The following is a 57,671-nucleotide window of genomic DNA, read 5'->3' as shown; positions in this document are numbered from 1 at the left end:
TATCGCCTCAACCTGCCGGCTCGTAAGCGCCAGAGGAACGGACTCGCCGTCGGCCAGCCAAAACTTAGGCTCCCGCAGGCCGGCCAGCCACATCGTTAAACGCTCCTCCGTCACCTCCAGAGCCGCGGCAAGCCGCCCAAGCTCCTCCCGGGAGCCCCGTGCCTGCTGATCGATCGGAAACGCCGCTAGCGCTTGATAGGTTGTTCCTGTCAACGGCCTTCCGTAGCGGTCTGCAAAATCGCCGCGTCCGGTATCAAGCACCAGCGTCTGCTCGCGTTGAAGCACCGCTTTTTGCTGCCAATTTGCCTGTTTTCCCGATGCCGCTGTCGCCGCAAACCATTGCACCCAGCCCAAACGGAGCAGCAAAAAAGCAAGCAGCACACTCGCTCCCGCCAGTATTGCAGCTATTCGCCGGTCCATACGCGTCCGCTGCTCTTTCCTGTTCACTGTGGCGTCCTCCTCATGCAAGCTAATTGCTTCCATTATCGCCAGAAAACCGGTTATTCATGCGATCAAGAAGAAACGGCTGACGCCGTGCTTGAGGCGCTGCAAGTTTCTTCCCTTAAGAAATATAAGCCAAGTATACGAGAAAACTTATACTTTCTTATATTTGAACAAAAAAGCCGGTATTTATCCGCCAATGCGGATTTACCGGCTTCTTTTGCGGACGCTCCGTTCTATTTCACCATTGTACAGCCAAAAAATTCAAGCAAAAATCGTTGAAATACTTTGGCTACCAGCGGAAGCTTCTCATTCGGACGATAAATCAAGCCAATCGTTCTCGTCACGCGGGGAGAGTTGACGCGCACTTTTGCCGGCTGCAGCGGGCCGCTAGGATAGAGCGCCATCTCGGGCAGCAGGCTTACCCCCATACCGGCGGCAACCAGGCCGCGAATCGTCTCCGTCTCCTCTCCCTCGAACCCAATCGTGGGCGTGAACCCCGCCTCCCGGCATGCATCCCATACAATAGGGCGCAAGGAATAGCCCGGGCTGAATAATACAAAGGTCTCTTCCTTCAGCTGTGCCAGGTTAATCGATTCTTCCTTGGCAAGCGGATGATTTTGCGGCAATATCGCAAATAGCTCTTCCGTCAGCACAGTATGTCCAGTGACATGCTCATGCTCTTCGGGACAAGGAGAAACAAATGCCAGATCGACCTCCCCCTTCATCACATCGCGGATTAGGGACGGATACATTCCTTGCTTAAAGCGAAACTGAACATTCGGATGCTTCTTGCGGAAAGCTGATACGACTTCAGGGATTAATGAAATGCCCAAACTATGCGGAAATCCTAACCGAATTTCTCCCTTCTCTGGATCAAGAAATTCATGAACCTCCATGACTGCCCGTTCCAGATCAGCCAATATGACTTCCGCCCGTTTCAAAAATAGCTGCCCTACAGGCGTTAGCTGCAAATTTCTGCCCTTTTGCAAAAAAAGTTTTGCCCCTAACTCCTCTTCCAGCTGATGTATTTGCCGGCTGACTGCAGATTGCGCCACATGCAGCTCCTCTGCCGCCTGCGTTACATGTTCCTTCTTTGCTACTTTTACAAAATAATACAACTGTCGAAGCTCCATGAAGTCCCTCTTCTCCTCTTTCACCCTTGACGGTCGCGATATTGCCTTAATTTCTTTATTACGATCTCCGGCGCTTGGCAATCAATATCTGGTCATACAAATAAGCCATGGCAAATCCAGCCAGCGCGCCGCCGATATGGGCCCATAGATTGATGCCTTCTGCAATCAAGGAATAAATGACCCCAAAGACTAAAATAACGTAAACCGTCTTGCGCGAGCCCTCGTCTAAAGATTTTTTCATTACAGCCAAGTACAGGTATGCGCCATAAATGCCGTAAATCGCCCCTGAAGCCCCGACGCTTATCGTCGGATGCGTTACAATGACTGCGCTGACAGCGTTCGCGATAAGGCCGCTCAGCAGGTAGAACACGGCATAACGGCCTGACCCCAGCATGTTTTCCAATGGCGGTGCAAAAACCAACAGCGCGAACATATTATAAAACAGATGCGCAAAATCCCGGTGGAGAAACATTGAGGTGATGTAGCGCCAAGGTTCCTGCAATCCGAAAGGATCTTGGGGGATATCAATAAACGCCCCCCTGATTATCAGCTCATGGTCGAAGATGGCATCTCCGCAAAAGATCAGCAAGTTCAGTGCGATTAAAACTGATGTGACCGGGTACATTTTCAAATATCCGCGAAAGCTTTCATAGCGTAAAAAAATCATCGCATTTCTCCTCTTTCTCAGAAGTTGGACAAGCCTGTTTCATTGCGCTTATAATAAGCGTAGGTTTTACCTACCAAATGAAGGAGGCTGTTTATCTATTATGACACAAGAACGTACAGGCGTTGCAACACTCAAAGGAAATCCGATTACCCTTATCGGTCCTGCCCTGAAAAAAGGCGATCAAGCGCCGGATTTTCAACTTAGCAAATCGCTTGTTGAATCGGCATCGCTTAAAGATTTTGCCGGCAAGGTTAAGCTAATCAGCGTTGTACCTTCTATCGATACAGGCGTATGCGATGCGCAAACCCGCCGTTTTAACGAAGAAGCCGGCAAGCTCGGCGACAATGTCGTCATAATTACGGTCAGTGCCGACCTGCCATTCGCACAAGCCCGCTGGTGCGGCGCTGCTGGCGTAGATAAAGTGGTTATGCTGTCCGACTACAAAGACAACAACTTTGGCAAATCCTATGGCGTACTCATTAAAGAGCTTGCGCTCGATATGCGCGCAATTTTTGTCGTTGATGCCAATGATACGATTCAATATGTGGAAGTGCTTGGCGAAATGACCGAGCATCCTAATTACGAGCAGGCTCTTGCTGCTGCGCAAGCACTTGTATAACTAATACTTATACATACGCAGCAGTATAGAGATGGTCGCAAAGAAAAAGCGAGTGAGGGTAGCCCTCCTCGCTTTTTCATATTAAGCGCCGCTTGTTTTGTAAGTCGCGAGCTTTTTATCAAGCGTGCGGTACAAATCAAGTATTACACGGTAATTGGAACCCAAGTCCCCTAATGATCCACGCGAGGCAGAATAAATATCTACCGCCGACGTTACAGGATTTACCGATATAACAGATACGGTAATATCCATCGTCCGTCCTGTCATCGTACGCTTTTCCAGCACGATCTCGCCAACCGTTTGCACTTCATGCAGAACCTTATAGCCCGGAATTTTCTTCAGGGTAGAGACGACTTCTTCCCATGCCCTATCTTTGGACAATTTGTAGTAATGGGATTTCAACAACGGATCTTTCGCTTTATCGCCAGTCATCTCATGACTGCGCAGCAACCCGATCAGGGTGCGCTTCAACAAAGGTGATCTCCCCCTCCGACAACTATGTATACTAGCACTTATAATAACATAGATCACTTCATATGAGAAGAAATGGTTATCGTTTCTCTAAATTTAAAAAAAGGGGGCTAGCCCCCTTGAATTAACAATTGAAACCCGCCTATGCCGTCCGACTGCGTTGTTTCTGAACCCGCTCTCGCAGGTGGGTGACCTCAGAAGCGTTTTTGAAATCCCTCGCTTGAAGGGCGTGTCAGCCGCGCTTACGATGTTGATCTCCCGTGAAACAGCCATTGGTTCAAAACAGCGTATGAGCCGTAACGAACATCGCAGGAATAATGTTATTATAGACCGTTATCTCATAAATGTAAATGCAAGAAGAAACGGCTGACGCCGTCCTTGGCGCGAAGCAAGTTTCTTCCCTTAGAAATATAAGCTGTGTATACAGTGAAACTTATACTTTCTTATATTTTAAAGTAAAGTCAACAAGCCCTATATACTGGTTATTATTTACGGACATTGCCTTCTTTATCCGCTTCGAGCTTTTCAATGCCTACAGCATCCTCCAGCTCCTGACGGGCAGCCTCTTCCGCCTCTTCAGCCGCTTTGGCAGCCTGCATCTGCAGCTTGGTGTAGATCTGATAGAAGTTCCAGAAAGCAATAACCGCCACGATGCTGCCTGTAAAAAATGGTACAAGGAACATCAGCTTTGGACTGCTGAAGCTGATATACAGCACGAAGCCGCACATAATAGCTGTAGAAAGCGACCGGAATGGACGGCCGATCGTCAGCAGCACCGAGTTTTTAAGCAATTGAAATGTCTTCATGTGATAGTGAACAACCATCGAAAAGAAATTGAACAAGGAAACGCCCAAAAGGACGATCAATGCAATAAACAAATACGATACGATCTTGAATGTCGTCAGTTCACGGAGATAGACTTGGAAATCAACGATCATGATGGCAAAAAGGAGTACATATACAATTCCGCCAATCATGCTTTGCAGGTAACTTTCCTTGTAATTGCGGAAGAAGGTGCGCAACAGCGGCACGTCCACTTCTCCCATTACCCATTTGCGCGCAACACCAAACATCGCAGATGTAGCAGGGAACAGTGTAAACGGCGCTACGATACTTGATAAAATAACACCGCTTAAAAACTCATCTGTCGTTTGCGACAACAATGTTGGCAATAACAAAAAGATGTATGGAATCGAACAGATAATCCATAGCACATTCGTTACTGAGAGCCGCATGATCCACTCGGATATTTTGTACAGCCCGCCCATTAATCCTCTCATTTCCATAATTGCCTAATCCTCCTAAGCATAGACTCCACCCGTTTGCACGCAAACGATTACATCTTTTTCTCTACTATAATATAGGTTGTGCAGTAATGCCAGTATCCATTTGCTGCATTGCTTGAGAAACACCGTGCCGATAGAAAAAACCGGAGCTGCTTCAGGCCGATCACTCGGCCGTAAGGTTAGCCCCGGGTCTCCTACGCTATCGCATGCGCGATTTCACTACCTTTATTCCTCAGACGGCGATGAAGGGCGCGGACGGCGGTATTCGCTGCGGCCTTCTCCGCCACTTCTTCTGTTGTTGTCGCGATCGCGGTCGCGGTTATATCCGCTGCGTCCGCCATTGTAGCTGCCGCCGCGGTTGTCTGAACGGCCGCGCGAGTTGCCGCCGTAGCCGCCCCGACCGCCGCCGAACGATGAGCCCGAAAAACGGCGTCCGTTCGTACGCACATCTGGTCTGCGTTTCTTGGCGCGAATCGGATCTTCCGGCGTCAGCTCAACATTGACGTCCTTTTTCTCGCCGGTAATAATTTTGATCGCAGAGGCAAGCAGGTTGACGGAATCGTATTGCTCCAGCAATTGAATCGCAATTCCTTTATATTCGTTGATCACATCTTCTTGAACGTATTCAAGAATGCGCTCCGCTGTTACACGCTGCTTGCCTTCAATCGCCTCTGCGATGCTTGGCAGAGGCTTTTTCGGAATCCGATGGCGCGTAACACGCTCGATAAAGTGCAGGTGATCGATTTCACGCGGCGTTACAAACGACCACGCAGTTCCTTCCTTGCCGGCACGGCCGGTACGGCCGATCCGGTGAACGTAGCTTTCCGGATCTTGTGGCAGGTCAAAGTTAATAACATGCGATACGCCCGATACGTCAAGTCCGCGGGCCGCAACATCAGTAGCCACCAATACATCGATACTGCCGTCGCGGAATTTGCGCATTACGGCATCGCGTTGATTTTGCGACAGGTCGCCATGCAAGCCGTCAGCGGTATAACCGCGCTTCTGCAGCGCTTCACTCAATTCATCGACACGGCGCTTCGTCCGTCCGAAAATGATAGCCAATTCCGGCGATTCCATATCGAGCAGGCGGCTAAGTGCCTCAAATTTCTGCCGTTCATGCACTTCGATGTATGCCTGGTCGATCAATGGCGCGCTGACTTGCTTAGGAATTACGGAGACGTGTTCAGGGTTCTTTAAGAATTGTTGTGCTAATCGTTGAATGTTTGGAGGCATTGTCGCTGAGAACAACATCGTTTGACGCTCATCCGGTACAAGCGACAAAATGGCAGTAATGTCTTCCATGAAGCCCATATCCAGCATTTCGTCCGCTTCATCAAGGATAACAGTCTGTACGTCATCCAAGCGAATTGTTTTACGGTTAATATGATCCAGCAAACGGCCCGGCGTTCCGATAATAATTTGCGGTCTTTTTTTCAAGGCGCGAATTTGGCGGCCGATTTCTTGTCCGCCGTAGATCGGTAAAGAGCGGAGACCTTTGTAGCGGGTCAATTTCCCGATTTCTTCCGATACCTGAATAGCAAGTTCGCGGGTTGGTGTCATAATTAATGCAACAATCCGGTCTTCGCTAGTCGGGATTTTGTTAATTAACGGTATGCCAAATGCAGCCGTTTTGCCTGTTCCCGTCTGAGCTTGACCGATTAAATCGCTACCGGTGAGCGCAATAGGAATAGACTTTGATTGAATCGGAGTCGCTTCTTCGAATCCGAGTTCGGTGATGGCCTGCAACACTTTGGGTTCCAGACCGAAATCAGTAAATGTTTTCAAACTTCTTCAAACTCCTTCTATCTGCATCCTACAGAAAATATACAGTTCATTATAACACAGTTGCCTTAGCGAATACCAGTGAGCTGTAAACAGGCATACTATTGGCGAACAAGCTTAATTAGCAGCTGCTGCTGATCTTGGAGGAAATATGCATGCAAAAGATTATACGTCCTGCTGCCGCAATGACGATCGGCGCCCTGCTAATCGCTTTCGGCTTCAACCAATTTATTATCCCGAATTACATCATAACTGGCGGACTGGCCGGCGTAGCCATGATCATTGGCTATGCCACACACATTAGTATTGCCTTGATGTACTTCGTATTAAACATCCCGATTGCCGTCTGGGGCTGGCGGTCGCTCGGCAGAAGATTTATATGCTGGAGCATCTACTCCATTATCATTACCACGCTTGCCTTACGTTTAATTCCTGTTACTCCTATCGTAGGCGACGCCTTGCTGGGCGCTGTATTCGGCGGGGTTATCGTCGGGTTTGGCAACGGTCTTACGTTGCGTGAGGGAGGGTCGACAGGAGGTGTCGATATTGTAGCCTCGATTTTGACGCAAAAACGCGACCTTTCCGTGGGCATGCTGATTTTTTTGCTCAATTCCTGCATTGTGATGGCGCTAGGCATCATTTCCCGCAATCTGGACATCGCGCTTATGTCGCTTGTCTCCATTTTTACTACAGCCAAAGTTATTGATGTCATCCATGTTCGTCACATCAAAATTACTGCTTTCATCATTACTTGCAAGTCGGAAGCTTTGCTTGCAGCATTGCTGCCGCGTCAGCGCGGAATCACGATCGTGCAAAGCCGCGGTGCATATTTACAAACGAATCAGGAAATGCTCATGACAGTAACGACACGTTATGAACTGGCTGAACTGAAGCATATCATTTCTAAAACAGATCCTCAAGCTTTTGTTAATCTGGTCGAAACGGTTGGCGTGATTGGCGACTTCAGACGGCGAGAGTTTTAAGCTGTATTCAGCAATATTGGCATTCATGGAATTTTAAGTCCAGCCCTAGGTTTTTCTTTTTGCTCCTGATATAATAATACTATCCCGTAGTTCAAGTTTCATGCCAGACGTTTTTGCCCTACTAATCTCAGGTGAAAGGGTGATGCTTCATGGATATGGAAACCGTAAAACTGTCGCGGATTGTTGAAAAACTTGCACCGGAGCTAGTACCTTTCCTTACGGCGCGGGAACTGGATCTGAATATCGTGCTACGTGAAGGGCTGGCAATACTGGAGCCGGAAGACGCGATGGAGATTGTGCAGCACAGTATATGCGAGCATCAGAGCAAAGCGTTATTGCAATGAGAAATATTTTCAGGCGCTGCTTATCAGACAGCGCACAACCAAGACGGGACGCTTCGGCGCTCCCGTCCTTTTAATTTTCCGCAACGAATTATACAAATTTATACAATGAATTCATGTCCGCAGAGGTTTGTGTAAACAAGCGCACGATCTTCTCATCAAAATAAGTCCCGCTTTGCAGCATAAGTTCGGCCATCGCCAACTCTACCGTGTACGGAGTTTTGCCCGCTTTGCTGGTCATTTTGTCATCGAACGCATCCAAAACGGCACAAATCCGAGCAAAATACGGAATTTCCTCCCCCTTTAAACCTTCCGGATACCCGCTCCCGTCCCAGCGCTCATGATGGTGCTGAATCATTCGCAGAACAATTGGATTTTCTAATGCGTGATTTTCAACCAGCTCGGCGCCAAGCACCGGATGAAGCTTCATAATTGTCCACTGCTGGCTTGTCAGACATGGTTTATTTTCCAATATAGAGAGCGGTATCATCGTTTTGCCAATATCGTGCAGGAAGCATCCGCGTCGCAGTAACGCCTTCTCCCTCTCGTCAAGACCGAGCACCTCCGACAATTTTTCCGAAAGCAGTGCTACCCGTACACTATGCTGATAAGTTTCTGTACTTTTTTGCTTTAAGAAAACCATCCACTTCGCCACATCCATCCTCTGGGACAAATAAGCAGGTGTCACGACTGTTCCGATATCGATGATGCTCACCCCAAATCTGTCCTCCTTCCAGCCACAATTTCACTTCTACAATGCAGAGAATATGGCGTCAAACCATTTTCGACTCTATTTTTTTAACATTTTATGTAGAGAGCGGAATAAAGAAATGTAATTTGTATATATGCGTGCAGTGAATGTCGTACAATAATAGTTGTCCGACATTTTTGCGGACAAAACGACATTTTTTTCTTGCGATCCCCTTTTACTATAGGTTATTAATCCTAATATTTCAAGGTTGAACGATTTGCGGAAGTTATTAGGATACAACTTTATGACTATTGACTATTCTCATCAAAGAAGTTTTTTAGGCTATCCTCTACATAATCAGTTGCCGCTTTCTTCAATTGCTCTACAGTGTGCAAGTACCGTTGGGTTGTATTAATATGCGAATGCCCCAATGTTTCCTGGACTTGCTGCAATGAGGCGCCATGGAGCAAAGCAAGCGTTGCATTTGTATGACGGAGCCAGTGCGGGGTCAGCGGCTTTTCAATGCCGGCGTCTATACCAGCCTTGCGGATAATACGCTCGATTTGACGCGGAGAAATAGAAAATATACAGCCGGCAGCATTCTTCTTCTGCTGCTGCAAAACGCCCTCCAATTCTGCTGTCGGCTCTTCCTCTTGTGCCGGTATCCGAAGGAACTCCGTATATAGATCCCACAGCTGGGCAGGGACTTTAATTTCCCGGTCTTTTCCGCCTTTGCCGCTTTTCACGGTAAGCCATCTCGTCGTTCCCAGTGCATCTGTATAAAAATGCTCCGGCTTGATTGCACACAGTTCTGATACGCGCAGGCCGAGCATTACAAGCGATAAACCAATTAAATAGTTGCGTTTGCTCTGTTTGCGTAAACTGTGCAGCAGCGCTTCGACTTCCCCCTTTGTCAAATAATTCCGCTTGCTTGTTATAGGTGTTGGCGGCAGGCGGATTGATGTTGTCGGGTTATGCTGAAGCAAGCCGATGTTCGGATCGCTTCCCCATTTATAGAAAGACTTGAGCGGTGCGATTAACGCCGCAATACTTGCAGGCGCCAGAGGTTTATTCGACAAGCTGATCCCGCCCTGAGCCAAAGCCATTTTATATGCTTGAACCTCTTTCCACGTCACCTCTTTTAGGGAACGGTAAGATAGAAAAAAGCGAAAATGTTCAATTGCGCGCCAATAATTTCTTGCAGTATTTTCCGAACGGCTGCAAACAGCTAAAAACATTCGAATCATTTGTTCGTCACTATATTCGCCGGAAGATGCTGTTTTTAGTATGGTCCATTGCGAAGTTTCAAACGTTCCTTCTTGTTGTCTCATGGCTGCCTCCTTCTGCAGAATGTCGGACAACTATTATTGTACGACATTCACTCCCACCTCATAGATCGACTGTTTTACGCCATTTTTTGAGTCGTAAAAATAGTAACGCCTTGAATCAATCCCTGCGCATCAATTGATTCAAGGCGTTTTTTGGCACTAATGGACATCGCTGTCCTTTGATCGACCTCCAATGTTGCAGATCGTGCAACAAAACAAGGGGTGATAACTGGTCATGGGCTAAATTGTTGCACGAAATGCAAGATAAAGCTAGTCTTACCTGCTGAATTGCACTGAAATGTTGCACAACGTAATTTTGCCCATAAACCACCATCACGCCTTCAAAATATTGCATTTTGTACATCTGCCATGCCTCGATTGATGCCACTGATTTTTTGCCGAAGGTGGATGCATAGACTGCCAACTTGAAGGTATGCGGCAACCGTTATTTCCATATTTTCTTTCCTTGAATAGCTGATTCGGCGAAAATAACGGCTCTGCTCTCAGGTCCGTTTAGAATCAAAACACACCCCGTGATTACCGCTCCCCGGCGAATCAGCAGCAAGCATCAAGAACAAAGACGAAACGCCGCGAATCCCGTTGTGGGCGCGGCGCTTGTTTTCGCAAATAATCATTGGCGTTCGTAACTCTTCCGTAATCATTGCCTCAGGCCAGGAAAAGCACTCAGATCACATTATTGTTCCGGACCACTTTGCTCGCAATAGCGGAAACATCGCTGTAAGCGGTTCCCAAAATGTCGATTCCTTCATTATCGACCATGATCAGCTTGCCCGTGTTTGCCGTGTTCACGGCAACTACCTGTACGCACGATGCAGCATACGTTCCAGATACCCTAACCCCCATGGCAGAACCGTACTGGCCGACTCTTACCGCTGTTTGGCAATCATGAGCTTCCGTGCCATCGCAGGTCAAGTAGGTACCCCTGGCAGCATCGATGACGATATCGAAGCCTTCACCCGCATTACCGTTAGCCGACATCCGGTTCCCCATGACTACCGCTGCTACCGCTCCTCGAACGCCGTCCTTCTTGTAGCAAACGAATTTATTATAACTGACCGAGCCGCTTGAGCAATTGGCAGAAGTCCGCCGGATGACCTGAACCGGATTGCCCCAATAATCTTTGCCGTTAGCGTAATAAAACTTGTTACGGTCTACATCGATATGGCGAGTGCCGGACTGGGCCGTAATATATACGGCGTTGTTAGTCAGATTGTAATGCTCGTTATCGCAGTAAGCCACATCGAAGCTGTCGAGCGCCCGGAACACATAGCCGAACACTCCGTCGATTAGATTGCCGAAAATTTTCACTTTGTTGGGACCGAGGGTATAGTCCGTCACTTTCCCGCCTGAATCCTGATTTTTGTAATGGACAACGCTAAATAACGATTCCCCGCTCGCATAGGGATTATCTACGTTCTTGATGATATTCCCCGTGGCGATAACGGCCTCTTCCCTTCTTCCCGGGTTGATGGAGGTTCCTTTGACTGGGTCATCCCGATAGATACACTTGATATCGAGTATGTTCCAATGATGGTTCTTGATCACGTTATGGCTGAAAATCGTCCGCGAGCCGTCGGTGAACATATCCACGCAATCGCGGTACACATCTTCGAATATATTGTCCGTAATGATGTTGTCGTGACGTCCAAGCGCATTCTCGTTGGCCAAATCGTTCGTATCACTGGACAGCTTGATCGCATCCCCCCACGGGACCGTTGTGGCGACCGTCTTGTCCGCGTTCAGAACCGCCTTTGAATTCCCGCCAGTAAAATAATTGCCGGAAATATGCGTCCCCCGGCCCGACGTGGCCAAAATCATGTAGCTCGCATCCCGCAGCTTGGAATGGCATACGGACACGTTGAAGCCTGTAATTTCCAGGCAACATTCCTGATGGCCGTTTCCCCGGAATTCGGCAAAAACGACTTGTACGTGGTCGGCCTCAACCAGCATTGCTCTCCGATTGTCCGTTCTGAGCGAATCGTCTAGGACTGGGGAATGGACGACGCAGCCTGCGCTGGCAACCCGGATACAGCCTGTGATGCCCTTGAAAACAGCTTTGCGGCAATCCAGCGTATGCGCTTCCTTAATGATCACATCACCGTCGTAGACGTAAGTCATCTTGGGCGTAGCGCTTACTGCATACTCCGTTACTTGGAATGCGGCAGCCATTCGGTTGGCATTATGAACTGCGGCCGAGACATTATCGCCGCTTATTACCCCAAAATCCTCCAAAGCAAGCTGGCTGCCAAGTCTTTTCCAAAACCATCCGGGTTTTCCCGACTGAAATACGGACCCGCCATTATCCACAAATTCACCCTCTACCGAGACAAGTATCCCGCCTCCCGCCCCAGGTGAGTTAGCGTAATAACCTGCCAAGTAAATTTGCTGCCCTTCATATTCAGGCAGCACGGTTCTAAGCTCGTCCACACTCGCTGCATATCTATCTGCTTCGAACGTTTCTTTTTTCTTTTTCCCATATACGTTTTCTATAACCGAGCTCCCGTTCGCCACGGACGCGCCCAAACTCAAGGCTGCTCCGGCCATGCCAAGCATCGCCAACATTTTTCTCCGGCTTATTGCCGGCTTGTGATCGTGATCCTGTTCCGTCATTTTCCCAGTCTCCCTTCTTAAGGTGGAAACGTTGCCAGCAGACGAATCCTGCCGAAATAAGCCTCCTCCATCATCGATCCTTTACGACTTCAACGACAACACGCTTTCGTTTTCCGCCGGCTCTTAGCAGAATTTAATTACGTGCAGCTGTACCGATCCGTATCGGATGAGTGTGGCGTATACCTCCCTCTCATGACCACTTCCTTTCCCAAGAAAATTGGCAGATCATCGTACCCATTCGAAACGTAACATGAGCGTTTGCCATCCGAAACCTTCATTTTTTGCTCGGTCATCCTTTTTTTGCGCAGAACAAAAATAGCCTTTCCCCGCAAAAGAAAATGCTTGCAATTCACTATGATTTCCTTCAGACACGTAGGTCGTTAAATACGTCCCAAAATGAGTACCATCGGAGGGTTCGCGGACATCTCAGTTCATTTCTTTCTATAACAGACTCGGTCCGCTTGAGTCCGCTTCGCCCGCGATTACCAAAGGATAGCAGCAGATGTCCAGCATAAGAGCGGCAGGCCGCGGCATCAATTTCCTTTCAACAAAAAAAAGCTCTATTCCATCTCGCCAGCGATCTGGAATAGAGCTTGTCCTTTACTTTATTGTGACAAACGGCTAGCCAAATTGTACATTTCCATGTTAAATGGCTTTTTAGAGCTAATAATTTTATCCAGATCCGTTACGGTCAGCTCGCCATTAACGATGCCGCAGCCTTTGGCAGTTTCGCCCTCCATAAGCTTGCGAACGGCGAAATCGCCCAGCCGGCTAGCGAGAATACGGTCATTATGAGTCGGACAGCCGCCGCGCTGAATATGGCCCAGCACAGTAACGCGCGCATCGATTCCGTTGCGCTTGGCAATTCCTTCCGCGATTTCATTCACGTTTCCGGCGCCCTCAGCGACAACAACGATACTATGGCGCTTGCCGGATTGGAAATTTTCGTACATCCGGCCGGAAATCGCATCCAGATCAATCGGCACTTCTGGAACGAGTATCGTCTCCGCTCCGCTCGCCAGTCCGGCATATAGAGCAATATCGCCACAATGGCGGCCCATTACTTCTACGATAGAGGAGCGCTCATGTGAAGTCATCGTATCGCGCAATTTATTGATCGCATCGACTACGATGCTGACTGCTGTATCAAAACCGATTGTAAAATCGGTAAATGGAATATCGTTATCTATCGTTCCAGGCAGACCCATCGTCTTGATGCCAAGCTTGCTAAGCTTGTTAGCGCCGTGATAGGAGCCATCTCCGCCGATGACTACCAAACCGTCGATTCCGCGCTCCCGCAGTACGTCAGCCGCCTTCTGCTGGCCCTCAGGCGTCATAAATTCCTTGCAGCGGGCAGTCTGCAAAATCGTGCCCCCGCGCTGAATGATGTCGCCTACACTGCGAAGGTCCATCGGGCGGATATCATTATTGAGCAGCCCTTGATAGCCGCGTTGTACGCCGAATACTTCTAATCCGTGAAACAGTCCGCTCCTTACTACAGCGCGTACCGCTGCATTCATGCCTTGCGAGTCGCCGCCACTTGTAAGTACGGCAATCGATTTAATTGCTGACATGTCTTCTCACTCCCCAACCATTGATTCATGTTGCATTTACCTGTAATGCTGCAAATCGCTATAATAAATCTCCCAATCGCAGTAACAGTTGCCGCTCTCTCTGGTCAGTTGGCAGCTTGCTGCACTTTGCTCGGCAGATGCGACTCTCGACTCGGATTAATCGTGACGCCGCACGCCAATTTCCTGATTGAGGCGGTACCAGATATGCAAATCATTAATTCTGCTGGCCAGTTCCGCTATATCAGAATTTAAGGCGCATGAGCGTTCGAAATTTTCCTCCTCGTACAATAAAGACTGCTTATGATTGATCAACTTCTCAAACCCGAAAATCCGATCCGGTATCGAGCCGCGGATCAGTTCCCATTGTTCAACAATATTTGCGCGCTCAGTTTCACTATAGCCCTCCCACTCGCGCTCCAATGCGGGAAGCTCAATACCGAGCCGCTCATTGAGTACAAAATAATTCACTGGATTAAAAACCTCCACCAATTAATGTACCATTTCAGATCGTACAAATCTAGCTTGAAAATTAATGATGACGCTTTCTTGCATTCATTGTCAGTAACTTGCACTGTAAATCTCTATTTCCACCAATAAAACAAAAGATATTCCCACATACCCTCCCTTTATTCTCCAACAATTCATGATATACTGAATAACAATCTCTATTTATACTATTCTGATACAATCGCTGCTTCTGCGGCGATCATTTATTTCATTGGAGTGATCGAAACATCATGAGATCAACCGCATCAGACTGCAAAGCTTCTATAAGCAAGACGGCCAAAAAGGAAACCAATATTTTGCGGCTATTTACGTTCAGCTCCTATATGACTGTAGCGCTGGTCGTTTCTTACTTCCCTCTCTATTTTATGGACCGCGGCTACAGCGAGGCCCAGATCGGTATCCTGTACGCTACTGGCCCCTTTATTTCTCTGTTCGCGAATTTGATTTTAGGCATCGCCAGCGATAAATACCGGACGATTAAAAAAATACTTACCTTAATACTATTCGGACAGTTAGTGATGGTGTCAATGCTGCTTACGACAGATTCCTTTATCGTTGTCTGCATCATTATGACGGCCTTCTATTTCTTCCAAACGCCGATGAATCCATTGAATGACAGCCTGATCTTATTGTCCAGCCAATATACAGGAACCCCTTATGCGCTAGTTCGCATTTTCGGCTCGCTGGGCTTTGCCTTGTCGGCCTTCTTTTTCGGGCAATTGTTGAAATATACCGGCACCTCTGCCGCACTCTGGCTGAGTATGCTTACGATCGGGTGCGCTTTGGCCATTTCCTTTTTGCTGAAGGACTATCAAGGCTCTCTTAAAAAAATGGAATTTGGCGGCTTTTTCAAGCTCATTCGCAAGCCTGAAGTCGTCAGTTTTTTTGCGCTTATATTAATCATTTCAATTTCGCATCGCATGTATGAAGGCTTTCTAGCCGTTACCCTGCGGCAAATGGGCGCAAGCGACTCCCTTGTCGGCGTTGCCTGGCTCACCTCGGCCGCGAGCGAAATACCGATATTCTTTTTACTCGGCAAGTACGGGCATAAATTCAAGGAGCTGCCGCTGCTCGCGATCGCCAGCCTCATGTATGCGCTGCGTTTCTGGCTGATCACTCAAATTTCGTCTCCGGTATGGGTCATTCCGGTTCAGGGTATGCACAGCGTAACCTTCGGCATCTATTTTGCCACCGCCCTCCGTTACCTGTCATCAATCATTCCCGATGAATATCGCGCCTCCGGACAGGCTGTCTATGCTGTTGTATGGAGCGGCTTTGCCGGTATTATCGGAGGTACGCTGGGCGGGTATATTTATGAGCATGGGGGAAGAAGCTCTTTTTTCCAGTTTGGCATGGTTCTCGCGCTTCTGGCAAGCGCCGGATTTCTGTTCAAACATCTGCACAATCGTGCAAAGTAGGGGCGCCGATGTCCTACCTAAAAAATGCCGTCTCCTACAAGGAAACGGCATTTCTTTGTTTATTGGCCCTTGTCTTTTTGCTGCAGTTCGATCAACCGATCGAGCCGCTCGATAATGAGTTGATCATTTTTCAGCTTTTTGCGACCGTTAATCTCTATGCCGACTAAGGTCAGAATAATAATGATCAGCAATACAATTCCCATTCGTCCAACTTCCTCTCCATAAATAATGAGAAGGTGTCCAACTGGCTGTATGCTAACTCATGATGTCGCGGACACTTAGGCTGCGCGATAACGACTGTGAGTACATCTCATATTAAAAAATCCCCGACATTGCTGTCGAGGATTGTGATATACGCAACTACACTTGATTATAAGAAGTTTCGGTATGAAACGTAGTCTTACAATTTTGTGACGTTTGCTGCTTGCGGTCCACGGTTACCGTCAGTGATGTCGAACTCAACCTGTTGGCCTTCGTCCAAACTTTTGAAGCCATCGCCTTGGATTGCAGAGAAGTGTACGAATACATCGTCGCCGTCCTCTACTTGAATGAAACCGTAACCTTTTTCTGCGTTAAACCACTTAACTGTTCCTTTCAATTGAACAACCTCCTAAAATAACTGCCGTTTTAAACGGCAAGTACGTTCATTATACACATACTGGTGATAAATTGCAATTAACAGACAACTTCATGAGAAAAACTTCTATTGAAGTCCTTCGAGGATGAGCGACCACGTTTAAAGGTAGTTTTTATCGCCAATAAGAATTTTTTTTCCGCACAGCTTGGAAACTTATAAATTCTTATGTGGTTACAAAAGCTTTATCTTCAAGCCATATTCCGAACCTGGAATAAATGGCAGTGTGCTCTTGAACAATTCCGACTTGCCGCCAAAACGGCGTACCTCCTCCATCACCTGCTCCAAATGCGGATATTGCTCCATCTGCAAGGTCTGAACCGGGTAAATGAGAACCTCTTGCCTGCTGACACGCATCATCTCGGCAATCGACTGCAGATGAAATTGAACATCGAACTGGGCAGCATACAAAAACAGAAAATGACTGCACAGCACCCGGTCAAAGCTGTCATCTACAAAGGGCAGATCCGGCAAACTGCCGCTCACATAACAATTTCGCCCCTGCTCCCCTGTACAATGCGCAGCAAACTTTTCTATCGAAGCGAGCCGGCACTCCCGATGGCGCTCAAGATCGCCATAGTACGTCCAATCGAATTGATCCTTGAGAGCCGCCAGCTTGCCGGTCGAGGTCTCGATCTCGGCTCTTGCCTCGGCAATCCACGCCGCGCGCTCCTTCCCATATCGCGGATCTACCGCTGTAGCGCTGCAGCCGCGCGCCGCCGCTTCTGCTGTAAAAGAGGCACCTCCGGCGGCAATATCTAATGTCGATCCTTGCAGCAGCTGCTCCTCCGTTAAATCAAACATGCATAAATACTCGTCAAATCCCCGGCATGTCATAGCGACACCCGCTTGCTCATAAGCCTTCATCATCGCTTGCTCTCCTCCGCTCCGCTCATCTCAGACTAAACTGCTCAGCTCTTTTCTATACTCTGAAGAGTATAGTTGCCACATTCTAGCATAATTTAAAGTTGCTTTCTACCCCTTTTTATCGCTATGATGATGAGGAACGATGGATTATTATTGGAGGATTCGAACATGTTCAAAAAACATCAGATTTATAAAACCGACAAATACAATATGCTCACCGTTGAGGTGCAGGGCAAAACGATCATTGTACGGGAAATTTCGGATCAATGGGGAGAAGAATGCCATACCTTCCTGAGCAGGCCGGAAATGCTGCACTGGGCGGAGAACCGCTTCCGCCAGGAAGATTTTGTTGGCAATGAGGAGCAGCTGCAAGCTATTATGGACGGTTTTCGCGCCGTTTAGCGTCAGACAAGCAGGATAAAACATAACAGCAGCGAACATATCAAAGGTACAGCCTGCATACGTTGCGAAGGAGAGTAATTGCCAGGTGGATACAACCGCTACGATTATTTTTATTATTGTCTCATTTTCATTGGGGCTGATCGTCATTATGCAGCGCGATCGGGTTCCCGCACAACTGCGTCGCTTCGTTGCGATTTCATCCATTTTCTTTATTGCGTTTGCTTTTTTTCTTATCGTTTACAGCCTTGCGACGATGAATGGATAATACGCAGTCATAATGATGCCGCAACCGGGTCACACTAGGTGCATTCTAACAACAATGGGAGTGTGATCCGACAGTTGCGCTGGCTACCGCTTGTATTATCTTTGTCACTTCTGCCGGGCTCTTTTTTGCCGCCGGCTGCCAAGACTACGGCCCTTGCTGCAAACGAGCCGCTAGCTACCACTAAACCAGGGAGGATTCCAATGAACCAAGTACCGAAAAGATCCGATATCGACGTCCAGCACCGCTGGAAGCTGGAAGATTTGTTCGCTACCCAGGCTGAATGGGATAAAGAATATGCCGAAGCAAAAGAGCAAATGAAGCGAATTGCCGCTTATCACGGCAAATTGTCCGATGCCAAGCAATTAAAAGCCTGCTTCGAGCTGGAAGACCGTCTTTCCCTCCATGTGGAGCGTCTTTATGTCTACGCCAATATGAAGCATCATGAAGATACAGCCGAGCCTACCTACCAGGCATTGTCCGACAAGTCTAAAAAGCTGTCTGTAGAGACTGGCGAAGCACTTTCCTTCATTACTCCGGAAGTTCTCAGCCTGTCCGATGCCGAACTGGATGCTCTTATCGCTAATGCCGAATTAGCTAAATACCGTCATACGCTGGAAGAAATGCGCCGGCAGAAAGCGCATATTTTATCCAAGACAGAAGAAGCGCTGCTTGCTCAGGTCGGCAATATCAGCCAGGCTTCAAGCACAATCTACAGCATGCTGAATAATGCCGACATGAAGTTCCCTAAAGTGAAGGATGAGCAGGGCAACGAGGTTGAACTGACTCACGGGCGCTACATACAATTTCTTGAAAGCAAAGATCGCAATGTGCGCAGTGCTGCGTTCAAAGCGATGTACGAGACGTATGGCAAATTAAAAAATACCATCGCCTCTACTTTAAATGCCAACGTGACGAAAAATGTATTTTATTCACGGGCACGCAAATATCCTTCAGCATTGGAGATGTCGCTCTACGGCGATAATATTCCGAAGAGTGTATACACGAACCTGATCGATACAATTCATAAATATATGCCGCTTATGCATCGCTATATGGAGCTGCGCAAAAAGTTGCTTAGAGTGGATGAGCTGCATATGTACGACCTGTTCGCTCCACTTGTAGAAGAGTACGACATGAAAATTACATATGACGAAGCTAAAGCGACTGTGGCCGACAGCTTGCATCCGCTCGGCTCCGATTACTTGACTGCGCTGCAAAAAGGCTTCAACGAAGGCTGGATCGACATTTACGAGAATGAAGGAAAACGGAGCGGCGCATATAGCTGGGGCGCTTACGGCACTCATCCGTATGTCTTGCTCAACCATAAAGACAACTTAAACAGCATGTTCACCCTAACGCACGAAATGGGCCATGCTCTTCACTCCTACTATTCCGACGGCAATCAGGATTATCGCAACGCACAGTATACGATCTTCCTGGCAGAGGTAGCCTCAACCTTGAACGAGGCGCTGCTGATGGACTATATGTTGAAGAAATCGACCGATCCGAAGGAAAAAATGTACCTGCTCACTTACTACGCGGACCAATTCCGGACGACGGTCTTCCGGCAAACGATGTTCGCCGAATTCGAGAAAATCATTCACGAGAAGGCTGAGCAAGGCGAGTCGCTGACACCGCAAGATTTAAGCAAAATCTACTATGATCTGAACGTGCAATATTACGGGCCTGGCATGGTCGTCGACCAGGATATTGAAATGGAATGGGCACGTATCCCGCATTTCTATACGAGCTTCTATGTTTACAAATATGCAACAGGCTTTTCCGCGGCAACAAGCTTTGCCAAGCAAATTCTCGATGAGGGCGAGCCGGCAGTCGAGCGTTACCTTGGCTTCCTGAAGAGCGGCGGCAGCGACTTCTCGATCAATATTTTGAAAAAGGCTGGCGTCGATATGTCTACGCCTGAGCCGATTGAGCAAGCGATGAGCGTATTTGAGGACTTGATTAACCAAATGGAGCAGTTAACAAAATAAACCGACAAAAACCCGCCGTGAGGGCAATCTTGCTCCGCAGCGGGTTTTTGTCGGCAACAGACAGGCTCAACTAAATTCAATACAGATGGCAACGACAGCGAAAGGCGGCACCGGAAAGGCAACACGGGTCCCTTCTACTTTAACGGTGTTCTCTCTAGCCAATCGCTGCTCCAGCGAATCCACAGCATAAGCCGTCTTAACAGGACGAAATAATTCCACAACAACCGTAGACCCCCGTCCCTCCGTATCGTAAGCTCTAACAATCCACTGCTTGCCTGCAGCAGCTTCCGGCATCTTGAGTGCCGAAATAGCCGCTTCACCTGCAACTAGCTCCATAAAGCTTCCTGCAAGCGGCATCGTTCCGGTATGCAAGGTGCCGGATAATACGTTGAACGGATGGTTCACACGATACGCCGTTTCAATCAGCTCGCTGACCGCAGCGCCTCCATCCACAACACAGACCGACATGGAAAAACGATGATGATCGCCTAGCTCCGGATAAGGATCCGGATCGAATGAGCTGCGAATAAGGGAGACATTTAACGATTGCTCACAGCCGCGGAAGCCATGCTTGCTGTCGGTCACAATCATAATCGCCGGCTTATCCTTTTCACGCCGCATGCCATATATCCAGCTGTTCCCCGGTACATCCATATTGCTGGATGAACGGACAATCGTCCCGAACGGCACATCATAGCGGTAGCCTTCCTCCTGATATGCCAGCGGCCAATGAAAATTCAATTGCGGAATACTTTGCTGCTCGCTCCCGATCTCCTGCCAGTCGCATTCAGCATGAAAGTCGAGCTTCGAGCTGTGACAATCAAGCGATACCGTCACGGACAATGCCGAACGCCCAAACTTCATAACATATTGGAAAGCTTGCCGCGCATCTCCCCAAGCGGCACGCTTCAATTTCACCCCTTCATGCAAATGCTTCATATCCATATAACGCCCAACCCACCAGGCCGTCATTCCTTTAGCCGGATCCTCCTGAATAAGCCGGAATATGCCGGCAGGACGTTCAGGGTGGATAAGCTGCTCTCCGCTAGGCTTATGCAGCAATGAAATAATTGAAGCTTCACCGGGATGAAGAGCAACCCGAAGCAGATCATTTTCCAGAATGAACGGCTCCTCGCGGTCCACCCGCGGATCGGTTGGCATAAATGGCTTAACACTGCCCGCTCCTTCCGACACGGTATATGTACTATAGCCGCATGCTGGTGCTTTCGCCCATATAAGAAGACGAATATAGTGATGGCTCCAATATGTATGAAAACCCTGATCCAACACTTGATGCACTACCGCCTGGCCGGCGCTGTCTCTCACGGATACAGCATCATTCGGACAATGCCAATCCCAAAGAATGATCTCGGCAACCTCTTCCCGCTCATAAGCCGAAGCATTAAAGATATGGACAATCCGGGTATTGCCGAAGCCGCGCTCGACTTGGGAAATTTTAAACCGCTCTGCTCCAAAGCCAACGCCCGCTCCCTCTGAATAAGTCCACTTATCATCTGGAAGGGCAGGCTTGCATAGATGCGATGTATCAATCATAGCTGCAATTTGCTCCAGCGCCAGCTTGCGATTCGTGTTGGCCAGCGCCAACGTTTGCTGAAAGAGACCGAGAGCATGCTCTCTCGTAGCAATCACACCCGAGCCTGGTAAAATATCGTGAAATTGATTGAACAATACATTTCTCCATGCTTCTTCATAAGCAACTTGCGGATACCGCATATCGGCAGCCGCAGCGGCTGCAGCACTGAATAACTCCGCCTCATTCAAGGCTGCTTCGCCAATCCGGTTCGCTAGCTTTATCCGGCTCTGCGACGTATAGCAGCCTGCGAATACGCCATTCAGTTCCCCCGTAACGACAGGCAAATCCGCTCTTATCTCCTCAGCCTCACGGAAATAATCGGCGAAGGTGCCAAACCGGATTTTCGGATAGACCGGCCAGCTCTGCATATCGCGAAACCGCTCCAAATCTCTGCGTGTCGGTCCGCCGCCATGATCACCCACACCATATACGTTCAAATAGGTTTTTAATCCTGTCCGGCGGCAAACATCCGGTATATAGGAAGCCAGCATAGGCTGCGCGCTGTCGTTATACCAGGTTGGCTCACGATAGACGATGACAGAATTGCCGGAAGGAGACTGCCAACGATACAAAATATGCTCATCATGGCCGCGGCAATGATAATAATAGCGCACACCGCCAGCGGTCAATATTTCGGGAACATGCAAGCTGTGTCCAAATGTGTCCGGCTCGAAATCAATTGTCAGGCTATTAGGGTCAAGCTCCAGCATCTGGGACAAATAGTTTTTCGCGTAAAGCAGATGTCTGGCCATGCTTTCGCCATTCGGCATATTTTTATCCGCTTCGACCCAATGTGTCGCCGTTACCTCCCAGCGCCCTTCTTTAATTCTCTGCTTAATCTCGTGCAGCATATCAGGCGCAAATTGCTCAACAATGCGATAGATGGCAGCCTGTGATTGCGAATAAATAAACTCCGGATATTCCTTCATCAAATTTAACATCGTACAGAGCGTATCGAGGACCACCGCTACCGTCTCATCCCAAGACCACATCCAGTTCATATCGATATGCGCGTGAGCGGCACAATGGATCGTGTAGCTTCTAGCTTCAGCTGCTAGCGGGCTGAGCAGCTGCTCTACTTGATGTGCAGCCTGCTCTGTAATAACAGCTTCTGCAGCCGCACGCGCTTCAAGAGAAGCAAGCGCCGTCTCGATAATTGGCTCATACTGCCCGTTATTCACTTTGGACATCTCCTGGGCGAACACCAATTGAGCCAGCGCACGTTCTCCCCAATAACCCGGCTTGGCAGCGATTTTTTCGTCCCAGTAGCTTTGCGGAGCCCGTCCCAGCAAGCGCCGCAATCTCGATTCGATCGAATTCATACTGTGTACCCTCCCTCTCCGATATCTGTCACACCCACCCATAGCGTGTCCTGCTCATCCGCATATGTGAATACAAGCTTTTGGCTGTCCGGACTGAAGGACGGGTGAGGATGCCCTGGATGTATACCGCGGCAAGGCAGCTCGCAAAGCAGCTTCGACTGTCGCGTAGCGAGATCAATCAGCACAATTTTCGATTTCCCCGCTTCTTGCGTATCTGCTGCTGCATAGCGGCCATCAGGACTCACGCTTACATGCCAATATAAATAATCGCCGTTAATGAATGTCTGACTCTTTCCGTTCCGATCTGCATAATAAACTCCGGCAGGCTTGTGCGGGCTGTGCGCATACTTGACAAAGTATAGCCCGCTTCCATCGCTTGCCCACATTTCGTGACCGACATATTCCACATGCTTGCCGTTCTCGTCCCGTTTCTGGGCAAAAACATTATACTTGCTTCCTGTAGCAGTACTCGCTACCCATAACCGGTCGGCAATATGCTCGGTAGCCCCTTCATGACTGTAGAAAATACAGGAGGAATCTACGGGATTAATCATCGCGTGATTCGCTACCGGGAAAGGCTCGACAAAGCCAGGCCGGGCAGCCTCCGCCACTTGACCGCTTCTTGCATCGACCGTTGCGATAACCCACTCCTGATCGCCCTCCAGCCAGTAGACCCCCAGCGTCTGGCTATCATTCGTAATGGATAAGGGGCCATGAAGTATACAATTATCATCCAGCCTGCATATCGTCCGCCTCTCTCCACTCCAGGCATGAAGGCTATACAGCTCTTGCCCTTCAAATAAATACAATTGATCGTCGCCACCAACGACGCCGCGCGGCCAGACCCCGTTATCCATCAAAATTTGCGATTGTCCTGTCAACGTATCATGTCGAACAATTTTGCCGGCCTTCGTCTCCCGGTCAAGATCGGTCAGAACAATTAAGTGACGGCTATCTGTAAGCCAACTCATCGCTGTCGTATAATGATGAGCGGTATCACGTCCTTCATTTCCGATTGCCAGAATCGTATTCCCTGTCGTTCGATCGGTAATTTTGTGCTGAGACAGCATTGCTATCCCCTTCTTTCCATCGTCATATATGATCCCGTTCTAATTCTCGTTCCCTATATTCACCAGGCGTTAACCCGGTGCTTTTCTTAAATATGCGAGCAAAGCTGTTTACATTCGTATAGCCAACTGCTGCTGCTACATCACGAACGAGCATATCGGTGCACTCCAGCAGTTCCTTTGCTTTACGCATGCGGATCTCCATCAAGTAATCAATAAAGTTCTTTTCTGTGTGCTCCTTGAACATGCGGCTTACATGCGACATACTGAGCTTGAATTCACTCGCCAAATAATTTAGCGACAAATCGCTATGCATATAGTTTTCATCGATGAACAAGGCGATTCGATCAATGACATCATTTTTTTCCCGATTGCTGCGCTTCTCCTCCAGCAGTGTTGAATAGAGCCCCAACTGCCCGATCACATAGTCAGATAATTGCTGTATATTTTCATATTGGCTAAGCAGATCGAAGCGCTGGTGAGTTGGTACGGCATCAAGCAATAAGGGGTCAATCTCGCCTACTGCTTTCACAACCTTCATCATAAATTGCACGACCAGTTGACGGATCATATCTGCTGCAGCTCCTACACTGGCCATCTCCTCGAACCAGCGCTCGGTCTGCCGCTTCATCTTGTCGCGATCCGTCAGACGCAGCATCTCGACAATGCCATCCGTCATCGCTAGGAGCCGCAAAAACTCGCCGCTGGCAGGCTCCCGAATTTCCTCACTGGAAATAACCGCATTTCCGCCAAGAATCATTTTATAAGACAGGGCAGATAAAGCTTCGTGATACGAACGCTGCAATTGCTCCAACCCTTCCGCAATTCCCCCAACGCCAATCGAGATCGTACGCTTGAATTGCTCCTCTACATAGCTTTTAATTAACTCCGCCACAGCCAGCGTACGCAATATATTAGCTTCGCTGTCCGCTTCGGCAAAGCTGATCATGATCACAACCAGCCCTTCTCTCGCCTCAATCGCAACACCCAAGCATTCGGAGTTGATCATCTCCTCTGCTACATTGCAGAGCGCATAGCAGTAAAGCTGCAAGTCGTTAGCATTTCTTATTTCAGAACGCCGGTCAAGCTCAACTGCCAACACAATAAATTGACAAGCATGCATCGGATAGCCAATCGCTTCTAGGCTGGGCAAAAGCTCATCAGCCTTCGTTCGTACGCCGATTAATGCATCCATCACAAGCCGCCACTTAATAACAGGCGTTGATTCACGCATTTGCCGGTGCATGCGGCTGCTATCCTCCAAAATAAACGAAAGCGAAGTTTCGATATTGCCCGCCTCAATAGCGGCCATCTGCTCAGGCTCGCGCTCGTAAGCGCGGTAGGACTTTAACTGCTTGGCCACATTAGTCAGCATCCGGTTGACCGGTCTGAACATCCAGCTGTTAACCGTGACCGACATAATAGCAGCTAATACTAGCAATGCCCCGGCAATAATCAATAGCATATTGCGCACTTTGACCAGCGGCTTGCTTAAACCTGCATCGGCAACTACACTAATGATTTTCCACCCTGTATAAGGACTTTTCATATGAAACACCGTGCTGTCCGTTCCGCCGATGTTTTGGCTGAAATGCCCCTCATCGCTCGCTTGCAGCTCTGCCGCCGAAAAGCGATCATTAACATTCGTCCCAATTAGCCTCTTATCAGCATGACTAATAATGACGCCCTCGCTATCTGCAATAAACATATAGCCAATGGCCGGGTCTATCGCATGTTTAATTAAGCTATAAATGGACAGCTCATCGATGTTGAACGCTACTGCTCCCTTACGGTATCCGTCTGCATGGGTAAGCGGGTAGGAGCGGATCAGCGTCATCACATTGTGAAATACCGTATTTGAGTCATCGATGGATAGCTTTCTTGTGCCTATTAGCTGATAAAACCCTTTATACTGTGCAAAAGCATTGATCCAGTCATAATCGACATCCGGCTCCTGCTGCTGGAACGGATTCGTATGCGACCATTTTTTCTTGGCATAGGAGTACAAATCAATCGAAAAAATCATATTGTTGCTCAGCAATAAATCGCCAATACGCGTATTAATTGCAATGATATCCGCTTGCTCGGCCGCTTCGTCCTCCATAAAGGTCCACATATTGCGGCTGCGCAAAAACTGGATTGCTTCCGCATCAATCGATTTCAACACGACCAAAAGCTTGCCATTCACCTCTCGCAGCAAGGACATATTCGCTTGCTCGACTTCTGCACGCAGCTGATTCGTCGTAATAAAATAAGAAAGGCCAACCGTTATTACAATACAAAGGCTGGAAAAAAGTAAAATCACGATCTTGGCCAATTTCGAATAGCTTTGCTTCGGTCGCTGCAGCATCGCCTTGCCCCCTATAGTGTAATGACAAGGCTGCAGCAAGCGCCAGACTTGCATGCAACCTTGTCGTTGTCTTTATTTGAAATTATCCTTGTTTGCTTCATACCATTCTTGCGCTAGCGCATCCGCTTGCTCGCCGCCAGCGTTTTTATATTCCTTGCGCATCATTTCCAGTGCCTGCTCAGGTGTAATATCGCCTTTAATAATAGCCCTTGTACGGATTTCACCCATTTTCGGCCCAATGCTGGCAAATACACTGCCAATTTCCGGCATGCTTGGCACATAAGGAATATCTCTGCGGAACGGAACACTTAATGCGGTCTCGATCGCCGCAATATTCAATTTCGCCCAGCGCTGCGATAATGGATCATTCGCTGCTTTCACAAGCAGATGCTCAAGCTTGAAGGACGCTGCATCATCCTTAACAATTGCATATTCCCCAGCATACGCGACCTCTTTTTTAAACTTATCGGCATCTAACACCTGCGGCACGCCATCCACCAGCTTGTAATGTGTATTTTCGATCCCATTTTGTACAGTGAACCAACCTTTTTCAAACATCCAGTCTAAAAATTCAATGGCTGCCTTCGGGTTTTTCATTTCTTTATTGAACGCAACATAAATGCTTGCCGGTGTTTCCTGATAGCTGCTGTAATGGCCATATTTCGTAGAAAATGGCGCAAGCGGCACCGGATTGGCTTCTGGTATGTTTCTAAGCAAATCCTTCATATAACCGTCGATCCCATGGCCAACGGTGCCAAGCAATACGCCGGTCTTGCCCATTGCCCAATCCGTCATCATTTTTTGGCCATTTTTATCTGTCATATATTCTTTGTCAATGTATCCGTTTGCATATAGTGCTCTTTCAAAATTCATTGCGCCGATATTGCGGTCAACAAATAAGGAATTCGTCATTTTGCCGTCTTCGAGATACCACTGCGTGCTGTGCACTGCATATAACCCGCCTACGACGTTACCACCGGTAAACATTGAAAGCACCGGAGCATCTGTACTGCCAGACAGGCCGCTTTCCTTGAACGCTTTCAACACAGCGAAAAACTCTTCTTCCGTTGATGGCGCCTTCATTCCGACCTTATCCAGCCAATCCTGCCGAATCCACATCGCGCCATTGGCAAGCTGATTAGTCGGTCTTCTCGTCGTAATGCCATAAATTTGCCCATCGAATGACATATAAGGCTTCAGATCAGGATTGTCCTCGATATATTTTTTCAGTACAGTGCTGTACTTGTCGATATACTCGTCAAGCGGCTGGATAACCCCTTGCGTATACAAAGTTCCGATATAATTGCGGTCATAATCCCAAATTATATCCGGCGCTTCGCCAGAAGCAATTAATGTATTTATTTTTTCTCCTGCCTGATTTCGAGGGACAGGCACATAGGTTACATCAATACCCGACTGCTCGCGGATCCATTTGGTCCAGCGATTGTCCTCGTAGGAACCTTCATCAGCGGCGACTCCCCCACGATCGAACATCGATATGGATACTGCTTTAGGCAGCTTGTCATATTTATCGCCAGCTTGACCGTCATTGCCGGCTTCTGATCCCGCATTACCATTCTGAGAATCTCCACAACCGGCAAGCGCGGTTGTTAATGCTAATGTCATTGCCGCGGCAGCAGTTCCTTGCAACCAACGTTTTTTCTTTTTCATCTGTGTTGCCCTCCCGTAACGTAAAATTATATCATAAGGCGCTTGGCGCCAAATGAACAGCATTATCCTTTCACAGACCCCATAAGTACACCTTTGACGAAATATTTTTGCAAAAACGGATAAATAAGCAGAATCGGCAGTGAAGCCAGCATCGCCGCGCCCGCCCGAACGCCTTCTGGCGGCAGCGCATTGTTCTCATTGCCCGAATCGCCGAGCAGCAAGGTCGGATCAAGATTGTCAATCATTTGATAGAGCTTGACCATAAGCGACATTTTCGTGGAGCTTTTAATGAAGATGAGCACGTTATAGTAAGCATTCCACCAGCCAACCGCATAAAATAACGTCAAGGCTGCAATGACAGGCAGAGCCAGCGGAAGCACAATTCGCACTAATATCATCCAATCCTTTGCTCCATCAATCGCCGCCGATTCCTCCAGCTCGCCGGGCAAGCCCTCAAAAAAGGTTTTCATCACGAACAAATTGTAGGTGCTAAGCAGGCCTGGCAGCCATAGCGCCCAATAGGTGTCCATTAATCCCAGGCTTTTGATTAGCAAAAATTGCGGGATCAGCCCGCCGCCAAACAGCATCGTAAAAATGATCATCGCCAGCACCGGACCGCGGCCGCGCAGATCTGTCTTGGACAGCGGATATGCGGCCATAATCGTTACAAGCATATTTAGTGCGGTACCGACAACCGTCATCACAACCGTATTTTTCATGGCTACAATCAGCTGTCCGTCGTCAATTAAGTTGCGGTATGCGTCCCATGTAAATTGCTGCGGCCAAATAGACACATTACCTGCCCGAATCGCTTCTGCCGAGCTTAATGAGACTGCCATCACATTCAGAAACGGAAAAAGCGTTGAGAACGAAAAAGCCGCTAAAAACAAGTAAATCGCCGCTTGGTACAGATATCCCTTTTTCACCATAACGCCCGTTCCCCCATTGCCCGGATAATGCGATTAACCGTGATGACCAGTATTAAGCCCACAAGCGATTGCAGTAATCCGATTGCCGTGGTATAGCTGTATTGCAAATTAATTAATCCCAGCCGATAAATATAAGTGCTCATAACATCTGCTACACTCGTAACAAGCGGGTTCGTCAGCACCCATACTTGCTCAAAGCCGACATCGAACATATGCCCCATCCGCAGCACAAGCATAAGTGCAATCGTGCTGCGGATTCCCGGCAGGGTTATATGCCATATTTGCCGCAACTTGCCGCCGCCGTCGATCCGGGCGGCCTCATACAGATGCGGATCAATGCTAGACATTGCAGCCAAGTATAGAATGGTCCCAAAACCGGCGTCACGCCATATACCGGACAGCACATAAACTATTGGCCACCAAAAATTGCTGCCCATAAAGTAGATCGGGTCGACGCCGAACATTTTTAGAACGGCATTGATAAAGCCAGTGCTTGGCGAAAGCAAGCCGATCACGATTGTCCCTAAAATAATCCATGACAAAAAATGCGGCAAGTAAAGCAAATTTTGTACGACACGCTTGAACCATTCCAGCCGGACCTCATTCAGCACAATCGCAAGCGCGATCGGAACCGGAAAGCCAATGCAAAGAGAATAAAGATTAAGCAGCAATGTATTGCGAACAATTTTCCACAGATCACTGCTATGCCACAGCCGTTCAAAATGCTGCATTCCGACCCACTTGCTGCCCCATATGCCGTCCATCAGGCGAAAATCTTTAAAAGCAATAATCTCGCCATACATCGGAAAGTATTTAAAAATAATAAAGTACGCAATGACGGGAAAGAGCAGCGCATATAAAAACGGTCTCCGCTTCAAATCCCTCCAAAACGATTTGCGCCGCGCTCTCGGCTCCGTCTGTGCAGACCCCCTGGATGCTGTAGCTGAATGTGCAGCCATATGATGCTGGCAACTCCTTTCTTTTCATAATCTTCCCGATTCATATTCGATCAGGTACGATTCCAAAATAGCAGTCGCCGTCAGGACAAGGAAAGCGCCATTATTTGCGGTATGCCACATCTTTTGTTATTTCGCTGCTTCGATTTTTGCTTCGCACCTTATTTCAAGCCATACGGAGATTTCTAACAGAGGTACAACAAAAAAGACCACATCCGAATTCGGATATGGTCTTACCTTCCCGGCTATTTGCGGGCTCCATGATAACAGATACATGTCGTCAGATGATCGTTCACCATGCCGGTTGCCTGCATAAACGCATAACAAATCGTGCTGCCGACAAATTTGAAGCCGCGGCGCTGCAGATCGATACTCATTTGATCAGAGATGTCGGTGCGTGCCGGGACCTCACGCAGCTCCTTCCAGTGATTAAGGATCGGCTCTCCATCGACAAAACGCCAAATATATTGATCAAAGCTGCCAAATTGCTCGCGCACCTTTATGAACGCTTGTGCGTTATTTACAGCCGCGGCGATTTTCAGACGATTGCGGATAACGCCGGGGTTATTCAACAGCTCAGCCAGCTTCTCCTCATCATAAGCAGCCACTTTATCCACATCAAAATCGTCAAAAGCTTTGCGATACGTCTCCCGCTTCTTCAGTACAGTATACCAGCTAAGACCCGCTTGAGCGCCTTCCAGAATGATCATTTCAAACAGCTTTCGATCATCGTGTAACGGAACTCCCCATTCATGATCATGGTAGCTAATATACAACGGATCATTATTTACCCAGCCGCATCTGGCCACATCATCAACTCCCGCTTCCACCATATACAACCATTAAATGATGAAATTCTATAAATGTTACCACTACCCTCATTCAGCCAGCTGCTTTATTTGCGCTTTACTTTAACATAGCCTTCTTCATCTACGACAGCATTGATGGAAAACTTTGATATTCTGGCCAGCAGCTGTTTGGCGGCGTCGCCCTCAAGCGGTGTAGGCTGGGATTCAACAGCAAGCATAGGATGGAATTGCAGCGAGCAGTCGCCATCCTTCGTGCAAACAGCATCGAGAACGCCAGTGTCTCTCGTTTTCAATGTAGGAGTCATATTAAAAATAAAATTGCCTAAGCTATATGCAATCCATTTGCCTTTGTATTGTTCGAATCCTTGCAGCACATGCGGATGGCTCCCGATAATGAGATCGGCGCCGGCATCGATATATTCCCGCCCCATGGCCGGCTGATAATCAACCGGGTAATCTACCTTCTCCCTGCCCCAATGGATCATGACGACAACGATATCCGCTTGCTCCTTCGCCTTCTTGACCGCGGCAATGCCGCGCTCGGTCTCATACGATTCCGCTACGCCAGGGCGATTCGGGCCTGCCTTCCATGCTACATCAGGCAGCACCCGCGATACACCGACGTATGCGACCTTAATCCCCTTCGCCTCCAGTATAACCGGCTCGTACGCCTCTTCCTCATCGTTGCCGCCGCCGGTGTGGGGCATCCCTACCTCATCCAAGTGGCCGATCGTATCCAGCAAGCCCACAACCCCCATATCGAGCGTATGATTGTTGGCAAGCGTTACAACGTCAATTCCGGACTCTGTCAGCGCAGGGAGCGATTTGGGCGAGCCTTTAAAGACAAACTGTTTATCTTGGGCCGGCGTGCCGCGTACAGTGACCGGGTTTTCCAGATTCGCCGCTGTTAAATCCGGTTTTTGCAAATAAGGTAATGCTTTGGCATACGGATAGTCGTAGCCGTGCTTCTGCATTAATTTATCTACAGCCCCGGCCAGCAAAATATCGCCCACAAAAGCTAATGTCACGGTCCCGTCCGTGCCGGAAATTAACGGCGGCTTATCTTCAATAACCGCTTCCTCGGGCTCTGCCGTCCCCTCATTCTCTTTGTTTCCTGCCGGATCTTCCTTGTCCGCATCAGGCTGCCCAGCTTCCTCTTCTTGATTGGAGGCGGCCGATTCGTCCCGCTGCTTCCCCTCTTGCTGCCCCTCATCGTTCCCATCATTGTTGCCTGCAGGCGATTGTCCGGCATTATCCGCCCCGCCATTGTCAGCCGTCGGGTTCAGCCGTTCACCCGCCTGGCCGTCTGCCAATCCCGACGGTTTTCCGTTGTTGTCACTGCCGCCGGAGGTCCAAACAGCTACCAAGGCTGCGATAGCAAGCAGAAATACACAGTTGAGCAGAATGATCCGTCTGCGGTTACGGGCGCGAATTTTACGCTGCTGCTTCAGTACTTCAGAGCGAGTAATACGCATAGTAGGTGCTCCTTACTTTAACAGAATAATTTAGATATGATTTCCCATTATACCAGCACTAGGACAAAATCAGCCATCAATTTTCGCTAAAATAAGAAACGAGGCCGGTTCTGCACTGATGGCCAATACGGCCTTTCCGCTGCAAATGATACAAATGCGCCAGCGCTTCCGACATCGCAAAGCGCAAATTATGTATATTGCCGGCAATGCGCTCGCCGAACATATGCTGACAGACTTCAAAGCCCGTAAGCGGCCGCTCCTTCAGCATCTCTACAATTGCTGTCAATCTGCGTACATGATGCGCCAGTATCCGATCAATGCGCCCGCCAAAATCTGCAAACGGCTCCCGGTGCCCCGGAAACGCGAGCCGCACCTCTATTTCGCGCAGCATTTGCAGGCTGTCCAGAAAGCTTTGCAGCGGGTCTTCATCCTCCCCTGGGACGACGCTAATGTTGGGCGTAATTTCCGGCAATACCTGATCCCCGCAAAACATCCACTGCTTCTCCGGCGTATATAGGCACAGTTGTCCCTTAGCATGCCCTGGCGCATCGAGCAGTGACCAGGTTAATCCCCCAAAGCGGATGGTCGTTCCCGCCTCCAGCAGCGTCACTTCAGGCTGGGGAGACACCCGCTCGACGAAGCTTTCCAGGTGCGGCGCAATTTGCGCAAGCAGTTGGCGGGGCATGCCGTGCTGTTCATAAAGCGCCGTCAGCTCGCCGGCAAATGTCCTGCCTTCGCCCCACAGCCGTACTGCATAGGCATAGGAATCGGCCGATATGTGCACCGGCGCGCCGCACCGCTGCTGGAACCAGCCGGCCAAGCCATAATGGTCCGGGTGCTGATGCGTCAGCAAAATGGTACGGATTTGCGAGAATGCGATCTGGCGCCGCTCCAGCACCTCTTCCCAAACGTGAACCGCTTCAGCCGTATGCAAGCCGGGATCAATTAATGTATAGCCGTCCGCATCGGCGATTAAATAACTGTTTACCCATTTCAATGAAAAAGGAAGCGGGACTTTAACCTGCACAATGCCCCCAGGCCATTCCTGTACATTCATCCTTCGACCCTCCCGGTCATAATCATCCTTGGCGAGGACGCTTCTTCATACGGACCGCCGTCGTAGCCTCCATAAACCTTCTCCAGCCGCAGACCATTACGATTTAGCATATCCTCGAACCATTGCAGCGGAAATAACCGCACCCGCTCCTCGTAGCGCCGGCTGTCTCCGCTTGCGGAATAGACATGAATTTGCTTGATGACCCAGCCGCCGATAATTTGGCGGGCTTCTTCTATATGCAGCCCGGTCTCTTCGTCAACCCGCTCGGAAAACGGAACAAGCTGCTGCTCTACATAGACAGGGTTAAGAAAGTCGATTAAAAACTTTCCGCCGGGCGCTAATACCCGCCGAATTTCCCCCAAGACCACGGCATTATCCGTTTCCTCGCGAAAATAGCCGAAGGAGGTAAATAAATTTACTGTCGCCTGAAACTGCGCTTCGGCAAACGGCAGCCTGCGCATATCCCCCTGCATAAAGGTAACATTGCCGAAACTATGCTTCCGCGCCTCCTCCAAAAGCGCCTCTGACAGATCAATGCCGGTCACTTCATATCCCAATTGAGACAGCGCCATTGCATGCCGCCCCATTCCGCATCCGATATCCAGCAATCTGGCATTGGCAGGCAGGTGGAGCCACCCTGCCATTTGCTGCGCTTCACGAGCTGCTTGCTCCCAATCGCGATGGCGATAGATTACCATGTAGTCTGGCCCAAAGCTGCGTTCATACCAGGCCGTCGTCATAGCAAGCACCTCCATTTTTAAAGTACATTGCTCCTATTGTACTCAACCGTGTTAGAATTGGCAAAATAACAATAGAACGGCATAATTTTCTTGGCGTTGACCGATAATAGCGATGAATGAATATAGAAAGGAAGGCTCCCCCTATGAAATCAACGATCCAGGCAGCAATGCTGCTAGCGATAATAATAAATTTGACGACGGCAATGCCTAACTTAGCCTCCGCCCACTCTTCACCGGAGCTTGACAGGAAAGCGAAAGATGAATTGCAGGCGCTTGCCCGCAGCAGCGGCGCAACATTCCGTATTTCCTGGAATGAGCAGACAGGTACGCCCTCGGCGATAAGCGGCCGCCTGACTTCGGTATCGCGCCATACTACGGAATGGATTGCCACTCAATTTATTGCCCGCAACAAGCATTTGTTCGGATTGAAAAGTCCTGAGAAAAACATGAAAATCAAAGCGGTTAAAGCATTGCCGGGAGGGACGCGAACCGTCCATCTCGAACGTTATTTATTCGATACGCCTGTATATGGAGACTATATAAAGCTGACGATTGATGTTCAAGGCGTCGTTACTGCAGTAGAAAGCCTCATTTATCCACAGCTGGAAAAGCAATTGTTCAACCGCCCGGCTCATTCTGTGCTTTCATCCGAACAGGCGATCCGCAAAGCGCAAGCGCAGCTATCGCCGGCACAGATGGCGCAGCTGCAGCAGCAGCCAACAGCCAGGCTTTATTATTTGCCTTTCCGCGCCGGCCTGCCGCTAGTTTATGAAGTCACTTTTCTTCATCGCAATCAGCTGTTTGCCGAGCGGATGTGGATTCATGCCGTAATGGGTCATTCGCTTGATCCGGCGCTTTGAAAAACAATTTCATCATCGGCGGAGTAGCAATGGTCGTAATTAAGACGACAAGCACGATGACGGCAAACATCTCGTCAGCGAGCAGCCCGGCTTCCTGGCCAATCGCCGCAATAATTAGCGCTACTTCGCCGCGCGAGACCATCGCGGATCCCACGGCAAGCGCACTGCGCCAGCCGAAGCCCGCCGCCCGGGCGCCGATGGCTGAGCCAAAGAGCTTGGTCACAATCGCGATCACGCTTAGCCCGATAATTAAGCCAAGATGGGAGGCGACGCCGTCGAACGTGACTTTTACGCCAATCAAAGTGAAAAATACCGGCACGAAGATCGCGTAGCCAATCGTCTCCACCTTTTCAAATACTTCATGTTTGTAGCTCGTCATGCTGATAGCCACACCGGCAATATAGGCACCGATAATGGCTGCTACACCGGCATATTCCGCAAAATAAGCATAGATAAAACAGATGATCAGGCCTGCCGACACGACCGTCTCCGTCACGCGCAGCGGGGCAAATTTTCGCAGGATCCACGGTACAAGCTTCCAGGCGGCAGCTATTGCTATGGCAAAAAAGGCGGCTTTCTTCAGCACGACCATTCCCAAATTGACATCTCCGCCCGACAAGCTCATAACGAAGGCCAGCGCAACGATAACGAGTACGTCATCGATGACGGCCGCCCCGAGAATCGTCGCCCCCTCCCGTGACTTCAGCTGCCCCATTTCCTTCAAGGCTTGCACCGAAATGCTTACACTAGTCGCCGAAAGCAGCAGTCCGAGAAATACCGCCTCCATTGTCGACATCCCGACCCACCAGCCGGCCAGGAAGCCCAGCAGAGAAGGAAAAATAATGCCGGCAACGCCTACATAGGCTGATGCCTTTCCCGAACGTTTAAACTCATCCATATCCGTCTCGAGCCCGGCAATAAACATAAGCAAAATGACGCCAATTTGGCTGATCTCCTCTAAAACAGCCGTATTCGTAATTAAACCAAGCAGACTTGGCCCGAGCACAATACCAATTAACAGTTTACCCAGTACAGCCGGCTGCTGCAGCTTCAGGCTCAGCTCGCCCGCCAGCTTTGAAGCCAGCAGTATGATCGATAATTCAAAAATTAACAATCGCTTCACCATCCCTTTTTCTTATCATGAAAGAAATAACTGTCATTTATGCACGAAAAAGCCTGTCCTCAAAAACTTGCTGTAAAAGGCACAGCAAGCCCTTGGTGACAGGCTCCTCCGGTGTTATCCCATATTTACTTAGCTGCATCCCACGCAACCTGCTCCAGCAGGCGATGCCGCAGCAGCTCGACTATGAAATCAACGTAATGCTGCTGACGGACGATAACTTTATACTCATGATGCGGATAGGCGTAGAACAATACATCCGTGTAATCATCGTCATCCTCAAAAATATGCCGGACAGCTCTCATTGGCTCCAGTGCTTTGGCCTCATTCTTTATGCGCACCAGAAATTCAAAATCGTCTCCATCCTTTTTTTGTTGAATGTCAATGATCGTGTCGTCAAACCGATAGCTTAACATCGCTGTTCATTCCCTTCCTGCCAAATATTTAGAGGAGATAACGCAAGAAAATATACGCGCTGGACAACACAATGGAAAGCAGCATAAGCGGAAATCCAATCTTTAAAAACTGGACAAAACGAATCGGGTAGCCTTCCTTGCCTGACAAGCCGGCCACGATCAAGTTGGCGCTCGCGCCAATCAAGGTTCCGTTGCCGCCGAAGCATGCGCCGAGCGCCAAGCTCCACCAGAGCGGCTCCAGATTGGACACTCCCATATTGCCCATTTCCTGAATCATCGGGATCATCGTCGCTACGAACGGAATGTTGTCCAGGAAGGAGGAAGCGATCGCGCTTAGCCACAATATGAGCATCGAAGTCGCGATCGGATCTCCGCCCGTCCATTCAATCGCTTTGGCGGCTAGCTCGGCGATCACCCCGGTGTAGACCAGGCCGGAGACGAGCACGAACAGCCCGACAAAGAAAAAGATCGTTGTCCACTCCACGCGCGAAAATGCTTCTTCCATTTTATGCTCTCCGGTCATGAGCAGCAAGAGGAAGGCGCCGGCCAGCGCAACAGTCGCCGATTCCAGATGCAGCGTCTGATGCAGGAAAAAACCTAATATCGTAATCCCCAGAACGACCAGGCATTTTTTCATCAGCGAACGGTTGGTAATTAATTCCGACATATCCAGTTCCATAATGCTTTGCTTAAGCTCCGGCGATGTTTTCAGCTGCTTGCGGAACAGCAAAATAAAGATCGGGATATAGGCGAGCATTACGATGACCGCGATCGGCGTCAGATTGGCAATAAAGGACATAAAGGTCAACTCTTTGACCGCGCTGCCGATCATAATGTTCGGCGGATCGCCAATTAGAGTTGCTGTGCCGCCGACGTTAGAAGCTAGTATTTGTGTCAGCAGATAAGGCACCGGATTGACGCGCAGCTGTCTGGTAATGCTGAAAGTAACCGGCACCATCAATAATACAGTCGTTACATTATCGAGAAAAGCGGAGCCGACGGCTGTAATAACCGCCAGAAAGATCATGATGGGGATCGGCTGGCCTTTGGCCTTTTTGGCAGCATAAATCGCGATATACTTGAAAAGTCCCGTCTCTGCGGTAATGCTTACGATCACCATCATGCCGATTAACAATCCAAGTGTATTGAAATCGATATGCGTAATCGCGACCTCTTGACTGACAATGCCACATGCGATCATGATGATGCCGCCGATAACGGCAACAATCGTCCGATGTATCTTCTCCGAGATGATTAAAGCATAGATGACTAAAAATATACCAATTGCCCAGATCGCTTGTTGTTCCATAGTAACCTCCTGCAAACTCTTTCTCTACAGCTGTCCATTTACTACTTATACCGTTTCCATTCCCTCCCGTTTCTATCATGGAATCCGCCGCGGACCCCAAAAAAGACAAAAAGAGCCCGCTAATGGCAGGCTCCTCCGAATAACGCTATTCATTTTAATTAACCTAGATGATTATACCAGCTTATTCGCCGGTCCGCAACCCCTCTATTTTTGATCGAAAAAATCATTTTTTCGATTTATACAATCATTTTATACTGCTTTTGATTGAGATATCTTGCTTTTTCATTTAATATAGAAGGAGGTGACATCAATTAATTTCAGGAGGCGGCATCATTGAATATTCGCATGTTTGACAGCCGGGAAGAGCTCGACGCTTTTGCGGCCCAATTTTTTATCGATAAGATAAACCGGAAACCGCAGGCAACATTAGGCCTGGCAACAGGCTCGACCCCGATCGGGATCTATGAAAATTTGGTGGAGCGCTACCGTAAAGGCGATGTTTCGTTTTCACAAGTAACAACCTTTAACCTAGATGAATATGTAGGCGTGCCGGCAAGCAATGAGCAAAGCTACGCCTACTTTATGAAAAACAACCTGTTCGGACATATCGACTTGCCGGTTGACCGCGCTTTTTTGCCTAATGGCATGGCAGACGATCTGCAGGCAGAATGCGCACACTATGACGGCATGATGGCCGGACAGCCGATCGATATTCAACTGCTGGGCATCGGCCACAATGGCCATATTGGCTTTAATGAGCCGGACGAAGCCTTGCAGGGCGGCACCCATGTCGTCACCTTGAAGCAGGAAACGCGCGACGCCAATGCCCGCTTCTTCGCTTCGATGGACGATGTTCCCAAGCTGGCTATTACGATGGGTGTTGGCTCCATTATGAAGGCTCGTACGATTATGCTGGTGGCCAAAGGCGCAGATAAAGCCGATATTATCAAGCAGGCATTGCAAGGTCCGATTACGACCCAATGTCCGGCATCACTGCTGCAGGCCCATCCTGATGCACTTATTTTACTCGATCGCGAAGCGGGAGGAAAACTATAATGAGCGAAGCTCGTAGCTGGCGGATCGGCAATGTACAGATCGTTGCCGACCAACAAGTTGTCGTTGGTGAAGTGACTGTTGAGGACGGAATCATTACCGCAATAACCGCTGCTGCCGATGCAGCGCAGGCAGATGACAGCATCCCGTACATTGATGGCAAAGGCGGCTGGCTGCTGCCGGGCTTCATCGACATCCATGTGCATGGCGGATATGGGCATGACTTTATGGATGCGACGGCCGAGGCTTATGACGGCATTACGAAATTCCATGCGGCCAACGGTACGACTACGATACTGGCTACTACCGTAACCGCATCGCCGGAAAGAATTGAAGCAGTACTAAAAGCGGCTGCTGCCTATCGCGCAGGAGACATGCAATATGCCGAACTGGCAGGCGTCCATCTGGAAGGACCTTTCATTAGCGAAAAATGGCCAGGCGCCCAAAACCCTGCCTTCATCGTTCCCCCGCAAACGGAATGGCTGGAGCGCTGGATAGCCGAGTGGCCTGCCCTGATCAAAATCATGACGCTGGCGCCCGAAAAGGATGGCGCGTTAGCCGTCATCGAATGGCTGAGGCAGCAAGGCATTGTCGCTTCGCTCGGCCACACTGACGCCACTTACGATGAGGTTGTCACCGCTGTACAACATGGCCTATGCCACGGCGTTCATACTTATAATGCGATGACCGGTCTCCATCACCGCAAACCCGGCACACTTGGTGCGATGATGACTGAGGATGCGATTACGGCAGAGCTTATCGCCGACGGCCACCATGTCCATCCGGCTGCGATTAAAGTGCTTACGCGCACTAAGCCGGCAGACAAGCTGGTATTGATTACGGATGCCATGTCAGCAGCCGGACTTGGCGACGGCCAGTATGATCTCGGCGGTCTCGCAGTCGATGTGCGCGGCGGCGTCGCTACATTGCATGAAGGCAATAGTCTGGCCGGCAGCACGCTGACGATGATCGAAGCATTCCGCTTCATGCTGAAGCATACCGAACTGACCGTGCCTGAGGTAAGCCGGCTGGCCAGCGCCAATCCGGCGAAGGTGCTCGGCCTTGAGCAGCAGACAGGCAGCATTTCGGTCGGCAAACGGGCGGATCTCGTCTGGACGGATGACAATCATCAGATGTTGGCAACTTGGGTTAAAGGACGGACCGTATTCTCCGTCTAAAATCAAAAAAGCAGTCTCCGCTGCGAGCGCATCTTCGGCGCCTGTATGCGGGGACTGCTTTTTCAATGGTCGTAAGAGCCGGCCAAATAGATATGAATACCGGCATCCTCAGCCGCGCTGCGCAAATGCTGAGGCAGCGGCGCGTCGGTAATTAGCCCTTGCAGCGAGGAGAGCGGCGCAATCGAGAAAAGAGACGTTCGTCCCACCTTCGTATGATCGAACATCGCATACGTCGCTTGCGAGCGGCTAATCATCGCCTTGGCCATTTGCGCCTCCTGCTCTGAATAGGTTGTAATGCCGCCTGTAGAAGAAACGCCGTCCACACCGAGAAACATCTTTCCGATGTTCAGATGAGCGATCATCCCCGCGCCTAGAGGGCCGCAAAGTTCAAAGCTGTTATGGCGCAGCATTCCCCCGGCTACTACAACCTGGATGTCGCAGCCGACCAGCTCCATCGCGATGTTAACGGCATTCGTGACGACTGTGATGCCCTTCCTCGGCTTGAGCAGCTTGGCCAGCAAGTAATTGGTCGTGCCTCCCGAGAGTCCGATGACGTCGCCTTCCTCGATTAGCGCCGAGGCGGCTGCCGCAATCTGTTCCTTCTCCAGGTAGGACAGCCCTTCCTTCTCAGCAAACGGCAGCTCGCGTACACTGTTCATCCCGTCATACATCGCGCCGCCGATTGTACGAATAACAGGCTCCTCGCGCTCCATCAATTCCAGGTCGCGGCGAGCCGTCGCTTCTGAAATGTTGAACTGCTCCACAACTTCCTGGATCGTAATCCGCCCTTGACGCTTGAGCACATTCATCATTTGCTCACGTCGTCGCTTCCCTTTAGTAGAAGAAGATGGCCTGCCGCTCATGCTATCTCTCCACCCAGCCTGCTCCGCCTAAGTGCCGCTCTACTGTGGACCATTCCGGAAGAGCTTCCCAGTCGCCGCGCATTTGCACGACGAGCGATCCGTTAATACTGCCAATCTTTACAGCTTCCTCAGCTGTTTTGCCCTGCAGAATGCCTGTCAAAAAGCCTGCGCAAAAACCGTCGCCGGCCCCGACAGTATCGATTACTTCCTCTGCCTTATAAAAAGGTACGGCAGTCTCCTTGCCATTTTCCAAAATAATAGTCGAATCGTTATATCCTTTTATAATGCAAGTGGCAGACAATTTGGCAAGCTGTGCGCGGACTGCCGCAAAATCTTGCGTGCCATGCAGCAGCTGCAGCTCGTCCCAGCCCGGGAGATAATAGTCCGCTTGCTCCGCAAGCCGCTGAACGACCGGCTTCGCCTCTTCAATCGACCACAGCTTCAAACGCAAGTTAGGATCAAAGCTCACTTTAACCCCCGCCTCTTTCGCTGCGGCTACCGCAGCAAGCACCGTCTCTCGCGCGCTTCTGCTAAGCGCTGCCGTAATGCCGGTAACGTGAAGCAGCTTGCAATTGCGAATGTAATCCAAATCCAAATCGTCCGGTGTCATTTGGCTGGCTGCCGAATGCTTGCGATAATAATGGACCGCCAGCTTGCCGGCCACTGTCTCCCGAAACATCAGTCCCGTAGATGCTGCGTCAGACAGCTTGCTGCGCGATACATCAACGCCTTCTCCCCGCACGCGCTTCAAGATTGCCCGGCCGAACGGATCGTTGCCGAGCATGCCGAACCAGCCTACAGAGCAACCGAGTCGCGCGGCTCCGATCGCTACATTGCTCTCCGCCCCGCCAAAGCTTTGTTCCAGCGAAGCTGCACCTTCCAGCCCTTTATATGCTGGCGACATAAAGAGCGCCATCGTTTCACCAAAAGTGACTAAGTCCGGTGACTGAGTATTCATGCGTTCTCCTCGCTAACTCTCAAAATTATCTGTACATCGGGTATTTCATAAAGATTAGAATAACGATATAAATCAGCAAAATGACCATGCTAAGCGCACGCGCTTTAGCAATATGCGAAGAAGCGCTATGTCCTGCCTGAATGTCGGCCACGATCAGCTTAAGCGGCTTAGAGACAATGCCGCCTAAAGCAGCAATTGCCAAAAACAGCACGGTAACTACGGCCATCCACACATACGAGTACTTCAATTGCGACATTAAATAACCGCCAGTGAGCAATTGCAGCACCAAAAAATATTGAGCAACCCGATTTGCAGAGAGCAGGCCTTCGGCCAGGCCGGCTTGTCCCGTGCCTGCCAGCTTGGAAGCTCTTCCAATCAGCACCGGAAGGACTATATACAGCCCCATGCCCGTCGCCCCAATGACATGCAATAACAGCATAATTTTTTCCATTTCTCTTCCTCCTGGAGGTGTAATTCAGTCTTCATCAGTATACTAGAACAACCCGTTAATATCAAAGAAAATGCCACATTTTTCAACTAGACAGCTCTGTTATTGCTGTGATTGTCGATACTCTGCCACGACTTCAAGCACTTCTGCACCATACTTGGCCACTTTGGCGTTGCCGACGCCTTTTACAAGCAGCAATTGCTCGGCTGTAAGCGGCTGCTGATCGGCGATATCGCGCAGCGTTGCATCAAAAAATAGTATAAATGGCGGTACTCCCTCACGCGCAGCCGCTTTGCGGCGCCATTCGCGCAGCGCTTCAAACAACGGCGTATTTGCTCCCTGCTCGCTGCCGCTTTTGCGCTTCACTGTTGTGATCCGTTTTCGCAGTACCTGCTCTTTTCCTTCAAGTACAGGCAGGGCCAGCGCGGTGAGCGAAACAGTCGGATATTCGCCATCGCTAATGCGCATATACCCTTCGGCAACGAGCCAGTACAGCCAATCTGTAATTTCTTTTTCCGGCCAGCTGCTCAGCAGGCCATAGGTCGACAGCCGATCCAGGCCAAATTCCAGCAGCCGCTTGTCGCGCGAGCCTTTTAACACTTTAGCCGCCAGCGTCACGCCGAACCGCCCCTTCATACGGCCAACACAGGATAGCGCCTTGCGCGCCTCCTCCGTTAAATCAACCTTTTCGCTTTCATCTAGGCAATTGCTGCATTTCCCGCAAGCCGGGACATCCGCTTCGCCAAAATAGCTGACGATGAACTGCAGGAAGCAGCGGTCAGTACGGCAATAATTCATCATCGTATACAGCTTATTAAGCTGTATCGTGCGGCGTTCGGGGTCTTCGGTGCTCCGTTCGATCAAGAAGCGCTGCACCTGTACATCCTGAGGCTCGAATAACAGGACGCAATCGCTCTCCTCGCCATCCCTGCCGGCACGCCCTGCCTCCTGATAGTAGGACTCTACATCGCCGGGCATTTGCCAATGAACGACATAACGGACATTGGGTTTATCGATCCCCATGCCGAACGCATTCGTCGCGACCATCACTTTAATATCATCAAAGCGAAACCGCTCCTGCGCATCAGCCCGCTCTTCGTCAGCCAATCCGCCGTGATATTTGCCAGCCGCTACTCCCAGCCGCAGTAAATCGGCATATACTTCTTCCGTTTCTTTGCGTGTAGCTGTATAGATAATGCCGGATTGATCCGAACGCTGCTGGATGTAGTCGCGCAAAAAATGGCGTTTGTTTGCGCCCGTTACTACGGAAAGCGACAGATTCGTGCGCGCAAAGCCCGTTACGAACATATTCGGCTCGCGCAAGGCCAGCATTGCCGCAATATCTTTTGACACTTCCGGTGTGGCAGTCGCCGTAAAGGCCGCCACCGGTGGACGTTTGTCCAACCGTCCGATCCAATGCGCCAATTGCCGGTAGCTTGGTCGGAAATCATGCCCCCACTGCGAAACACAATGAGCCTCATCGATCGCGATCAGCGAAATTTGCAGCTGAGCCGCAAATGATTCAAACATCGTTCCGTCCAGCCGTTCCGGAGCAACATAGAGCAGCTTGTATGTACCTTGCATCGTTTTGCGGACCACTTCCCGATAGGAAGCCGCATCTAACGAGCTGTTTAGGTAAGCCGCCGCTACACCTAATCGTTGTAAAGCATCTACCTGATCTTTCATGAGCGAGATTAAGGGCGAAACTACAATGGTCGTGCCTGGCAGCAGCAATGCCGGAAGCTGATAGCAGATCGACTTGCCTCCGCCGGTCGGCAATATCGCCAGCGTATCTTTTTCTTGGAGCAGGCCTTCTATGATCTCCCGCTGGCCTTTTCGAAAGCTGTCATAGCCATAGACCTGCTTGAGCAGCGTTACCGCTTGATCCATCATTTATGCTGCCTCCCTTCTTTTGAGAAAAAAGACCCTGCCGCGATCGGACAGGGTCTCATGCTTGCTTCATGAGCAATTATCGATTAGCCGCCGTTTACAACTGCAATGACGTTGCGAACAGATTGCGCCGACTTGTCAAGCGCTGCTTTTTCATCAGCTGTCAATTCAAGCTCAAATATTTTTTCAATTCCGTCGCCGCCGAGAATAGCCGGTACGCCCATGAACAAGTTGTCATAGCCATACTCGCCTTCCAACAGTGCGATAACCGGAAGAATGCGTTTTTTATCTTTTAAAATTGCTTCTGCCATCTGAACAAGCGAAGCAGCCGGCGCGTAGTACGCGCTGCCGTTGCCCAGCAGATTGACAATTTCGCCGCCGCCAACGCGAGCGCGCTGAACGATTGCTTCGATGCGGTCGGCAGGAATCAGCTTCTCGATCGGAATCCCGCCTACGTTGGAGTAACGTACAAGCGGAACCATATCGTCGCCATGACCGCCAAGCACGAAGCCGCGAACGTCTTCAGTCGATACATTCAGCTCTTGTGCAATGAATGTGCAGTAGCGCGCAGTATCGAGAACGCCCGATTGGCCGATTACGCGGTTTTTCGGGAAACCAAGCGTGTTGTATGCGACATAAGTCATCGCATCAACCGGGTTGGAAAGAATAATAACATATGCGTTCGGGCTGGTTGCTTTAACATTTTCGCAGACCGATTTGACAATGCTGGCATTGGTGTTAACCAAATCATCACGGCTCATGCCCGGCTTGCGGGCAATGCCTGCAGTAATGATCACGACATCGGAATCCCGGGTATCCGCATAGTCGGACGTTCCGATAATGTTGGAATCAACGCCTTGAACAGGAGTCGATTCCATCATATCGAGCGCTTTGCCTTTGGTCGGATTTTCCAGCTGCGGGATATCGACCAGTACGACGTCGCCCAATTCTTTTTGCGCCAGCATAAGCGCTGTTGTCGCACCGGTAAATCCGGCGCCGACAATGGTAATTTTATTCCGTTTGATTGCCATTGTCACTCAATCCTCCCAAATTTGGATATCGTCTGGACTACATGTTTTTGATGATTTCGTTAGCGAATTCGGAACATTTCACTTCAGTTGCGCCTTCCATCAGACGTGCAAAATCATACGTTACAGTTTTATTGTTAATGGATGTTTCCATACCTTTGTAAATCAGATCGGCAGCTTCCTGCCAGCCCAGATGCTCAAGCATCATAACGCCGGACAAAATAACCGAGCCAGGGTTTACAACGTCTTTGTCCGCATATTTAGGCGCAGTGCCGTGCGTAGCTTCGAAGATCGCGTGGCCAGTCAGGTAGTTGATGTTTGCGCCTGGGGCAATACCGATACCGCCAACTTGCGCTGCCAGCGCATCGGACAGATAATCGCCGTTCAGGTTCAAGGTTGCAATTACATCGAAATCGGTCGGACGAGTCAATACTTGCTGCAGCGCGATGTCGGCAATCGCGTCTTTTACGATGACTTTGCCGGCTGCTTCAGCTTCTGCTTGCGCTTTATTCGCCGCATCAACGCCTTCCGCTTCTTTAATGCGGTCATATTGACCCCAAGTGAAGGTACGATCTGCATACTCCTGTTCGGCCACTTCGTATCCCCAGTTTTTGAATGCACCTTCAGTAAATTTCATGATGTTGCCTTTATGAACAAGCGTAACCGACTTGCGCCCATGCTTCAGTGCATACTCGATCGCTGCGCGCGCAAGACGCTTCGAGCCTTCGGACGAAACCGGCTTGATGCCGATACCCGAAGTTTCCGGGAAACGGATTTTGTTAACGCCCATTTGCTGCTGCAAAAATTCGATTACCTTTTTAACCTCTGCAGAGCCTTCTTGATACTCGATGCCTGCATAGATGTCCTCAGTGTTTTCGCGGAAAATAACCATGTCAACCAGTTCAGGACGCTTTACAGGGGAAGGAACGCCATTGAAATAACGAACCGGACGCAGGCAAGTATACAGATCCAGCTCTTGGCGCAGCGCAACGTTCAGGGAACGGATGCCACCGCCGATCGGCGTAGTAAGAGGCCCTTTAATTGCTACGATATATTCGCGAATTGCTGTCAGCGTATCAGCAGGCAGCCACTCGCCATAAGTATTGAATGCTTTTTCGCCGGCAAACACTTCGTACCAAGCCAGCTTTTTCTCCCCGTTGTACGCTTTCTCGACAGCTGCGTCAAGCACGCGCTTGGAAGCTTTCCAGATGTCACGGCCAGTACCGTCACCTTCGATAAATGGGATAATCGGGTTGTTAGGCACCTGCAGTGCACCGTTATCGATTGTAATTTTTTCGCCCTCAGTCGGAAGTGCAAATTTTTCTAGCTTCATGGATATATTCCTCCTTGACGTAATAATATTTTTATAGAGCGTTCAAATTCATTGCACTCCATGCCAAAACAGCTTGTCAGCAACAGTGCCGATAAGCTGCCAGACACGATAGCTGCCAGCAGCAGCATGAGGCCCGGCTGCAGCCAGCCTGCTTTTAATTATGAACGATTAGCGCTGCGCAATCGGAGTAACCTTTTGATTGACAGGGCCAACATATTCAGCGCGCGGACGAATGAGACGGTTGTTTTCATATTGCTCCAGAATATGAGCCGTCCATCCGGAAACGCGGCTAATCGCAAAAATCGGCGTGAACAGGTCGCGCGGAATTTTCAAAGTGGTGTATACCGATGCCGAGTAGAAGTCGACATTCGGCTTCAGACCTTTCTGGCCTGTTACAAGCTCTTCGATTTTCACTGACATATCATACAATTCCATATTGCCAGTCAGCTTGCCCAACTCACGCGACATCTTCTGCAGATGCTTCGCACGAGGGTCGCCATTTTTGTAAACGCGGTGTCCAAAGCCCATAATCTTCTCTTTGTTCGCCAGCTTTGCGTTTATGACGGATTCTACCCGGCCCAGCGAACCGATCTCTTCAAGCATGATCATAACAGCCTCATTCGCGCCGCCGTGAAGCGGTCCCTTCAGGGCGCCGATCGCCGATGTCACGCCCGAATAAATATCGGACAAGGTAGCAACAGTCACACGCGCCGCGAAAGTCGATGCGTTCAGCTCATGGTCGGCATGCAGCACCAATGCCTGGTCGAGCGCTTTCACAGCTACTTCTTCCGGATCTTGTCCAGTAAGCATGTAAAGGAAGTTGTGGGCGACAGATACGCCTGCTTTCGGAGCGATCGGCTCCTTGCCTTCGCGAATGCGGGCAAAAGCCGCTATGATCGTCGGCAGCTGGGCTTGCAGCTTGATCGCCTTGCGCAGGTTAGCTTCAGGTGTCATGTCGTTAGCCGACTCGTCGTACAGAGCCAGACTCGATACGGCTGTACGAAGAGCTGCCATCGAATTTGTGCCTGCTGGATACAGCTTAATTTGAGCAATCACCTGGGCAGGTACATTCGCGTACTCGCTCAGCTGTTTCATCAGACCGTCAAGCTCGGATTGTGTCGGCAGCTTGCCGTACCAGAGCAAATAAGCCGTTTCCTCAAAGGAAGCGTGCTCGGCAAGATCGTCAATATTAATCCCGCGATAAGTAAGAACGCCATCGATGATGGAGCTGATTGAGGAAGTCGTGGCAACGATGCCTTCCAGACCTTTAGTTGCTGTCATCATTTTCTCTCCTTTAAACAGAAAAGTCATTTCCCGATTTCCCATTATCTTAAGTACATTCGATTCAGTTACGTCCCTTCAATCATATCGGATTTTGACAGGGAAGTGAACAAAAAGGGACATAAAAATGCTTTATCAGCACCATTAATATTTTTTTAACCAGAATGGGTTCAGCTTTTTTATATCAGGAGGTGCATAACAATGGAGCGTACTTATATCCACCGTATCGGACGCGGGCTATTCGTGCTTGTTATCCTTTTGCTGCTCGCTGCCGCACTAGTATACGTAACACCGCTGATCTATCCCTTTTTGATTAGCTGGGCGCTCGCTTATATCATCAACCCGATTGTCAATTTTTTGTACAATACGGCCAAAATTCCGCGCTGGCTGGCGGTTTCTTCTGCTTTATTGCTGTTTGCAGCCGCAATGCTGACCATTATTTCTGCACTCATTACCCGGATTATCGTGGAAATTGTCCATCTTTCCAAATCGCTGAATGTCATGATCGGCTTCTGGAAGACGCAGTTTGAACAATTTGTCGCTTCATCGGAAATTCAGTCATTGATCGACAGGCTGAATACATTCTATCAGCAAAATCCGAATTATCAGCATACGATCAATTCCCGCATCTCCGATGCCGCGAATTTGCTTGCCAATAAGAGCTCGGAATTTATCAGCTTTTTTCTCAACGGACTGATTAATGTTATCATATCACTGCCCAATTGGGCAACTTTGCTTATTATTGTGCTTTTGGCCGCCTTTTTTATCGGAAAGGACTGGAACACCCATTTGTCCCAAATATCCGGCTGGCTTCCTGAATCGGTTCGCCGCTCTCTCTCGGCTGTATGGCACGATTTGCAAAAGGCGCTGGTCGGCTACTGCCGCGCACAGTTAATCATGATCTCGATTACGACCGTCGTCGTGACAATCGGCTTGCTGATTTTGCAGGTCGAGTATGCGATCACAATCGGCTTGCTGATCGGTCTTGTTGATTTGCTTCCCTATTTGGGCGTTGGCGCCGCCATGATCCCATGGATCGCTTATTTGTTCCTTTACGGCGACCCTTCTCTTGCGATCGGCCTTTCGATTCTATACGGCGTCATTCTGATCGCCAGGCAAATCCTCGAGCCCAAAGTACTGGCCAGCAGCGTTGGCCTGCAGCCGCTGCCAACGCTAATCGCCATGTTCGCCGGCTTGCAGCTGTTCGGCATTTTCGGTCTTATAGCCGGCCCTGTCACACTCGTTATCTTGTCCGCTATTCATCGTGCTCATGTATTCCACGATATTTATTCTTACATTATGTACGGCAATAAATAGCTTGTCTCGCTACCATCGGCGAATGATGAAATTGCCCGAGCGAAGCTTCTTCTCCAGCCAGCGCAATATTTGTATTTTGTAGAACGTGCGCGTAAGCGGAAATAGCAATGTAAGACCGATCAGGTCTGAAAAAAAGCCGGGCGCCAGCAGCAGCAGCCCGCCAAATAATATACATACGCCGTCAAGCATCGCATGGCCGGGCGGGCTTCCGCTTTGCAGCTGCCGCTGTAGATCGGTTAGCGCTTTGCGGCCCTCCAGGCGGGCAAAATAAGCGCCGGCAAAGCCGGTTAACAAAATCAGCAGAAAAGTGGACCATCCGCCTATAAAGTGACTCATCTGGATAATTCCCCATATTTCCACCGCAGGAATGATGATAATCGCCGCTACAATCCATTTCAGCATTTGGCTATCCCTTCCCTTCCGTCAAGTTGCCTGCGTATGCGGCCTTCAGCAGCCCGTACAGCTCCGGCAGCGACTTGTCCAGTCTGACAGGCTTGAATTGATCATTGACCCAAACGTGGCGCGTACCGCCTTCTACAAGCGGTTCTCCCGGTAAAACCTTCTCCGCCCATTCGGCCGGATATTGCTCATGCTCGCCTATACGCCGTACCTGTGAACGAAAGGACAGCCTGACCGGCGTATAGCTGTCAATGGCCGTGCAGATTAACACGCGATCGTCATACTTGGCCGGCGCTCCATAACGACAGTCCAGATCTACAACCGGCAGCATTAAGCCTTGACGCTCGATTTGCTCATAAGGCATGCCGTAATGGCGAATAAACTCAGTGCGACCAATTTCGAACCAGTTCACATAGTTGCCGTGAAAGACGACCCCCATCCGGTCCGTTTCCTGGTAACGCACGCGAAGCGGATGCAGATGCCACCGCAGCGGCTGATTTTTATCGTTCAATTCGATCACACCTTTATTATACCCTTGATTTAGGTTCTCAATTTGCACGAAAGCGACGGCGCAGGCGCCATCGCTTTCAACAATGATTTTATTACATTACTTTAGCTTGTCCGGAATAAATAACGCCCATCTCGGCGTAAACCGTTACTTCCATGCCGTCCTGCAAAGCTTCATAGGCATTGGATACGCCCAAAATAACAGGAATGCCCATATTAAGCGCAACGATTGCCGCATGGCTTGTAACGCCGCCTTGAACGGTAATGACGGCAGCCGCCTTCTCAATAGCCGGCATATAGTCTTTGTCTGTCGCTACAGTAACAAGAATCGATCCTTCCGTTACTTTAGCTACTGCTTCCTCGGCAGAACGGGCAATAACGACTTTGCCGGTTGCGCTTTGTGTGCCGATGCCTTGTCCTCTTGCAAGCAGTTCGCCGACGGTATGAATTTTGATCAGGTTGGTCGTACCGGACTGGCCGACCGGCACGCCTGCCGTAATAATAACCGTATCGCCCAGCATGACGATACCGGAATCGATGCCGCCGCGCACAGCGATGTCAAACATTTCGTCCGTCGTAGATGCCGGAGTGCCGCTTACAGGGATGACTCCCCATACAAGCGCCAGGCGGCGCTTCACCTGCTCGACCGGCGTAACGGCAATAATCGGCGATTTCGGCCGATATTTGGACACCATGCGGGCCGTATAACCGCTCTCTGTCGATGTAATAATCGCTTTCGCTTCCAGATCAAGCGCCGAGTTGGCCACAGCCTGGCTAATCGCTTCCGTCACCGTTTTTTGCTGCGCATTGGCCTGCTTCCTGAAAATCTCACGGTATTGCAAGGCGGATTCCGCACGCACCGCGATCGATGACATCGTCTGCACCGATTCCACCGGATATTTGCCTGCCGCAGTCTCGCCGGACAGCATAATCGCATCCGTACCGTCAAAAATGGCATTCGCTACGTCACTTGCCTCAGCGCGGGTCGGGCGCGGGTTGCGCTGCATCGAATCAAGCATTTGCGTCGCTGTAATGACCGGCTTGCCGGCGCGGTTACATTTTTCAATCATCATTTTTTGCACAAGCGGCACTTCTTCGGCAGGAATCTCTACGCCAAGGTCGCCGCGAGCCACCATCAAGCCGTCCGATACTTCCAAAATTTCATCCAAATTGTCTACGCCCTGCTGGTTTTCAATTTTGGAAATAATTTGAATATGTCCGGCGTTGTGGCGCTCAAGCAATTCACGAATCTCGAGGACGTCGCTAGCTTTACGCACGAATGATGCTGCGATGAAGTCGACCCCTTGCTCAATGCCGAAAACGATGTCGCCGGCATCCTTCTCTGTAATGCCTGGGAGCGAGATGTTTACGCCCGGTACGTTAACGCCTTTTTTGCTCTTGATTGCCCCGCTGTTCACAATGCGGCAAACAATATCAGTGCCTTTAATCGCTTCGACAGTCAGGCCAATCAAGCCGTCATCGATCAAAATCGTCGAACCGACCGACACATCGGACGGCAGATTCGCATAAGTAACCGGCACACGGTTCCGATCACCCAAAATTTCTTCAGTCGTCAAAGTGATCGTCTCACCTTGTTCCAGCTCGATCGGTTCTTCGCTCAATTTGCCGAGCCGGATTTCCGGGCCTTTCGTATCGAGCAAAATAGCTACGGTCTTGCCAAGCTCCTTAGCACCCTGACGGATGTTTTTAATCCGGTTGCCGTGCTCCTCGAAATCACCGTGAGAGAAGTTAAGCCGTGCAACGTTCATCCCGGCATTGATCAATTTTTTTGTGTTTTCGAGCGACTCGCTCGATGGGCCGATTGTACATACGATTTTCGTTTTGCGCATAGCGTTTTTTCATCCTCCGTCTGACCTGATCCATTGGTTTCAGCATCTTACCGCCACGGACAAGACGCTGCTTTGTTTCAAAAAAACGATACTCCGCTACTGAACCGGAGCCGATTCCGCCGCAGTTTCCGCTCCTTCAATTCCGGAATCGTCCCCGGCTGCATCAAGAGCCTCCGCTTTTACTGCTTCTTCTGTCTGTTCCTGTGAGGGGCCAGGCTCTGCGGTCAAAGGTTCTCCGCAATCCTGATATTGCCCGATACGGCGGAACTTCTCATAGCGATCCTGAATTAATTGTTCAGGGGACATCTGCATAAGCTCCTGCACATGTCGCCACAGCGCTTCCCTGATCAGCTCCGATTGCGCGGTATAATCGCGGTGCGCCCCGCCCTGCGGCTCAGGAATAATTTCTTCAATTACATTAAACTCCGCCAAATCAGATGCGGTTATTTTCATTACGCTTGCCGCTTCATCCGCCCGGCCGGAATCCTTCCACAATATCGCAGCCGCGCCGTTAGGAGAAATGGCGGAGTAGATGGCATTTTCCAGCATCAGCACGCGATTGCCCACGCCTAGCGCAAGTGCGCCGCCGCTTCCGCCTTCGCCGATTACAACACAGACGATCGGCACCCCAAAACCCGCCATCTCCCGCAAATTGCGGGCGATCGATTCCGAAATGCCCCGCTCCTCTGCAGTATTGCCAGGATAAGCGCCTTTAGTATCAATAAACGTCACGATCGGCCGGCCAAATTTATTCGCCTGCTGCATGAGGCGAAGCGCCTTGCGCAAGCCTTCCGGATGCGGACTGCCAAAAAAACGGGCGATGTTGTCTTTCGTATCTTTACCCCGCTGATGTCCCACTACTGTGACCGGCATGCCGTTAAGCTTGGCAATGCCGCCTACAATCGCCAAGTCGTCAGCAAACAGGCGGTCGCCATGCAGCTCAATAAAATCAGTAAAAACTTCTTGAATAAAATCAAGCGACGTCGGCCGCTGATGATGCCTGGCAAAATGCATCTTTTGCGCTGGAGTAAGCTCGTTGTAAAGCTCCTGCTGCAGCTGCTTGCAGCGCTCCTCCAGACGGGTTATCTCCTCAGAGAAATCGATGCCGGAGCCTTCGCTTAGTTTTTTCAGTTCTTCAATCTTATCGCGCAAATCCTTTAGCGGCTTTTCGAAGGGCAACTCACCCGCCATGGGTCCAATCCCCCTTTACAGTATGCATATCAAGCAGCTTATGCAAAAATGTTTTCATATCTTTGCGGTGGACAACCTTATCCAACTGACCGTGCTGCAAATTAAACTCCGCTGTCTGGAAATTGTCCGGAAGCTTCTGACGGATCGTCTGCTCGATAACAACGCGTCCGGCAAAACCGACCAGCGCCCCGGGCTCGGCCAAATTAAAGTCGCCAAGCGTCGCAAAGCTTGCAGAAACGCCGCCCGTCGTCGGGTCGGTCATGACGGATATGTACAAGCCGCCATCGGTTTGAAACTTCGAAAGCGCTGCACTCGTCTTGGCCATCTGCATAAGACTCAGAATGCTTTCTTGCATTCTGGCTCCGCTGGATGTAGAGAAAATAATTAATGGCAAACGTTTGTCATGAGCTTGTTCGATTGCGCGGGTAATCTTCTCTCCGACAACCGCTCCCATACTGCCGGCAAAAAAATCAAAGCTCATCGCTGCAACAACAGCAGGCAGCCCATTAATCATGCCTTCGCCCGTAATAACGGCATCGCGAAGGCCGGTTTTCTTCTTCTGCGCCTCCAGCTTGCTGGCGTATCCGGGGAATTCGAGCGGGTCAACCGACTCTAACCCGGGATCATATTCAGTAAAAGTACCTTCATCGATTGTCATGCCGATCCGTTCCCATGCATTCAGTCGGAAATGATGTCCGCAGCTAGGGCACACTTTCAAATTCTTCTCGATTTCTTTACTGAATTGAATGTTGCCGCACTTCGGGCATTTCGTCATCAAACCTTCGGGAATATCCGGCTTGGAACGAGCTGCCGTTCCTGTTCCGGATGAAGTTCCAGAAGGAATCGTCGCATATTTCTTTTTATGAAATAAGTCCTTGAACACAAGAGACACCTCTTTGGGGCACAGTTTTAAAAAGTGTAATTGTTAACGCTGTGAATTCAAAATATTGTTGAGAACTTCCTGCACTTCGTCCAGTTCACCCGAGGGCACTAATATTTCGTACTGTTGCTTGGATACATTAATCTGTCGAATTTTAACGAGAAAACCTTCCTGCGTCAGCCGGTTTTGAATACTTTCCGCGATTTTAGTCGTTGGCGCGATATAGATGACTGTCCACATGAAAGGAACCTCCTGAACAAAATTGGCATGCCTCACACAATCATTATTGCATGAACATGGCCTTTTACAAAATGACTCTTCTATCATTCGGGCATATGATGTCATAATGATAGCATAAAATCCGAATTCATCGCAACGATGCAAGAGCCGCCTGGCAAAACAGGCAGACATTGCCGATCCCGGCTTGCCGGGCCGGGATGCAGTCTGCATATGGTTAAGGAGTGTCGAAGTTCGCTTCAATATAGCGATTCGCCTTCGGATCCTGATGGGCGATACGCGCGGATGCCGCGGCCGCCAGGCCTGCTACCAGGTCATCCAAAAAAACATGAATATGCTTACCTTTTTCATTCAGCTTGCGAATAATTCCCGGCTTTACTTTATCCAGATAGCCGAAGCTCGTCAGGCCGATCATTCCGTACACATTCGTAATCCCAAGGGCTAGCGTCTCATCGACGCCATATAACGATTCATCCGCCTCCATAATGGCCTGCAGCGGCTGCGGCAGCTCCCCCCGTTCCGCTAATTCGTCCAGCGCTATTCCGGTAAAAAGCACATACTGCACTTCCCGCTTGGCCAGCACTGTACGCACGCTATCCGTGCATTCCATCATAGTCAAATCTGCATTGTAAGGGACTTGAAGCGAATAGACGATTTCTGCCACATCATTGATCGACACACCGCGATCCAGCAGCCTTTTTTCCATTTCCGATGGCATAGTTATCCCTCCCGCATCTACCTGTACGAGGTCATGCGACACGCACAAGCTACGATAATTCACGAAGCCCGACTTTTTGAACTCGCACTTTAACTAAAGCTTCATGTTTTTTAAATGTATGCGGACAGGGCGTAAGTTGTGCCGTTAATTTTGGAACGGCGGCAGGCTGCCGTCCATTTATTTTACTATCGCAGATCCGGGGCCTAGCAGCTGTTCGATCTGCTCGATCAAGCGCGGCGTAGGCTTGATGCTGTATGCTTTGCTCAATGCGACCGTCTGCTGGCGTCTTTCATAGAACAATACGGTTTCAATCGGGCCGGTATTGTCTGCGAGCAGCCCCTTGAGCCGCTCCAGCACGTCCGCCTGCTCATGCTGCGACGTTATTTTGATATACATCCGCTGCTTTCTTGGAGCAGCCGCCGAATCGCTGCTTGGCTTGGCATATGAGGCGGTGCGCCGCTTCGGCAGCGCCTGCGCAGCCGCCGGCGGACGCCCGCCGCCCGCGCGGCGCTTCAGCCGCTCGAGCTCCCCCTGCAAAACACCGCTGCGGGCAGCGGGCGCAAGCGGAACAACCTCCTCGAGAATAAGCTTGAAGTCCTCCTCTTGATGCTGTACTGCAGCAAGCGCGATGACCAGATCACCCGGGGCGAGATGTTCGGCATGCCGGCTCCAAACGTTAGGGAAAGCAACAGCTTCGGCATGCATAATCCGATCCTCCAGCTGAAGGAAGGCCATCGCTTGTCCCTTCTTGGTCGTAAAACGCTTCTGCGAAACGACCATGCCGGCAATGAGCACAAGCTTTCCTTCCGGCGCCTCAGACAGCTCAATTAGCCGTTCGATATTCGCTTGCCCCAGCAGCTGCTCATATTCATCGAGCGGATGGCCGGACAAATACAGCCCCAGCAGCTCCCGTTCGAGCGCCAGCAGCTGTCCGCTTGTAAAGGGCTGAACCTCCGGCAGATCGACATTCCAGTTTTGCACTTCGTCAAAGCCGAACAGCTCAATCTGCAGCTCTTCACGCTCTTTGCGCCACTTCGCTGCAGCGTCGATCATTTCGTCGAGCGCGGCAAACAATTGGGCGCGATGGCCGGGGAGAGAATCGCATGCCCCAGCCTGAACGAGCGACTCCAGCACGCGCTTGTTGACGACCCGCAAATCAACCCGCCGGCACAGATCAAGCAAGTCGCGGAAGGGCTGCTCCTGACGCGCTGCCGCCAGCGCCTCTATCGCTTGTGTGCCGACATTTTTAATGCCGGCCAAACCGAAGCGGATCGCACTGTGGGCAGGGGTGAATGCAGCTCCGCTTTCATTGACATCCGGCGGAAGCACATCGATGCCCATCCGCCGGCATTCATCGACATATTCCGCCGTCTTCCGCTGGTTGCCGGTTACTGACGCCAGCATCGAGGCCATAAAAGGAACCGGATAGTTCGCTTTCAGCCAGGCCGTCTGGAAGGCAAGCACGCCATAAGCTGCGGCGTGCGCGCGCGGAAAGCCATAGTCAGCAAAGCGGACGATCATATCATAGACCCGATTCGCTTCATCGCTCGTATAGCCTTGCCGCTCACTGCCCGCCACGAAATGAGCACGCTGCTCGTCAAGCACTTCGCGCTTCTTCTTCGAAACCGCCCGACGCAGCAAATCGGCCTCCCCAAGCGAGAAGCCGGCCATCGACGAAGCAATCTGCATAATTTGCTCCTGGTAAACGATGATGCCGTACGTATCCGCCAAAATAGGCTCCAGCGTCGGATGCGGATACTCTACACGAATCGCGCCATGCTTGCCTTGAATGAATTTGGGGATAAACTCCATCGGGCCCGGCCGGTAGAGCGCCACCACAGACACAATATCCTCGAATTTCGTCGGCTTCAGCTCGCGAAGCACGCGCCGCATACCCGCGGACTCCAGCTGAAAAATGCCTGTTGTATCGCCGCGGCTAAGCATCGCATAGGTCGGGGGATCATCGTCGGCGATATAGCGAAAGTCGATCGTAATGCCATGCTCGTTTTTGACCCATTGTAAAGTACGCTCCAAAATCGACAGCGTCCGCAGCCCGAGAAAATCCATTTTCAGCAGGCCGACCGCTTCCAGATGTTCCATTGAATATTGCGTGAGCACCGTCTTTTCCGTTCCGCTCTGCAGCGGCACAAAATTGGTCAGCGGCTCGCCGGAAATTACGACACCGGCAGCATGCGTCGAGGCGTGGCGCGGCATCCCTTCCACCTTGGCCGCCATCTCCAGCATCGCCTTCGTCTTCGGCTGGCGTTCTCCCGCTTCGCGCAATCCGCTGCTTTGCCGAAGCGCCTCGGCAATCGTCATGCCAAGCTGCCCCGGGATCAGCTTGGCCGCGCGGTCTACTTCCGCGAAAGGCACCGCCAGCGCGCGTCCTACATCGCGCACAGCAGCCCGGGCGGCCATCGTGCCGAAAGTAATAATTTGGGCGACATGGTCCTCGCCATACTTGGCCGTTACATAGGCGATCACTTCATCGCGCCGTTCGTCGTTAAAATCGATATCGATATCCGGCATCGTAATCCGTTCTGGATTGAGAAAGCGTTCGAAGAGCAGTTTATATTTTAATGGGTCTACATCCGTAATGCGCAGCGTATAGGCGACGAGACTGCCCGCGGACGATCCGCGGCCCGGACCGGTGCGAATGCCCTGGCTGTGGGCAAATCGGATAAAATCCCACACAATTAAAAAATAATCATTGAACCCCATACTGCCAATAACCGACAATTCATAGGAGAGGCGCCGGTCCGCCTCCGCCCGGAAAGCGGCATCGGCACTCCACTCCGGCAATCCGGCATACCTCGCTTCCAGTCCCT

Annotated in this window: 53 protein-coding genes and 1 other RNA gene (2 of these 54 cut by a window edge); 11 read left to right on the top strand and 43 right to left on the bottom strand. The window is 50.1% G+C overall.

Features of this window, described 5'->3' with window-relative positions; translation table 11 throughout:
* The 3 genes from ACFQ0N_RS31905 to ACFQ0N_RS31895 all read right to left on the bottom strand — a co-directional run.
* Positions 1 to 447, bottom strand: the start of a protein-coding gene (locus ACFQ0N_RS31905; RefSeq protein ID WP_379334157.1) for a peptidoglycan D,D-transpeptidase FtsI family protein. 1,380 nt of this gene lie to the left of the window's left edge; the window shows 447 of its 1,827 coding nt (coding positions 1–447); its start codon is at positions 445 to 447; its stop codon lies off the left edge, out of view.
* Positions 448 to 677: 230 nt separating this feature from the next.
* Positions 678 to 1,577, bottom strand: a complete 900-nt coding sequence (gene gltC, locus ACFQ0N_RS31900) for a glutamate biosynthesis transcriptional regulator GltC (protein ID WP_379334156.1) — start codon at positions 1,575 to 1,577, stop codon at positions 678 to 680.
* Between the two features lie 58 nt (positions 1,578 to 1,635).
* On the bottom strand, positions 1,636 to 2,244 hold the full coding sequence (locus ACFQ0N_RS31895) for a rhomboid family intramembrane serine protease (RefSeq protein ID WP_379334155.1): 609 nt from the start codon (positions 2,242 to 2,244) through the stop codon (positions 1,636 to 1,638).
* A 100-nt stretch (positions 2,245 to 2,344) separates the two neighbouring features.
* Here ACFQ0N_RS31895 and tpx point away from each other — a divergent pair, with 100 nt between their 5' ends.
* A complete protein-coding gene (gene tpx / locus ACFQ0N_RS31890) occupies positions 2,345 to 2,863 on the top strand; it encodes a thiol peroxidase (RefSeq protein ID WP_379334154.1) in 519 nt (172 codons plus the stop codon).
* Between the two features lie 81 nt (positions 2,864 to 2,944).
* On the opposite strand, the gene ACFQ0N_RS31885 is transcribed toward tpx, so the two are convergent.
* From ACFQ0N_RS31885 to cshA, 4 genes are all read right to left on the bottom strand, one after another.
* Positions 2,945 to 3,337, bottom strand: coding sequence for a DUF1499 domain-containing protein (locus ACFQ0N_RS31885; protein ID WP_379334153.1), 393 nt, complete (start codon positions 3,335 to 3,337; stop codon positions 2,945 to 2,947).
* Positions 3,338 to 3,465: 128 nt separating this feature from the next.
* Positions 3,466 to 3,652: non-coding RNA, 6S RNA (gene ssrS / locus ACFQ0N_RS31880), on the bottom strand.
* A gap of 167 nt (positions 3,653 to 3,819) precedes the next feature.
* Positions 3,820 to 4,620 carry a YesL family protein gene (locus ACFQ0N_RS31875; protein ID WP_379334152.1) on the bottom strand — a complete coding sequence of 267 codons (801 nt, stop codon included), beginning with the start codon at positions 4,618 to 4,620 and terminating at the stop codon, positions 3,820 to 3,822.
* 225 nt (positions 4,621 to 4,845) lie between these two features.
* Positions 4,846 to 6,408 (bottom strand): degradosome RNA helicase CshA, encoded by a 1,563-nt coding sequence (cshA, locus tag ACFQ0N_RS31870; protein WP_379334151.1) that lies wholly within the window; start codon positions 6,406 to 6,408, stop codon positions 4,846 to 4,848.
* Between the two features lie 152 nt (positions 6,409 to 6,560).
* Here cshA and ACFQ0N_RS31865 point away from each other — a divergent pair, with 152 nt between their 5' ends.
* Positions 6,561 to 7,388, top strand: a complete 828-nt coding sequence (locus ACFQ0N_RS31865) for a YitT family protein (protein WP_379334150.1) — start codon at positions 6,561 to 6,563, stop codon at positions 7,386 to 7,388.
* Positions 7,389 to 7,537: 149 nt separating this feature from the next.
* Positions 7,538 to 7,732, top strand: coding sequence for a hypothetical protein (locus ACFQ0N_RS31860; protein WP_379334149.1), 195 nt, complete (start codon positions 7,538 to 7,540; stop codon positions 7,730 to 7,732).
* 88 nt (positions 7,733 to 7,820) lie between these two features.
* Here ACFQ0N_RS31860 and ACFQ0N_RS31855 read toward each other — a convergent pair whose 3' ends face one another.
* The 5 genes from ACFQ0N_RS31855 to ACFQ0N_RS31835 form a co-directional block, all read right to left on the bottom strand.
* Positions 7,821 to 8,444, bottom strand: a complete 624-nt coding sequence (locus ACFQ0N_RS31855) for an HD-GYP domain-containing protein (RefSeq protein WP_379334148.1) — start codon at positions 8,442 to 8,444, stop codon at positions 7,821 to 7,823.
* 284 nt (positions 8,445 to 8,728) lie between these two features.
* A complete protein-coding gene (locus ACFQ0N_RS31850) occupies positions 8,729 to 9,751 on the bottom strand; it encodes a tyrosine-type recombinase/integrase (protein ID WP_379334146.1) in 1,023 nt (340 codons plus the stop codon).
* A 681-nt stretch (positions 9,752 to 10,432) separates the two neighbouring features.
* Positions 10,433 to 12,379 carry a hypothetical protein gene (locus tag ACFQ0N_RS31845; protein ID WP_379334144.1) on the bottom strand — a complete coding sequence of 649 codons (1,947 nt, stop codon included), beginning with the start codon at positions 12,377 to 12,379 and terminating at the stop codon, positions 10,433 to 10,435.
* Positions 12,380 to 12,984: 605 nt separating this feature from the next.
* Positions 12,985 to 13,953 carry a 6-phosphofructokinase gene (gene pfkA, locus ACFQ0N_RS31840; RefSeq protein WP_379334142.1) on the bottom strand — a complete coding sequence of 323 codons (969 nt, stop codon included), beginning with the start codon at positions 13,951 to 13,953 and terminating at the stop codon, positions 12,985 to 12,987.
* Positions 13,954 to 14,109: 156 nt separating this feature from the next.
* Positions 14,110 to 14,421: a hypothetical protein gene (locus ACFQ0N_RS31835; RefSeq protein ID WP_379334140.1), complete on the bottom strand. Its 312-nt coding sequence runs from the start codon at positions 14,419 to 14,421 to the stop codon at positions 14,110 to 14,112.
* A 269-nt stretch (positions 14,422 to 14,690) separates the two neighbouring features.
* On the opposite strand from ACFQ0N_RS31835, the gene ACFQ0N_RS31830 reads away from it, so the two are divergent.
* A complete protein-coding gene (locus tag ACFQ0N_RS31830) occupies positions 14,691 to 15,878 on the top strand; it encodes an MFS transporter (RefSeq protein WP_379334138.1) in 1,188 nt (395 codons plus the stop codon).
* Positions 15,879 to 15,937: 59 nt separating this feature from the next.
* Here ACFQ0N_RS31830 and ACFQ0N_RS31825 read toward each other — a convergent pair whose 3' ends face one another.
* The 3 genes from ACFQ0N_RS31825 to ACFQ0N_RS31815 all read right to left on the bottom strand — a co-directional run bounded on the left by ACFQ0N_RS31825 (position 15,938) and on the right by ACFQ0N_RS31815 (position 17,382).
* Positions 15,938 to 16,081 (bottom strand): hypothetical protein, encoded by a 144-nt coding sequence (locus ACFQ0N_RS31825; protein WP_379334136.1) that lies wholly within the window; start codon positions 16,079 to 16,081, stop codon positions 15,938 to 15,940.
* A gap of 197 nt (positions 16,082 to 16,278) precedes the next feature.
* Positions 16,279 to 16,476: a cold shock domain-containing protein gene (locus ACFQ0N_RS31820; RefSeq protein WP_379334134.1), complete on the bottom strand. Its 198-nt coding sequence runs from the start codon at positions 16,474 to 16,476 to the stop codon at positions 16,279 to 16,281.
* Between the two features lie 210 nt (positions 16,477 to 16,686).
* Positions 16,687 to 17,382 (bottom strand): class I SAM-dependent methyltransferase, encoded by a 696-nt coding sequence (locus tag ACFQ0N_RS31815; RefSeq protein WP_379334132.1) that lies wholly within the window; start codon positions 17,380 to 17,382, stop codon positions 16,687 to 16,689.
* 165 nt (positions 17,383 to 17,547) lie between these two features.
* On the opposite strand from ACFQ0N_RS31815, the gene ACFQ0N_RS31810 reads away from it, so the two are divergent.
* The 3 genes from ACFQ0N_RS31810 to pepF all read left to right on the top strand — a co-directional run bounded on the left by ACFQ0N_RS31810 (position 17,548) and on the right by pepF (position 20,037).
* Positions 17,548 to 17,781, top strand: a complete 234-nt coding sequence (locus ACFQ0N_RS31810; RefSeq protein ID WP_379334130.1) for a hypothetical protein — start codon at positions 17,548 to 17,550, stop codon at positions 17,779 to 17,781.
* A gap of 85 nt (positions 17,782 to 17,866) precedes the next feature.
* The gene (locus ACFQ0N_RS31805; protein ID WP_379334128.1) at positions 17,867 to 18,046 is read left to right on the top strand and encodes a hypothetical protein; all 180 of its coding nucleotides are present in this window, start codon (positions 17,867 to 17,869) and stop codon (positions 18,044 to 18,046) included.
* A gap of 200 nt (positions 18,047 to 18,246) precedes the next feature.
* On the top strand, positions 18,247 to 20,037 hold the full coding sequence (gene pepF / locus ACFQ0N_RS31800; RefSeq protein WP_379334126.1) for an oligoendopeptidase F: 1,791 nt from the start codon (positions 18,247 to 18,249) through the stop codon (positions 20,035 to 20,037).
* Between the two features lie 66 nt (positions 20,038 to 20,103).
* Here the strand turns inward: pepF and ACFQ0N_RS31795 are convergent, their stop codons facing one another.
* The 10 genes from ACFQ0N_RS31795 to ACFQ0N_RS31750 form a co-directional block, all read right to left on the bottom strand.
* Positions 20,104 to 22,953, bottom strand: coding sequence for a glycoside hydrolase family 38 N-terminal domain-containing protein (locus ACFQ0N_RS31795; RefSeq protein ID WP_379334124.1), 2,850 nt, complete (start codon positions 22,951 to 22,953; stop codon positions 20,104 to 20,106).
* Complete coding sequence (locus ACFQ0N_RS31790) at positions 22,950 to 24,023, bottom strand: TolB family protein (protein WP_379334122.1); 1,074 nt, start codon at positions 24,021 to 24,023, stop codon at positions 22,950 to 22,952. The genes ACFQ0N_RS31795 and ACFQ0N_RS31790 overlap by 4 nt, the downstream gene beginning before the upstream one ends.
* A 22-nt stretch (positions 24,024 to 24,045) precedes the next feature.
* Positions 24,046 to 26,370 (bottom strand): helix-turn-helix domain-containing protein, encoded by a 2,325-nt coding sequence (locus tag ACFQ0N_RS31785; RefSeq protein WP_379334120.1) that lies wholly within the window; start codon positions 26,368 to 26,370, stop codon positions 24,046 to 24,048.
* 72 nt (positions 26,371 to 26,442) lie between these two features.
* On the bottom strand, positions 26,443 to 28,041 hold the full coding sequence (locus tag ACFQ0N_RS31780; protein ID WP_379334118.1) for an extracellular solute-binding protein: 1,599 nt from the start codon (positions 28,039 to 28,041) through the stop codon (positions 26,443 to 26,445).
* A gap of 62 nt (positions 28,042 to 28,103) precedes the next feature.
* Positions 28,104 to 28,970 (bottom strand): carbohydrate ABC transporter permease, encoded by an 867-nt coding sequence (locus tag ACFQ0N_RS31775; RefSeq protein WP_379334116.1) that lies wholly within the window; start codon positions 28,968 to 28,970, stop codon positions 28,104 to 28,106.
* On the bottom strand, positions 28,964 to 29,929 hold the full coding sequence (locus ACFQ0N_RS31770) for an ABC transporter permease (RefSeq protein ID WP_379334114.1): 966 nt from the start codon (positions 29,927 to 29,929) through the stop codon (positions 28,964 to 28,966). The genes ACFQ0N_RS31775 and ACFQ0N_RS31770 overlap by 7 nt, the downstream gene beginning before the upstream one ends.
* Positions 29,930 to 30,171: 242 nt before the next feature.
* Positions 30,172 to 30,759 carry a DNA-3-methyladenine glycosylase I gene (locus tag ACFQ0N_RS31765; protein WP_379334112.1) on the bottom strand — a complete coding sequence of 196 codons (588 nt, stop codon included), beginning with the start codon at positions 30,757 to 30,759 and terminating at the stop codon, positions 30,172 to 30,174.
* Between the two features lie 62 nt (positions 30,760 to 30,821).
* Positions 30,822 to 32,210 carry a CapA family protein gene (locus tag ACFQ0N_RS31760; protein ID WP_379334110.1) on the bottom strand — a complete coding sequence of 463 codons (1,389 nt, stop codon included), beginning with the start codon at positions 32,208 to 32,210 and terminating at the stop codon, positions 30,822 to 30,824.
* 76 nt (positions 32,211 to 32,286) lie between these two features.
* Positions 32,287 to 33,267: an MBL fold metallo-hydrolase gene (locus ACFQ0N_RS31755; RefSeq protein ID WP_379334108.1), complete on the bottom strand. Its 981-nt coding sequence runs from the start codon at positions 33,265 to 33,267 to the stop codon at positions 32,287 to 32,289.
* Positions 33,264 to 34,007: a class I SAM-dependent methyltransferase gene (locus ACFQ0N_RS31750; protein ID WP_379334105.1), complete on the bottom strand. Its 744-nt coding sequence runs from the start codon at positions 34,005 to 34,007 to the stop codon at positions 33,264 to 33,266. Before ACFQ0N_RS31750 ends, ACFQ0N_RS31755 begins: the two co-directional genes overlap by 4 nt.
* Before the next feature lie 143 nt (positions 34,008 to 34,150).
* On the opposite strand from ACFQ0N_RS31750, the gene ACFQ0N_RS31745 reads away from it, so the two are divergent.
* The gene (locus ACFQ0N_RS31745) at positions 34,151 to 34,867 is read left to right on the top strand and encodes a hypothetical protein (protein WP_379334103.1); all 717 of its coding nucleotides are present in this window, start codon (positions 34,151 to 34,153) and stop codon (positions 34,865 to 34,867) included.
* Here the strand turns inward: ACFQ0N_RS31745 and ACFQ0N_RS31740 are convergent.
* From ACFQ0N_RS31740 to ACFQ0N_RS31730, 3 genes are all read right to left on the bottom strand, one after another.
* Entirely contained in the window at positions 34,782 to 35,981 is a 1,200-nt protein-coding gene (locus ACFQ0N_RS31740; RefSeq protein ID WP_379334101.1) for a cation:proton antiporter, read from the bottom strand. The two genes, ACFQ0N_RS31745 and ACFQ0N_RS31740, sit on opposite strands and share 86 nt — an antisense overlap.
* 134 nt (positions 35,982 to 36,115) lie before the next feature.
* Complete coding sequence (locus ACFQ0N_RS31735; protein ID WP_379334099.1) at positions 36,116 to 36,403, bottom strand: hypothetical protein; 288 nt, start codon at positions 36,401 to 36,403, stop codon at positions 36,116 to 36,118.
* 28 nt (positions 36,404 to 36,431) lie between these two features.
* Positions 36,432 to 37,712, bottom strand: coding sequence for an ArsB/NhaD family transporter (locus ACFQ0N_RS31730; RefSeq protein ID WP_379334097.1), 1,281 nt, complete (start codon positions 37,710 to 37,712; stop codon positions 36,432 to 36,434).
* Between the two features lie 333 nt (positions 37,713 to 38,045).
* Between ACFQ0N_RS31730 and nagB the strand changes: the two genes are divergently transcribed.
* Both nagB and nagA read left to right on the top strand, forming a co-directional pair.
* Entirely contained in the window at positions 38,046 to 38,768 is a 723-nt protein-coding gene (gene nagB, locus ACFQ0N_RS31725) for a glucosamine-6-phosphate deaminase (RefSeq protein WP_379334095.1), read from the top strand.
* A complete protein-coding gene (nagA, locus tag ACFQ0N_RS31720; RefSeq protein WP_379334093.1) occupies positions 38,768 to 39,943 on the top strand; it encodes an N-acetylglucosamine-6-phosphate deacetylase in 1,176 nt (391 codons plus the stop codon). The genes nagB and nagA overlap by 1 nt, the downstream gene beginning before the upstream one ends.
* A gap of 62 nt (positions 39,944 to 40,005) precedes the next feature.
* Here nagA and ACFQ0N_RS31715 read toward each other — a convergent pair whose 3' ends face one another.
* The 7 genes from ACFQ0N_RS31715 to citZ form a co-directional block, all read right to left on the bottom strand.
* Complete coding sequence (locus tag ACFQ0N_RS31715) at positions 40,006 to 40,806, bottom strand: DeoR/GlpR family DNA-binding transcription regulator (protein ID WP_379334091.1); 801 nt, start codon at positions 40,804 to 40,806, stop codon at positions 40,006 to 40,008.
* A 1-nt stretch (position 40,807) separates the two neighbouring features.
* Positions 40,808 to 41,764 (bottom strand): sugar kinase, encoded by a 957-nt coding sequence (locus tag ACFQ0N_RS31710; protein ID WP_379334089.1) that lies wholly within the window; start codon positions 41,762 to 41,764, stop codon positions 40,808 to 40,810.
* Between the two features lie 25 nt (positions 41,765 to 41,789).
* A complete protein-coding gene (locus ACFQ0N_RS31705) occupies positions 41,790 to 42,215 on the bottom strand; it encodes a hypothetical protein (protein ID WP_379334087.1) in 426 nt (141 codons plus the stop codon).
* A 99-nt stretch (positions 42,216 to 42,314) separates the two neighbouring features.
* Positions 42,315 to 44,105, bottom strand: coding sequence for a DNA helicase RecQ (gene recQ, locus ACFQ0N_RS31700; RefSeq protein WP_379334085.1), 1,791 nt, complete (start codon positions 44,103 to 44,105; stop codon positions 42,315 to 42,317).
* Between the two features lie 83 nt (positions 44,106 to 44,188).
* Positions 44,189 to 45,133 (bottom strand): malate dehydrogenase, encoded by a 945-nt coding sequence (gene mdh / locus ACFQ0N_RS31695; RefSeq protein ID WP_379334083.1) that lies wholly within the window; start codon positions 45,131 to 45,133, stop codon positions 44,189 to 44,191.
* Positions 45,134 to 45,170: 37 nt separating this feature from the next.
* Positions 45,171 to 46,463, bottom strand: a complete 1,293-nt coding sequence (icd, locus tag ACFQ0N_RS31690) for an NADP-dependent isocitrate dehydrogenase (protein WP_379334081.1) — start codon at positions 46,461 to 46,463, stop codon at positions 45,171 to 45,173.
* Positions 46,464 to 46,631: 168 nt separating this feature from the next.
* The gene (gene citZ / locus ACFQ0N_RS31685) at positions 46,632 to 47,744 is read right to left on the bottom strand and encodes a citrate synthase (RefSeq protein ID WP_379334079.1); all 1,113 of its coding nucleotides are present in this window, start codon (positions 47,742 to 47,744) and stop codon (positions 46,632 to 46,634) included.
* Between the two features lie 201 nt (positions 47,745 to 47,945).
* Between citZ and ytvI the strand changes: the two genes are divergently transcribed.
* Positions 47,946 to 49,061, top strand: a complete 1,116-nt coding sequence (gene ytvI, locus ACFQ0N_RS31680) for a sporulation integral membrane protein YtvI (RefSeq protein ID WP_379334077.1) — start codon at positions 47,946 to 47,948, stop codon at positions 49,059 to 49,061.
* A 9-nt stretch (positions 49,062 to 49,070) separates the two neighbouring features.
* Here the strand turns inward: ytvI and ACFQ0N_RS31675 are convergent, their stop codons facing one another.
* The 8 genes from ACFQ0N_RS31675 to ACFQ0N_RS31640 all read right to left on the bottom strand — a co-directional run.
* Positions 49,071 to 49,463, bottom strand: coding sequence for an FxsA family protein (locus ACFQ0N_RS31675; RefSeq protein WP_379334074.1), 393 nt, complete (start codon positions 49,461 to 49,463; stop codon positions 49,071 to 49,073).
* A gap of 4 nt (positions 49,464 to 49,467) precedes the next feature.
* A complete protein-coding gene (locus tag ACFQ0N_RS31670) occupies positions 49,468 to 49,977 on the bottom strand; it encodes an acyl-CoA thioesterase (protein WP_379334165.1) in 510 nt (169 codons plus the stop codon).
* Between the two features lie 85 nt (positions 49,978 to 50,062).
* Positions 50,063 to 51,817: a pyruvate kinase gene (gene pyk / locus ACFQ0N_RS31665; RefSeq protein WP_379334072.1), complete on the bottom strand. Its 1,755-nt coding sequence runs from the start codon at positions 51,815 to 51,817 to the stop codon at positions 50,063 to 50,065.
* A gap of 96 nt (positions 51,818 to 51,913) precedes the next feature.
* Entirely contained in the window at positions 51,914 to 53,008 is a 1,095-nt protein-coding gene (locus ACFQ0N_RS31660; RefSeq protein WP_379334070.1) for an acetyl-CoA carboxylase carboxyltransferase subunit alpha, read from the bottom strand.
* Positions 52,998 to 53,891 carry an acetyl-CoA carboxylase, carboxyltransferase subunit beta gene (gene accD, locus ACFQ0N_RS31655; protein WP_379334068.1) on the bottom strand — a complete coding sequence of 298 codons (894 nt, stop codon included), beginning with the start codon at positions 53,889 to 53,891 and terminating at the stop codon, positions 52,998 to 53,000. The genes ACFQ0N_RS31660 and accD overlap by 11 nt, the downstream gene beginning before the upstream one ends.
* 42 nt (positions 53,892 to 53,933) lie before the next feature.
* Complete coding sequence (locus tag ACFQ0N_RS31650) at positions 53,934 to 54,128, bottom strand: glutamate decarboxylase (protein ID WP_379334065.1); 195 nt, start codon at positions 54,126 to 54,128, stop codon at positions 53,934 to 53,936.
* A 214-nt stretch (positions 54,129 to 54,342) separates the two neighbouring features.
* The gene (locus tag ACFQ0N_RS31645; protein WP_379334063.1) at positions 54,343 to 54,843 is read right to left on the bottom strand and encodes a phosphatidylglycerophosphatase A family protein; all 501 of its coding nucleotides are present in this window, start codon (positions 54,841 to 54,843) and stop codon (positions 54,343 to 54,345) included.
* A gap of 177 nt (positions 54,844 to 55,020) precedes the next feature.
* Positions 55,021 to 57,671, bottom strand: the 3' portion of a protein-coding gene (locus tag ACFQ0N_RS31640; protein ID WP_379334061.1) for a DNA polymerase III subunit alpha. The gene runs 919 nt beyond the window's last position; the window shows 2,651 of its 3,570 coding nt (coding positions 920–3,570); its start codon lies off the right edge, out of view; its stop codon occupies positions 55,021 to 55,023.

Source organism: Paenibacillus sp. GCM10027626, from assembly GCF_042676285.1.
In the GTDB taxonomy this organism is placed as follows: domain Bacteria; phylum Bacillota; class Bacilli; order Paenibacillales; family Paenibacillaceae; genus Paenibacillus_Z.
This window is presented reverse-complemented; position numbering and strand designations above follow the sequence as displayed.

Excerpts from the sequence above, each read along its gene's own strand:
- gltC (WP_379334156.1), bottom strand. The coding sequence starts at position 1,577 with ATGGAGCTTCGACAGTTGTATTATTTTGTAAAAGTAGCAAAGAAGGAA.
- ACFQ0N_RS31895 (WP_379334155.1), bottom strand. The coding sequence starts at position 2,244 with ATGATTTTTTTACGCTATGAAAGCTTTCGCGGATATTTGAAAATGTAC.
- tpx (WP_379334154.1), top strand. The coding sequence starts at position 2,345 with ATGACACAAGAACGTACAGGCGTTGCAACACTCAAAGGAAATCCGATT.
- ACFQ0N_RS31875 (WP_379334152.1), bottom strand. The coding sequence starts at position 4,620 with ATGGAAATGAGAGGATTAATGGGCGGGCTGTACAAAATATCCGAGTGG.
- ACFQ0N_RS31865 (WP_379334150.1), top strand. The coding sequence starts at position 6,561 with ATGCAAAAGATTATACGTCCTGCTGCCGCAATGACGATCGGCGCCCTG.
- ACFQ0N_RS31860 (WP_379334149.1), top strand. The coding sequence starts at position 7,538 with ATGGATATGGAAACCGTAAAACTGTCGCGGATTGTTGAAAAACTTGCA.
- ACFQ0N_RS31850 (WP_379334146.1), bottom strand. The coding sequence starts at position 9,751 with ATGAGACAACAAGAAGGAACGTTTGAAACTTCGCAATGGACCATACTA.
- ACFQ0N_RS31845 (WP_379334144.1), bottom strand. The coding sequence starts at position 12,379 with ATGACGGAACAGGATCACGATCACAAGCCGGCAATAAGCCGGAGAAAA.
- pfkA (WP_379334142.1), bottom strand. The coding sequence starts at position 13,953 with ATGTCAGCAATTAAATCGATTGCCGTACTTACAAGTGGCGGCGACTCG.
- ACFQ0N_RS31830 (WP_379334138.1), top strand. The coding sequence starts at position 14,691 with ATGAGATCAACCGCATCAGACTGCAAAGCTTCTATAAGCAAGACGGCC.
- ACFQ0N_RS31825 (WP_379334136.1), bottom strand. The coding sequence starts at position 16,081 with ATGGGAATTGTATTGCTGATCATTATTATTCTGACCTTAGTCGGCATA.
- ACFQ0N_RS31815 (WP_379334132.1), bottom strand. The coding sequence starts at position 17,382 with ATGATGAAGGCTTATGAGCAAGCGGGTGTCGCTATGACATGCCGGGGA.
- ACFQ0N_RS31810 (WP_379334130.1), top strand. The coding sequence starts at position 17,548 with ATGTTCAAAAAACATCAGATTTATAAAACCGACAAATACAATATGCTC.
- pepF (WP_379334126.1), top strand. The coding sequence starts at position 18,247 with ATGAACCAAGTACCGAAAAGATCCGATATCGACGTCCAGCACCGCTGG.
- ACFQ0N_RS31795 (WP_379334124.1), bottom strand. The coding sequence starts at position 22,953 with ATGAATTCGATCGAATCGAGATTGCGGCGCTTGCTGGGACGGGCTCCG.
- ACFQ0N_RS31790 (WP_379334122.1), bottom strand. The coding sequence starts at position 24,023 with ATGCTGTCTCAGCACAAAATTACCGATCGAACGACAGGGAATACGATT.
- ACFQ0N_RS31785 (WP_379334120.1), bottom strand. The coding sequence starts at position 26,370 with ATGCTGCAGCGACCGAAGCAAAGCTATTCGAAATTGGCCAAGATCGTG.
- ACFQ0N_RS31780 (WP_379334118.1), bottom strand. The coding sequence starts at position 28,041 with ATGAAAAAGAAAAAACGTTGGTTGCAAGGAACTGCTGCCGCGGCAATG.
- ACFQ0N_RS31775 (WP_379334116.1), bottom strand. The coding sequence starts at position 28,970 with ATGGTGAAAAAGGGATATCTGTACCAAGCGGCGATTTACTTGTTTTTA.
- ACFQ0N_RS31770 (WP_379334114.1), bottom strand. The coding sequence starts at position 29,929 with ATGGCTGCACATTCAGCTACAGCATCCAGGGGGTCTGCACAGACGGAG.
- ACFQ0N_RS31765 (WP_379334112.1), bottom strand. The coding sequence starts at position 30,759 with ATGGTGGAAGCGGGAGTTGATGATGTGGCCAGATGCGGCTGGGTAAAT.
- ACFQ0N_RS31760 (WP_379334110.1), bottom strand. The coding sequence starts at position 32,210 with ATGCGTATTACTCGCTCTGAAGTACTGAAGCAGCAGCGTAAAATTCGC.
- ACFQ0N_RS31755 (WP_379334108.1), bottom strand. The coding sequence starts at position 33,267 with ATGAATGTACAGGAATGGCCTGGGGGCATTGTGCAGGTTAAAGTCCCG.
- ACFQ0N_RS31750 (WP_379334105.1), bottom strand. The coding sequence starts at position 34,007 with ATGACGACGGCCTGGTATGAACGCAGCTTTGGGCCAGACTACATGGTA.
- ACFQ0N_RS31745 (WP_379334103.1), top strand. The coding sequence starts at position 34,151 with ATGAAATCAACGATCCAGGCAGCAATGCTGCTAGCGATAATAATAAAT.
- ACFQ0N_RS31735 (WP_379334099.1), bottom strand. The coding sequence starts at position 36,403 with ATGTTAAGCTATCGGTTTGACGACACGATCATTGACATTCAACAAAAA.
- ACFQ0N_RS31730 (WP_379334097.1), bottom strand. The coding sequence starts at position 37,712 with ATGGAACAACAAGCGATCTGGGCAATTGGTATATTTTTAGTCATCTAT.
- nagA (WP_379334093.1), top strand. The coding sequence starts at position 38,768 with ATGAGCGAAGCTCGTAGCTGGCGGATCGGCAATGTACAGATCGTTGCC.
- ACFQ0N_RS31715 (WP_379334091.1), bottom strand. The coding sequence starts at position 40,806 with ATGAGCGGCAGGCCATCTTCTTCTACTAAAGGGAAGCGACGACGTGAG.
- ACFQ0N_RS31710 (WP_379334089.1), bottom strand. The coding sequence starts at position 41,764 with ATGAATACTCAGTCACCGGACTTAGTCACTTTTGGTGAAACGATGGCG.
- ACFQ0N_RS31705 (WP_379334087.1), bottom strand. The coding sequence starts at position 42,215 with ATGGAAAAAATTATGCTGTTATTGCATGTCATTGGGGCGACGGGCATG.
- recQ (WP_379334085.1), bottom strand. The coding sequence starts at position 44,105 with ATGATGGATCAAGCGGTAACGCTGCTCAAGCAGGTCTATGGCTATGAC.
- mdh (WP_379334083.1), bottom strand. The coding sequence starts at position 45,133 with ATGGCAATCAAACGGAATAAAATTACCATTGTCGGCGCCGGATTTACC.
- icd (WP_379334081.1), bottom strand. The coding sequence starts at position 46,463 with ATGAAGCTAGAAAAATTTGCACTTCCGACTGAGGGCGAAAAAATTACA.
- citZ (WP_379334079.1), bottom strand. The coding sequence starts at position 47,744 with ATGACAGCAACTAAAGGTCTGGAAGGCATCGTTGCCACGACTTCCTCA.
- ytvI (WP_379334077.1), top strand. The coding sequence starts at position 47,946 with ATGGAGCGTACTTATATCCACCGTATCGGACGCGGGCTATTCGTGCTT.
- ACFQ0N_RS31675 (WP_379334074.1), bottom strand. The coding sequence starts at position 49,463 with ATGCTGAAATGGATTGTAGCGGCGATTATCATCATTCCTGCGGTGGAA.
- pyk (WP_379334072.1), bottom strand. The coding sequence starts at position 51,817 with ATGCGCAAAACGAAAATCGTATGTACAATCGGCCCATCGAGCGAGTCG.
- ACFQ0N_RS31660 (WP_379334070.1), bottom strand. The coding sequence starts at position 53,008 with ATGGCGGGTGAGTTGCCCTTCGAAAAGCCGCTAAAGGATTTGCGCGAT.
- ACFQ0N_RS31650 (WP_379334065.1), bottom strand. The coding sequence starts at position 54,128 with ATGTGGACAGTCATCTATATCGCGCCAACGACTAAAATCGCGGAAAGT.
- ACFQ0N_RS31645 (WP_379334063.1), bottom strand. The coding sequence starts at position 54,843 with ATGCCATCGGAAATGGAAAAAAGGCTGCTGGATCGCGGTGTGTCGATC.